The 57,102-nt window shown below is 73.0% G+C and carries 53 protein-coding genes (1 of these 53 running past the window's edge); 27 read left to right on the forward strand and 26 right to left on the reverse strand.

What is annotated here, in order from left to right; all coding sequences use genetic code 11:
* Nucleotides 1-282 (reverse strand): YrhK family protein, encoded by a 282-nt coding sequence (locus LG324_RS13205; RefSeq protein ID WP_030529028.1) that lies wholly within the window; start codon nt 280-282, stop codon nt 1-3.
* A 66-nt stretch (nt 283-348) separates the two neighbouring features.
* The gene (locus LG324_RS13210) at nt 349-984 is read right to left on the reverse strand and encodes a pyridoxamine 5'-phosphate oxidase family protein (protein ID WP_404348567.1); all 636 of its coding nucleotides are present in this window, start codon (nt 982-984) and stop codon (nt 349-351) included.
* Nucleotides 985-1,114: 130 nt separating this feature from the next.
* On the opposite strand from LG324_RS13210, the gene LG324_RS13215 reads away from it, so the two are divergent.
* From LG324_RS13215 to LG324_RS13235, 5 genes are all read left to right on the forward strand, one after another.
* A complete protein-coding gene (locus LG324_RS13215; RefSeq protein ID WP_404348569.1) occupies nt 1,115-2,326 on the forward strand; it encodes a thiolase family protein in 1,212 nt (403 codons plus the stop codon).
* Between the two features lie 3 nt (nt 2,327-2,329).
* Entirely contained in the window at nt 2,330-4,456 is a 2,127-nt protein-coding gene (locus tag LG324_RS13220) for a 3-hydroxyacyl-CoA dehydrogenase NAD-binding domain-containing protein (RefSeq protein WP_030529025.1), read from the forward strand.
* 141 nt (nt 4,457-4,597) lie between these two features.
* Nucleotides 4,598-6,139, forward strand: a complete 1,542-nt coding sequence (locus LG324_RS13225; protein WP_404348571.1) for a helix-turn-helix domain-containing protein — start codon at nt 4,598-4,600, stop codon at nt 6,137-6,139.
* Between the two features lie 10 nt (nt 6,140-6,149).
* Nucleotides 6,150-6,491, forward strand: a complete 342-nt coding sequence (locus LG324_RS13230; RefSeq protein ID WP_404348574.1) for an antibiotic biosynthesis monooxygenase family protein — start codon at nt 6,150-6,152, stop codon at nt 6,489-6,491.
* A 52-nt stretch (nt 6,492-6,543) separates the two neighbouring features.
* A complete protein-coding gene (locus LG324_RS13235; RefSeq protein ID WP_030529022.1) occupies nt 6,544-6,786 on the forward strand; it encodes a hypothetical protein in 243 nt (80 codons plus the stop codon).
* 18 nt (nt 6,787-6,804) lie between these two features.
* On the opposite strand, the gene LG324_RS13240 is transcribed toward LG324_RS13235, so the two are convergent.
* Nucleotides 6,805-7,254, reverse strand: a complete 450-nt coding sequence (locus tag LG324_RS13240) for a hypothetical protein (protein WP_404348576.1) — start codon at nt 7,252-7,254, stop codon at nt 6,805-6,807.
* A 140-nt stretch (nt 7,255-7,394) separates the two neighbouring features.
* On the opposite strand from LG324_RS13240, the gene cysM reads away from it, so the two are divergent.
* From cysM to LG324_RS13255, 3 genes are all read left to right on the forward strand, one after another.
* On the forward strand, nt 7,395-8,282 hold the full coding sequence (cysM, locus tag LG324_RS13245; RefSeq protein WP_404353148.1) for a cysteine synthase CysM: 888 nt from the start codon (nt 7,395-7,397) through the stop codon (nt 8,280-8,282).
* 184 nt (nt 8,283-8,466) lie between these two features.
* Nucleotides 8,467-8,778 (forward strand): PLD nuclease N-terminal domain-containing protein, encoded by a 312-nt coding sequence (locus LG324_RS13250; protein WP_030529019.1) that lies wholly within the window; start codon nt 8,467-8,469, stop codon nt 8,776-8,778.
* Nucleotides 8,779-8,818: 40 nt separating this feature from the next.
* Nucleotides 8,819-9,049 (forward strand): hypothetical protein, encoded by a 231-nt coding sequence (locus LG324_RS13255; protein ID WP_030529018.1) that lies wholly within the window; start codon nt 8,819-8,821, stop codon nt 9,047-9,049.
* Between the two features lie 131 nt (nt 9,050-9,180).
* Here the strand turns inward: LG324_RS13255 and LG324_RS13260 are convergent, their stop codons facing one another.
* A complete protein-coding gene (locus tag LG324_RS13260) occupies nt 9,181-9,765 on the reverse strand; it encodes a DUF1349 domain-containing protein (RefSeq protein WP_404348579.1) in 585 nt (194 codons plus the stop codon).
* 68 nt (nt 9,766-9,833) lie between these two features.
* Here LG324_RS13260 and LG324_RS13265 point away from each other — a divergent pair, with 68 nt between their 5' ends.
* On the forward strand, nt 9,834-10,154 hold the full coding sequence (locus LG324_RS13265) for a putative quinol monooxygenase (RefSeq protein WP_404348581.1): 321 nt from the start codon (nt 9,834-9,836) through the stop codon (nt 10,152-10,154).
* 31 nt (nt 10,155-10,185) lie between these two features.
* On the opposite strand, the gene LG324_RS13270 is transcribed toward LG324_RS13265, so the two are convergent.
* Complete coding sequence (locus LG324_RS13270; protein WP_404348583.1) at nt 10,186-11,082, reverse strand: methyltransferase domain-containing protein; 897 nt, start codon at nt 11,080-11,082, stop codon at nt 10,186-10,188.
* A gap of 29 nt (nt 11,083-11,111) precedes the next feature.
* Nucleotides 11,112-12,980 carry a 1-deoxy-D-xylulose-5-phosphate synthase gene (dxs, locus tag LG324_RS13275; protein WP_404348585.1) on the reverse strand — a complete coding sequence of 623 codons (1,869 nt, stop codon included), beginning with the start codon at nt 12,978-12,980 and terminating at the stop codon, nt 11,112-11,114.
* Between the two features lie 201 nt (nt 12,981-13,181).
* Between dxs and LG324_RS13280 the strand changes: the two genes are divergently transcribed.
* Both LG324_RS13280 and LG324_RS13285 read left to right on the forward strand, forming a co-directional pair.
* A complete protein-coding gene (locus tag LG324_RS13280; RefSeq protein ID WP_030529012.1) occupies nt 13,182-13,814 on the forward strand; it encodes a DUF3105 domain-containing protein in 633 nt (210 codons plus the stop codon).
* On the forward strand, nt 13,811-14,425 hold the full coding sequence (locus tag LG324_RS13285) for a DUF305 domain-containing protein (RefSeq protein ID WP_404348587.1): 615 nt from the start codon (nt 13,811-13,813) through the stop codon (nt 14,423-14,425). Before LG324_RS13280 ends, LG324_RS13285 begins: the two co-directional genes overlap by 4 nt.
* A gap of 131 nt (nt 14,426-14,556) precedes the next feature.
* Here LG324_RS13285 and LG324_RS13290 read toward each other — a convergent pair whose 3' ends face one another.
* Nucleotides 14,557-15,015, reverse strand: coding sequence for a hypothetical protein (locus tag LG324_RS13290; protein ID WP_242525614.1), 459 nt, complete (start codon nt 15,013-15,015; stop codon nt 14,557-14,559).
* A gap of 107 nt (nt 15,016-15,122) precedes the next feature.
* On the opposite strand from LG324_RS13290, the gene LG324_RS13295 reads away from it, so the two are divergent.
* Both LG324_RS13295 and LG324_RS13300 read left to right on the forward strand, forming a co-directional pair.
* On the forward strand, nt 15,123-16,832 hold the full coding sequence (locus LG324_RS13295; protein ID WP_404348591.1) for a nitrite/sulfite reductase: 1,710 nt from the start codon (nt 15,123-15,125) through the stop codon (nt 16,830-16,832).
* A complete protein-coding gene (locus LG324_RS13300) occupies nt 16,829-17,554 on the forward strand; it encodes a phosphoadenylyl-sulfate reductase (RefSeq protein ID WP_404348593.1) in 726 nt (241 codons plus the stop codon). The genes LG324_RS13295 and LG324_RS13300 overlap by 4 nt, the downstream gene beginning before the upstream one ends.
* A gap of 21 nt (nt 17,555-17,575) precedes the next feature.
* Here LG324_RS13300 and LG324_RS13305 read toward each other — a convergent pair whose 3' ends face one another.
* Nucleotides 17,576-18,850, reverse strand: coding sequence for a NupC/NupG family nucleoside CNT transporter (locus tag LG324_RS13305; RefSeq protein WP_404348595.1), 1,275 nt, complete (start codon nt 18,848-18,850; stop codon nt 17,576-17,578).
* Nucleotides 18,851-18,933: 83 nt separating this feature from the next.
* Nucleotides 18,934-21,042: a glycogen debranching N-terminal domain-containing protein gene (locus LG324_RS13310; protein ID WP_404348597.1), complete on the reverse strand. Its 2,109-nt coding sequence runs from the start codon at nt 21,040-21,042 to the stop codon at nt 18,934-18,936.
* 92 nt (nt 21,043-21,134) lie between these two features.
* Here LG324_RS13310 and LG324_RS13315 point away from each other — a divergent pair, with 92 nt between their 5' ends.
* The 4 genes from LG324_RS13315 to LG324_RS13330 are packed head-to-tail and all read left to right on the forward strand — an operon-like array spanning nt 21,135 to nt 25,538.
* Complete coding sequence (locus LG324_RS13315; protein WP_207021652.1) at nt 21,135-22,154, forward strand: LacI family DNA-binding transcriptional regulator; 1,020 nt, start codon at nt 21,135-21,137, stop codon at nt 22,152-22,154.
* A gap of 41 nt (nt 22,155-22,195) precedes the next feature.
* Entirely contained in the window at nt 22,196-23,446 is a 1,251-nt protein-coding gene (locus LG324_RS13320; protein ID WP_404348599.1) for an extracellular solute-binding protein, read from the forward strand.
* Nucleotides 23,443-24,603 carry a carbohydrate ABC transporter permease gene (locus tag LG324_RS13325; RefSeq protein WP_404348601.1) on the forward strand — a complete coding sequence of 387 codons (1,161 nt, stop codon included), beginning with the start codon at nt 23,443-23,445 and terminating at the stop codon, nt 24,601-24,603. The genes LG324_RS13320 and LG324_RS13325 overlap by 4 nt, the downstream gene beginning before the upstream one ends.
* Entirely contained in the window at nt 24,600-25,538 is a 939-nt protein-coding gene (locus tag LG324_RS13330) for a carbohydrate ABC transporter permease (RefSeq protein ID WP_404348604.1), read from the forward strand. Before LG324_RS13325 ends, LG324_RS13330 begins: the two co-directional genes overlap by 4 nt.
* Before the next feature lie 85 nt (nt 25,539-25,623).
* On the opposite strand, the gene LG324_RS13335 is transcribed toward LG324_RS13330, so the two are convergent.
* From LG324_RS13335 to LG324_RS13350, 4 genes are all read right to left on the reverse strand, one after another.
* Complete coding sequence (locus tag LG324_RS13335) at nt 25,624-28,404, reverse strand: aconitate hydratase (RefSeq protein ID WP_404348606.1); 2,781 nt, start codon at nt 28,402-28,404, stop codon at nt 25,624-25,626.
* Nucleotides 28,405-28,549: 145 nt separating this feature from the next.
* A complete protein-coding gene (locus LG324_RS13340; RefSeq protein WP_404348609.1) occupies nt 28,550-29,395 on the reverse strand; it encodes an alpha/beta hydrolase family protein in 846 nt (281 codons plus the stop codon).
* Complete coding sequence (locus LG324_RS13345) at nt 29,392-30,687, reverse strand: class I SAM-dependent RNA methyltransferase (protein ID WP_404348611.1); 1,296 nt, start codon at nt 30,685-30,687, stop codon at nt 29,392-29,394. The genes LG324_RS13340 and LG324_RS13345 overlap by 4 nt, the downstream gene beginning before the upstream one ends.
* Nucleotides 30,687-32,693, reverse strand: a complete 2,007-nt coding sequence (locus tag LG324_RS13350) for an APC family permease (protein ID WP_404348614.1) — start codon at nt 32,691-32,693, stop codon at nt 30,687-30,689. Before LG324_RS13350 ends, LG324_RS13345 begins: the two co-directional genes overlap by 1 nt.
* Nucleotides 32,694-32,781: 88 nt before the next feature.
* On the opposite strand from LG324_RS13350, the gene LG324_RS13355 reads away from it, so the two are divergent.
* Together LG324_RS13355 and LG324_RS13360 are read left to right on the forward strand one after the other, a co-directional pair.
* Nucleotides 32,782-33,444 (forward strand): potassium channel family protein, encoded by a 663-nt coding sequence (locus LG324_RS13355; RefSeq protein WP_404348616.1) that lies wholly within the window; start codon nt 32,782-32,784, stop codon nt 33,442-33,444.
* Nucleotides 33,445-33,461: 17 nt separating this feature from the next.
* A complete protein-coding gene (locus LG324_RS13360) occupies nt 33,462-34,154 on the forward strand; it encodes a TrkA family potassium uptake protein (RefSeq protein WP_030528996.1) in 693 nt (230 codons plus the stop codon).
* A gap of 28 nt (nt 34,155-34,182) precedes the next feature.
* On the opposite strand, the gene LG324_RS13365 is transcribed toward LG324_RS13360, so the two are convergent.
* From LG324_RS13365 to LG324_RS13395, 7 genes are all read right to left on the reverse strand, one after another.
* The gene (locus LG324_RS13365; RefSeq protein WP_051750615.1) at nt 34,183-34,914 is read right to left on the reverse strand and encodes a DUF3159 domain-containing protein; all 732 of its coding nucleotides are present in this window, start codon (nt 34,912-34,914) and stop codon (nt 34,183-34,185) included.
* Nucleotides 34,911-35,270 carry an OB-fold nucleic acid binding domain-containing protein gene (locus tag LG324_RS13370; RefSeq protein WP_030528994.1) on the reverse strand — a complete coding sequence of 120 codons (360 nt, stop codon included), beginning with the start codon at nt 35,268-35,270 and terminating at the stop codon, nt 34,911-34,913. Before LG324_RS13370 ends, LG324_RS13365 begins: the two co-directional genes overlap by 4 nt.
* Nucleotides 35,270-36,013, reverse strand: coding sequence for a DUF3710 domain-containing protein (locus tag LG324_RS13375; RefSeq protein ID WP_404348619.1), 744 nt, complete (start codon nt 36,011-36,013; stop codon nt 35,270-35,272). The genes LG324_RS13370 and LG324_RS13375 overlap by 1 nt, the downstream gene beginning before the upstream one ends.
* A gap of 35 nt (nt 36,014-36,048) precedes the next feature.
* Nucleotides 36,049-36,501 carry a dUTP diphosphatase gene (gene dut / locus LG324_RS13380; RefSeq protein WP_242525613.1) on the reverse strand — a complete coding sequence of 151 codons (453 nt, stop codon included), beginning with the start codon at nt 36,499-36,501 and terminating at the stop codon, nt 36,049-36,051.
* 32 nt (nt 36,502-36,533) lie between these two features.
* A complete protein-coding gene (locus tag LG324_RS13385; RefSeq protein ID WP_030528991.1) occupies nt 36,534-36,833 on the reverse strand; it encodes a DUF4193 domain-containing protein in 300 nt (99 codons plus the stop codon).
* Between the two features lie 160 nt (nt 36,834-36,993).
* Nucleotides 36,994-37,860 (reverse strand): inositol monophosphatase family protein, encoded by an 867-nt coding sequence (locus LG324_RS13390; RefSeq protein WP_404348623.1) that lies wholly within the window; start codon nt 37,858-37,860, stop codon nt 36,994-36,996.
* Nucleotides 37,860-38,966, reverse strand: coding sequence for a ferrochelatase (locus LG324_RS13395; RefSeq protein ID WP_404348625.1), 1,107 nt, complete (start codon nt 38,964-38,966; stop codon nt 37,860-37,862). The genes LG324_RS13390 and LG324_RS13395 overlap by 1 nt, the downstream gene beginning before the upstream one ends.
* Nucleotides 38,967-39,074: 108 nt before the next feature.
* Between LG324_RS13395 and sepH the strand changes: the two genes are divergently transcribed.
* Nucleotides 39,075-40,217: a septation protein SepH gene (gene sepH, locus LG324_RS13400; protein WP_404348627.1), complete on the forward strand. Its 1,143-nt coding sequence runs from the start codon at nt 39,075-39,077 to the stop codon at nt 40,215-40,217.
* A 418-nt stretch (nt 40,218-40,635) separates the two neighbouring features.
* Here the strand turns inward: sepH and LG324_RS13405 are convergent, their stop codons facing one another.
* From LG324_RS13405 to LG324_RS13415, 3 genes are read right to left on the reverse strand one after another with little or no spacing between them, the layout of a single operon-like run.
* Nucleotides 40,636-41,313, reverse strand: a complete 678-nt coding sequence (locus LG324_RS13405) for a thymidine kinase (protein ID WP_030528987.1) — start codon at nt 41,311-41,313, stop codon at nt 40,636-40,638.
* A gap of 11 nt (nt 41,314-41,324) precedes the next feature.
* Nucleotides 41,325-42,458: an alkaline phosphatase family protein gene (locus LG324_RS13410; RefSeq protein WP_404348630.1), complete on the reverse strand. Its 1,134-nt coding sequence runs from the start codon at nt 42,456-42,458 to the stop codon at nt 41,325-41,327.
* A gap of 2 nt (nt 42,459-42,460) precedes the next feature.
* Nucleotides 42,461-43,051 (reverse strand): DUF5998 family protein, encoded by a 591-nt coding sequence (locus LG324_RS13415; RefSeq protein ID WP_036830325.1) that lies wholly within the window; start codon nt 43,049-43,051, stop codon nt 42,461-42,463.
* 144 nt (nt 43,052-43,195) lie between these two features.
* On the opposite strand from LG324_RS13415, the gene LG324_RS13420 reads away from it, so the two are divergent.
* Complete coding sequence (locus LG324_RS13420) at nt 43,196-44,818, forward strand: hypothetical protein (RefSeq protein WP_404348632.1); 1,623 nt, start codon at nt 43,196-43,198, stop codon at nt 44,816-44,818.
* A gap of 6 nt (nt 44,819-44,824) precedes the next feature.
* Here the strand turns inward: LG324_RS13420 and LG324_RS13425 are convergent, their stop codons facing one another.
* The gene (locus LG324_RS13425) at nt 44,825-47,488 is read right to left on the reverse strand and encodes a GNAT family N-acetyltransferase (RefSeq protein ID WP_404348634.1); all 2,664 of its coding nucleotides are present in this window, start codon (nt 47,486-47,488) and stop codon (nt 44,825-44,827) included.
* Between the two features lie 53 nt (nt 47,489-47,541).
* Between LG324_RS13425 and LG324_RS13430 the strand changes: the two genes are divergently transcribed.
* From LG324_RS13430 to LG324_RS13455, 6 genes are all read left to right on the forward strand, one after another.
* A complete protein-coding gene (locus LG324_RS13430) occupies nt 47,542-48,147 on the forward strand; it encodes a nitroreductase family protein (RefSeq protein ID WP_404348636.1) in 606 nt (201 codons plus the stop codon).
* Between the two features lie 93 nt (nt 48,148-48,240).
* Nucleotides 48,241-50,685 (forward strand): DNA topoisomerase (ATP-hydrolyzing) subunit A, encoded by a 2,445-nt coding sequence (locus LG324_RS13435; RefSeq protein ID WP_404348639.1) that lies wholly within the window; start codon nt 48,241-48,243, stop codon nt 50,683-50,685.
* Between the two features lie 172 nt (nt 50,686-50,857).
* Nucleotides 50,858-52,237 (forward strand): ABC transporter substrate-binding protein, encoded by a 1,380-nt coding sequence (locus tag LG324_RS13440; RefSeq protein WP_404348641.1) that lies wholly within the window; start codon nt 50,858-50,860, stop codon nt 52,235-52,237.
* 86 nt (nt 52,238-52,323) lie between these two features.
* The gene (locus LG324_RS13445; RefSeq protein ID WP_404348644.1) at nt 52,324-53,349 is read left to right on the forward strand and encodes a carbohydrate ABC transporter permease; all 1,026 of its coding nucleotides are present in this window, start codon (nt 52,324-52,326) and stop codon (nt 53,347-53,349) included.
* Nucleotides 53,349-54,317 (forward strand): carbohydrate ABC transporter permease, encoded by a 969-nt coding sequence (locus tag LG324_RS13450; RefSeq protein WP_404348645.1) that lies wholly within the window; start codon nt 53,349-53,351, stop codon nt 54,315-54,317. Before LG324_RS13445 ends, LG324_RS13450 begins: the two co-directional genes overlap by 1 nt.
* Nucleotides 54,286-55,347, forward strand: a complete 1,062-nt coding sequence (locus LG324_RS13455) for a LacI family DNA-binding transcriptional regulator (protein WP_404348647.1) — start codon at nt 54,286-54,288, stop codon at nt 55,345-55,347. Before LG324_RS13450 ends, LG324_RS13455 begins: the two co-directional genes overlap by 32 nt.
* Here LG324_RS13455 and LG324_RS13460 read toward each other — a convergent pair.
* Together LG324_RS13460 and LG324_RS13465 are read right to left on the reverse strand one after the other, a co-directional pair.
* A complete protein-coding gene (locus LG324_RS13460; protein WP_404348649.1) occupies nt 55,340-56,785 on the reverse strand; it encodes an APC family permease in 1,446 nt (481 codons plus the stop codon). The two genes, LG324_RS13455 and LG324_RS13460, sit on opposite strands and share 8 nt — an antisense overlap.
* 135 nt (nt 56,786-56,920) lie before the next feature.
* Nucleotides 56,921-57,102 carry the 3' end of a type IIA DNA topoisomerase subunit B gene (locus LG324_RS13465; RefSeq protein ID WP_404348651.1) on the reverse strand. It continues 1,945 nt past the right edge of the window, so only the last 182 of its 2,127 coding nucleotides appear in the window; its start codon lies beyond the right edge, outside the window; the stop codon is at nt 56,921-56,923.

The following is a 57,102-nucleotide window of genomic DNA, read 5'->3' on the forward strand; positions in this document are numbered from 1 at the left end:
TCAGAAGTCCTGGCTGCTCTCGGTCGGCCCGCTCCCGCCGTGCCGCTGCCGGTGGCGGCGCAGGTGGATGCGCCGGGACAGCCGGATCGAGGGCCTCAGCATCAGCTGGGCCGAGCCGACGACGAAGAACCAGGTGCCCGCGTACGTCGTCGACTCCCGGAAGAACAGGATGCTCCCGACGAGGAACCAGACCGCGATGAGCAGGTCGTTGACGATGCTCAGCGTCTCGTAGCGATTGCGCAGCACGAGCTCGTCGTCGGTCCAGGGCAGCGTCAGGTCCACGGTCTTCTCCTCCCGGAGGTCAGGGGTCGGTCCCGTCCAGGCTGGCAGACCGCGAGTCCCGCACCCTCAGCGGTAGAGGCCCTCGGCGTACGCGGGGCCGTAGTAGGCGTCGAGCTCCTCGAGGCTGCGCCCGTCGGGCTCGACGTCGTGGGCGATGACGGCCCGCCGCGGCACCTCGTCGAAGGGCCGCCAGGTCTCCGGCTCCCAGAGGCCGGCGCGCAGGAACGCCTTGCTGCAGTGGAAGAACACCTGCTCGACGTCGACGACGAGGGCGAGCAGCGGGCGGTGGCCCCGCACCGTCATCTCGTCGAGGAACGGCGCGTCCGACACCAGGCGCGCCCGGCCGTTGACGCGCAGCGTGTCGCCACGCCCGGGCACGAGGAAGAGCAGGCCGACGTGCGGGTTCTCCAGCACGTTGCGGTAGCCGTCGACGCGGCGGTTGCCCGGGCGCTCCGCGACGGCGATCGTGCGTCGGTCGAGGACGTGGACCAGGCGCCCGGCGGGGTCGCCCTTCGGCGAGGCGTCGCACGCGCCGTCGGCGTTCGCGGTGGCCAGGACGCAGAACGGGGCGGCCCGCAGCCACGCGAGGTCGACGTCGAGCAGGTGGTCGCGCTCCTTCTCGACGGCCCGCCGGGCCGGCTCCCCGACGAGGGCCGCGAGCGCCTCGACGTCGTCGACGGTGGTCCACCCGCGCTCGTCCATGCCCCTCAGGCTACGGCGCGTGACCCCGGTCACCCCGGCGCCTCTCGATGACTGAGCGCTTGCTTAGTACGATCGACGCAGCCCGGTCCCCGCCGGGCGGTCCCACGTCCCCGACCAGGGAGGCCACCTCGTGCCCCGTGAGCTCCAGGAGGTCGTCTTCGTCGACGGCGTCCGCACCCCCTTCGGCAAGGCCGGCGAGAAGGGCATGTACGCCCAGACCCGCGCCGACGACCTCGTCATCAAGTGCGTCCGCGAGCTGCTGCGGCGCCACCCCGAGCTCCCGGCCGAGCGGGTCGAGGAGGTCGCCATCGCCGCGACGACGCAGATCGGCGACCAGGGCCTGACCCTCGGCCGGATGACGGCGCTCCTGTCCGGGCTGCCGAAGTCGACGCCGGGCTACTCGATCGACCGGATGTGCGCCGGCGCGATGACCGCCGTGACGACCGTGTCGTCGGCCATCGGCGTCGGGGCCATCGACATCGCCGTCGCCGGTGGCGTCGAGCACATGGGCCGTCACCCGATGGGCGAGGGCGTCGACCCCAACCCGCGGATCGTCGCCGAGCGCCTCGTCGACGAGTCCGCCCTCGTCATGGGCAAGACCGCCGAGAACCTCCACGACCGCTTCCCGCAGCTGACCAAGGAGCGCTCCGACGCCTTCGCCGTCGGCAGCCAGCGCAAGCTCGCCGCCGCCTACGAGGCCGGCAAGGTCCAGCCCGACCTCGTCCCCGTCGCGACCCGCCACCTCGAGAAGGGCTGGGGCCTCGCGACCGCCGACGAGCCGCCGCGCCCCGGCACGACGCTCGAGGAGCTCGCCGGCCTCAAGACCCCGTTCCGTCCGCACGGCAACGTCACCGCCGGCAACGCGGCGGGCCTCAACGACGGCGCCACCGCCTGCCTCCTCGCGAGCCAGGCCGCCGCCGACGAGCTCGGCCTGCCTGTCCGGATGCGCCTGGTCTCGCACGCCTTCGTCGGCGTCGAGCCCGAGGTCATGGGCATCGGTCCGGTCCCCGCCACCGAGAAGGCCCTCGCCAAGGCGGGCCTGACCATCGACGACATCGGCCTCTTCGAGCTCAACGAGGCGTTCGCCGTGCAGGTCCTCTCCTTCCTCGACCACTTCGGCATCGCCGACGACGACGAGCGCGTCAACCCGTGGGGCGGCGCCATCGCCACGGGTCACCCGCTCGCGTCCTCCGGCGTGCGCCTCATGACCCAGCTCGCCCGTCACTTCGAGGAGCACCCCGAGGTGCGCTACGGCCTCACCGCGATGTGCATCGGCATCGGGATGGGCGGCTGCGTCATCTGGGAGAACCCGAACCACGCGGACTACCGGAAGGACGCCTGAGCCATGACCACCACCACCCAGGCCCCCGCCCTGCCCGCCGAGGTCGTCACCCGCACCCCCGTGCAGGACGTCACGCTCCCCGGCGGCGCCGGCACCCTGGCCCTCGTCACGCTCGACAACGGCAAGGACCACACCCGCCCGAACACCTTCGGCCCCGAGGGCGTCGCCGGGCTCCAGGCCACGCTCGACACCCTGCGGGCCCGCGCCGAGGCCGGCGAGATCCAGGCCGTCGGCGTCACCGGCAAGCCGTTCGTCTTCGCCGTCGGCGCCGACCTGTCCGGCATCCCGTACGTCACCGACCGCAGCCAGGCCGTCGAGATCGCGCAGGCCGGCCACCGCGCCTTCGCGACCCTCATGGACCTGCCGGTGCCGACGTTCGCGTTCGTCAACGGCGCGGCGATGGGCGGCGGCGTCGAGCTCGCGCTCGCGGCCGACCACCGGACCATCTCGGCCGGCGTCCCCGCCTTCGCCCTCCCCGAGACCTTCCTCGGGCTCGTCCCCGGCTGGGGCGGCTGCTGGATGCTCCCGAACCTCGTCGGTGCCGAGGCGGCCCTCAAGGTCGTCATCGAGAACCCGTTGTCGCAGAACCGGATGCTCGCCGCTAAGGATGTCGCCGCGATGGGCATCGCCGACGTCCTGCTCCCCCCGGCGGACTTCCTCGAGGACTCGCTGCGCTGGGCGGCCGGAGTGCTGAGCGGCGCCGTGACCGTCGAGCGCGCCGAGGTCGACCGGTCCGCCGAGGCGTGGGACGCCGCGTGCGACCGCGCCGGCAAGGTCGTCGTCGCCAAGACCGGCGGGCGCGCCCCCGGCGCGCTGCGGGCGGTCCAGCTCGTCCGGGCCGCGCGGACCGCGTCGCGCGAGGACGCCTTCGCGGCCGAGGACGAGGCGCTCGGCGACCTCATCATGTCCGACGAGCTGCGGGCCGGCCTCTACGCCTTCGACCTCGTCCAGAAGCGGGCCAAGCGGCCGGCCGGCGCCCCCGACAAGGCGCTCGCCCGCCCGGTCACCAAGGTCGGCGTCGTCGGCGCGGGGCTCATGGCGAGCCAGCTCGCGCTCCTCTTCGCGCGCCGCCTCGGGGTGCCGGTCGTCATGACCGACCTCGACGAGGACCGCGTCGCCAAGGGCGTCGGCTACGTGCACCAGGAGGTCGACCAGCTGCTCGCCAAGCGCCGGGTCTCCCCCGACAAGGCGTCCTTCCTCAAAGGCCTGGTCACCGGCTCGACGAGCAAGGACGGCTTCGCCGACGCCGACCTCGTCATCGAGGCCGTCTTCGAGGAGATGTCGGTCAAGCAGCAGGTCTTCGCCGAGGTCGAGGCCGTCGTCTCCGCCGAGTGCGTCCTCGCGACCAACACCTCGTCGCTGTCGATCACCGAGATGGCGAGCGGGCTCACGCACCCGGAGCGGGTCGTCGGCCTGCACTTCTTCAACCCCGTCGCGGTCATGCCGCTGCTCGAGGTCATCCCCGGCGAGCACACCGACGAGGCGACCCTGGCCACCGGCTTCGCGGTGGGCAAGGGCCTGAAGAAGACGTGCATCCGCTCCAAGGACTCGGCGTCGTTCGTCGTCAACCGCCTGCTCGGCCGCTTCATGGGCGAGTACTCGCGGGTCGTCGACGAGGGCACCCCGGTCGCCGTCGCGGACCGCGCCGTCGCCGGCCTCGCGCCGATGCCGCCGTTCGTCCTGCTCGGCCTCGTCGGTCCGGCCATCGCGCTGCACAACAGCGAGACCCTGCACCGCGCGTTCGGTGACCGCTTCTTCGTCTCCCCGACGCTGCGGCGCCTCGTCGAGGCGGGCAAGCGTGGCTACTACGCCACGGACGAGCGCGGCCGCCCGGTGCCCGACCCGGAGGTCGAGGCGATGCGCGAGCAGCCGGCCGAGCCGGTCGAGCTCTCCGTCGACGAGGTCCGGGCCCGCGTGCTCGGCGCCATCGCCGAGGAGGTCGGGCTGATGCTCGCCGAGGGCGTCGTCGAGGCCCCGATGGACATCGACCTGGCGATGATCACCGGCGCCGGCTTCCAGTTCTGGAACGGCGGGATCATCCCCCTGCTCGACCGCGAGGGCGTGACCCAGCGCGTGCTCGGCCGCCGGGTCCTCCCCCACGGCGTCGCGAGCGTGCCCGCCACCGCCTGACCACCCGCGCGACCCGCCCGACGACGGTACGGACCACCCGGTCCGTGCCGTCGTCGCAGGCCACGGGGGTCCCTGAGAGACCCCCCAGGACGCGCGGGCCGCAACGCGGTGATATCTCATATCTGATCTACCATGGTCTGCGTGACGACCACCTCCGACACCTACCTGACCCGGATCGGCACCCTCATCCGGGACGCCCGCCGCCACCAAGGGCTGACCCAGAGCGAGCTCGCCGAGCTCCTCGGAACCAGCCAGAGCGCGGTCGCCCGGATCGAGCAGGGCAAGCAGAACCTCTCGCTCGAGATGCTCGCCCGCGTCGGCGAGAAGCTCGACAGCGAGTTCGTCTCGCTCGGCCACTCCGGTCCCCAGCACCTGCGGATCGTCGGCGGGCACAAGCTCTCCGGCTCGATCCCCGTCAAGACGAGCAAGAACGCCGCCGTCGCCCTCCTGTGCGCGAGCCTGCTCAACAAGGGCCGCACGACGCTGCGCAACCTCGCGCGGATCGAGGAGGTCAACCGGATCATCGAGGTCCTCACCTCGATCGGCGTCAAGGTGCGCTGGCTGCCCGACAGCAACGACCTCGAGATCGTGCCGCCGGCCCGCCTGGACCTCGACGGCATCGACATCGAGGCCGCCCGCCGCACGCGCACTGTCATCATGTTCCTCGGGCCGCTGCTCGCCGAGTACGACGACTTCCAGCTGCCCTACGCCGGCGGCTGCGACCTCGGCACGCGCACGGTCGAGCCGCACCTGTCGGCGCTGCGCCACTTCGGGCTCGACGTCACGGCGACGCACGGCTTCTACGAGGCCGCCGTCGACCGCAGCCGCCACCCGAAGCGCGCCATCGTCCTCACCGAGCGCGGCGACACCGTGACCGAGAACGTCCTGCTGGCCGCCGCCCGCTACGAGGGCACGACGGTCATCCGCAACGCCTCCCCGAACTACATGGTCCAGGACCTGTGCTTCTTCCTGCGCGGGCTCGGGGTCGAGATCGACGGCATCGGCACGACGACCCTCACCGTCACCGGCGTGGGCCGCGTCGACACCGACATCGAGTACTTCCCCTCCGAGGACCCGATCGAGGCGATGAGCCTCATCGCGGCCGCGGTGGTCACCGGCTCCGAGATCACCATCGAGCGGATGCCGATCGAGTTCCTCGAGATCGAGCTGGCCACCCTCGAGGAGATGGGCCTGAAGTTCGACCTCACCGAGGAGTACCTCGCGAACAACGGGCACACCCGCCTCGTCGACCTGACGATCCACCCCGGCCCGCTCACCGCGCCGGTCGACAAGATCGCCCCGATGCCGTTCCCTGGCCTCAACATCGACAACCTGCCGTTCTTCGCGCTCATCGCCGCGTGCGCCGAGGGCAGGACGATGATCCACGACTGGGTCTACGAGAACCGCGCGATCTACCTCACCGAGCTGACGAAGATCGGCGCCCAGGTGCAGCTGCTCGACCCGCACCGGGTGATGATCACCGGCCCGACGCCCAAGTGGCGCGCCGCCGAGGTCATGTGCCCGCCGGCGCTGCGCCCCGGCGTCGTCGTGCTCCTCGCGATGCTGGCCGCGCCCGGCACCTCGGTGCTGCGCAACGTCTACGTCATCAACCGCGGGTACGAGGACCTCGCCGAGCGCCTCAACGCCCTCGGCGCGACGATCGAGACCTTCCGCGACATCTGAGGGTCCTGACGTGCCCGGCGTCGAGCGCCCGCTCACGGGCCAGGTGGTGACGGTCTTCCGCAACCGCCTGCGCCCGGAGCACGAGGGTGCCTACCGGGACGAGCTCGCCGTCCTGGCCGAGCTCGCCCGGTCGATGCCGGGGTTCGTCGAGACGAAGACCTTCGTCGCCGAGGACGGCGAGCGGGCCACGATCGTCACGTTCGCCGACGCCGCGTCGCACCGCGGCTGGCGCGACCACCCGCGCCACCGCGAGGCGCAGCGCCACGGCATCGCCGACTACTACAGCGAGTACTCGATCGCCGTCGGCGAGACCTCCTACGCGTCGTCTTTCACGCACCGCCCCAAGGTCTGAGCCCCCTCGCGACCTCTCGACAGGAGGCTCTCCCCCGGCGCACACTGCGGGGATGGAGCGCTCCGTCCCCGGTCGCAGCGCGGTCGTCGCCGACGCCCGCGGCGAGGGGCGTGCGCTGCGCGTGACGTGGCACCCGGAGGCCGGCGTCGTGGTGCTCTCGGTCTGGCGCGACAACGTCTGCGTCGCGACGACCCGCCTCGCGCCGGACGAGGCCGCCGACCTCGTCGAGGTGCTGGCCTCCGGCCTCGCCGACGGCTACGACGCGGTGCGGCAGGCGCGTCCCGAGGCCGGCTGAGCCCCTTCGGCTCGTGCGTCAGGGGAAGTCGGCGCCGGCCTCGAGCCTCAGCCGCAAGAGGACGTCGAGCGCCACCGAGTCGCCGTCGCGCCCTCCGGCGCCGACCTGCAGCGGCGCGTCGCTCGGGTCGACGTGGATGCCCGTGAGCCGTCCGCGCAGGCTGGGCGCGACGACGAGGACGTACCAGCGCCCGTCCGTGCCGACCGCGGCCCGGTGGTCGCGGCGCACGTACCAGCCCTCGACGTCGGTCCGCAGCGTCCCGCTGCCGCTGTAGGGCCGGGCGCGCAGCCGGGTGGGCTCGACGCCGGCCGCGCGCATCGCGGCGGCGAACTCCGCGACCATCGGGGCGGTGCGCCGGGCCTCGGCCTGCGCCGCCCGCTGCGCCGCCGCGTGGTGGTACTCGGCGTTCTCGCGGGCCTGCCGCCGCCGCTGCGCCGCGGCGTCCGTCGGGTCGCCGTCCACGCTCATGGAGCGATCATCGCAGGACGCCGTGACCGCTCCACGGCAGAGGCGTCGCGGTGTCGTCGCGTCGGGTGGGCACGTCATCATCCTCTCCCGGCGCCCGCCCTAGACTCGGGCGCGTGACCACTCCCCCGGCGTACCCCACGATGGAGGACGTCATCGGCGGTACGCCGCTGGTGCGTCTGCAGCGGCTTCCCGGGGTGGAGAACGACCGGCGCGGCAACGTGCTCCTCGCCAAGCTCGAGGGCAACAACCCCGCCGGCTCGGTCAAGGACCGGCCGGCGATCAGCATGATCCGCGGCGCCGAGGCGCGCGGCGAGATCTCCCCCGGCGACACGCTGCTCGAGGCCACCTCCGGCAACACGGGCATCGGCCTCGCGATGGCGGCGGCCATCAGCGGCTACCCGCTGGTCATCGTCATGCCCGAGGACGCCTCCGTCGAGCGGGCGCAGACGATGCGGGCGTTCGGCGCCGAGCTGGTCCTCACGCCCGCGTCCGGCGGGATGGAGGAGGCCCGCGACGTCGTGACACGGATGGAGCAGGAAGGTCGCGGCCGGGTGCTCGACCAGTTCGGGAACCCGGACAACCCCCGGGCCCACGAGCTCGGGACCGGTCCGGAGCTGTGGGAGCAGACCGGTGGTCGCATCACGCACTTCGTCTCGGCGATGGGCACGACCGGCACGATCACCGGCGTCTCGCGCTACCTCAAGTCCCGCAACCCCGAGGTGCAGATCGTCGGCGCGCAGCCGGCGGAGGGCTCGAAGATCCCCGGCATCCGCGCGTGGCCGCCGGCGTACGTCCCGCGCATCTTCGACCCGGCCGCGGTCGACCGGACCGTCGAGGTCACCCAGGCGGACGCCGAGGAGATGGCCCGGCGGCTGGCCCGTGACGAGGGCATCTTCGGTGGCCCGTCGGCGGCCGGCGCCTGCTGGACCGCGCTGCAGGTGGCGCAGGAGGTCGAGGACGCGACGATCGTCTTCGTCGTCTGCGACCGCGGCGACCGCTACCTCTCGAGCGGCGTCTTCCCCGCCTGAGGCGCCCTCTGTCGAGCGAGGTTCCGCGTCGTCACGGTGATGACGCGGACGTTCGTGCAGGACGCGCTTGTATCCCCGTCCCGCGCCACTTTCCGCGCCGTCCCTGTGACGAACCGGGCCTCGGCAGGGCCCATCTGCCCCGATCGGATGACGACGCAATGCGTGACGTGCGAGGCTGCCCCGCGTGATCCGCTACCTGCCGGTGCTGCTCGAGCTCGCCCTGACCGTCTACTGCCTCATCGACGCCGTCCAGACCGACGAGCTCGTCATCCGCAACCTGCCGAAGCTCGCGTGGATCTTCATCATCCTGCTGTTCCCGATCGTCGGTGGCGTGGCGTGGCTCGTCGCCGGTCGCCCGACCCGCGACACGTGGTCCGGGCGCACCCAGCAGCAGCGCTGGGAGGACCACCGCCGCGAGCAGGAGTGGCTCCGGGCGCAGGAGCGCCGTCGCTCGCAGGGTCCGGACGACGACCCCGACTTCCTCAAGGGTCTCTAGCCCGCTGCGCGAGTCGGGCCACGCGCCCTACGATCCGTCCATGACGAGCTCGGTGGAGGGGCAGGAGCGTCGGGACCTCGACGCGGCGGAGACGCGCATCTACGGCGTCGTCTGGCTGGGGCTGCTGGCCGCTGCCGCCGGCGTCGTGGTCGGCGTGGTGACGGCCCTGTCAGAGACGGGCTTCTTCGTGGTCGGTGCTGCCCTGACCACCACCTCCGTGACGCTCGGCGCGCTCGTGTACCTGGTCAGCAAGGTGCTCGACAGGCTGTAGCACCACGGGGACAGAACGTGGCCGACCTCGACGTGTCGAAGGGGAAGATCGTGCTGGGCCTCGCCACGGGCCTCGGCGGCGGATTCATAGCGTGTCCCCGGACGTCGGCGCCAGCATCCTCGTGGGACAGGTCAGTGCAGCGCGGCGTCCGCGGGTGAGACCTCCCACGAGTGGAAGCGCACGGTGAGCCCGGACCGGGTGGGCGCGCAGACGAAGGGCCCCGCCTCAACGTCCAGGTCGGGGTCGAGCGGCAGGACGCGGATCATCACGAACGGCTCGTCGTCGACCCTGGCCCGGACCGTCACCGCGTCTCCGGATCGGCTGGCGCGCACGGTGACCCGGCGGCCCGCCCACGACGGGACGGGGAAGGCCGACCAGTCCGAGCGGTCCCTCGTCGCGACCACCCCGACGCTGGGCGCGCCGTCGACGTGCTCGACGCCGGCCTTGACCCACTGCGTCGCCGACGCGCGCAGGAACACACCGGCCTGGTCGAACTGGTCGGTGAAGGCCACCGCGAACGTCACCTCGACCGCACCCTCCCGGTCCAGGGGCCGCAGGAGGGCGTGCTCGGAGTCGTGGACGAACCCGTACGAGGTGGTCCGCCAGGCGTCCGAGCCCTCGGCCGCCGTCACGAGGAGGTCCTCCCCGTCGGTCTCGACCTGCACGGGCTCGTGCGTCCACGAACCCTCCGACCACGGGACGCTGACGGCGGACATGGGTCCCAGTCTCCCCCGTCCCACGGGCCCGCGACGTGGGAGGGTCGGCACATGACGAGGAGCGACACATGACCCGGTTCGGCCTGGTGGTCCGGTTCGAGCTGCGGCCCGGGCGGGCCGAGGCGTTCGACGCGATGATGCGCGAGACGGTGGCGGGCATCGCCACCCACGAGCCGCGCACCCTGGCCTATGCGGTGCACGCGCTCGAGGGCGAGCGGGACGTCCGCATCTTCTACGAGCTGTACGACGACGAGGCCGCGCTCGACGAGCACGAGGCCCAGCCCACGACCCGAGCCTTCCTCGACCGGGTCGACGAGTTCGTCACGAGCGTCGACGTCCAGCGGCTGCACCTCGTGACGGCCACCGGCATCGCGGACCCCGCGGGCTGACCGCAGCAGCCGGCACGAGGCTGGGCCGGCGCTACCGGCCGGCGTCGACGACGCAGAAGAGCGTGCCCGTCGGGTCGGCGAGCACGACGAAGTCCGCGTCGTCGGGGTAGTCCCACTCGACGCGCTCGGCCCCGAGCGAGACGAGGCGCTCGACCTCGGCGCGCTGCTCCTCCGCACCGTCCACCCAGAGGTCGAGGTGGGTCCGGTCCGTGCGGTCGAGGTGCAGGCGCGTGGGGCCGTCACCCCGCGGGGCGAGGAAGTCCGGGTTGGGTCCCCGGTCGTAGCCGAGCGCCTCGCTCCAGAACGCGCCGGCGCGCTCGGTGTCGGCGGTGCTGAGGACGATCGCTCCGATGCGGACCATGCCCGCGACGCTAGCCGAGGCGGGCGAGCACGAACGCCTGACCGTGTCGCTCGCGGCCGACCGGCTCGCGCACGAGCCGCGCCTCCTTGACGAACCCGGCGTCGGCCAGGGCGTCGAGCACCTGCTTCGGCCCGCGGTGCCACCGGACGAGCGACACGTCGTGGCCCCGCTCCCGCAGGCCCGCACGGCCTCGGCCAGCGCGACCGGCAGCTCGTTATCGGTGAGGTGGATCAGGCTGAACCAGAACACGACTCCGTCGACGGAGACGTCGGCGAGGGGCAGCTCGGTGAGCGCCCCCTCGTGCAGCTCGAGGTCCGGGTGGTCGCGCCGGGCCATCGCCAGCATCCCCGGCGAGAGGTCGACGCCGACCACCGAGAGGCCGCGGTCGACGAGGTACCGGGCGATGCGGCCGGTCCCGCAGCCGGCGTCGAGCACGTGCGCCCCGCCGCCGGCGACGACCCGCCCGACGAAGTGGTCGAGCATCGCGAGGTCGACCGGCAGCTCGGGCTCGGTCGAGGGAAAGGTCGCGGCGTAGTCCTCGACGATGGCGTCGTAGGCGGCGCGCACCTCGTCGCGGCGGCTCTCCAGGACGCCGCTCAGGCCAGGCGCTCGCGCAGGGCCGACGCGACGGCGTCCGGCGTCAGCCCGACCGCGTCGAGGACCCGTCCGCGGGAGGCGTGGTCGAGGAAGCGCTTGGGCAGGCCGAAGGTGTCGACGGGCAGCCCGAGACCGGCGTCGCGCAGCGCCTGGACGACCTGCGTCCCGATGCCTCCGACCACGACGTTGTCCTCGACGACGGCCACGCGCCCGGCGGCGCCGGCGAGCGACGCGAGGGCCTCCGGCACGGGCAGCGCCCACACCGGGTCGACGACACGCACGCGGTGCCCTTCGGCGGCCAGCTTCTCGGCTGCCGCGAGCGCGGTGGCGACCATCGACCCGATGCCGACGAGCAGCAGGTCGACGTCACCGTCGTCCGGCTCGGACAGCACGTCGACGCCGTCGACGGTGCGCACGGCGGTCAGGGGCTCCCCCACCGTGCCCTTGGGGAAGCGGACGACCGACGGCGCGTCGGCGATGTCGACGGCCTCGCGGACCGCGCGGGCCACCTGCTGGCCGTCGCGCGGCGCGGCGAGGTGCAGGCCCGGCACGACGCCGGAGATCGTCATGTCCCACATGCCGTGGTGCGACGCGCCGTCCGGCCCGGTGACGCCCGAGCGGTCGAGGACGACCGTGACGCCGGCCTTGTGCAGCGCGGCGTCCATGAGAAGCTGGTCGAAGGCGCGGTTGAGGAAGGTCGCGTAGACGGCGACGACCGGGTGCAGCCCCGAGAACGCGAGGCCGGCGGCCATCGTCAGGGCGTGCTGCTCGGCGATGCCGACGTCGAAGGTGCGCTCGGGGAAGCGCTCGCAGAACGGCTGGAGCCCGACGGGCATCATCATCGCCGCGGTGAGCGCGACGACGTCGGGGCGCTCCTCGCCGATCTGCACCATCGTGTCGGAGAACTCGTCGGTCCAGGAGCGGCCGGCGATCTCGAGGGGCAGGCCGGTCTCGGGGTTGATGACGCCGACGGCGTGGAACTGGTCGGCCTCGTCGGAGACGGCGGGGTCGTAGCCGCGCCCCTTCTGGGTGATGACGTGGACGAGCACCGGCCCGCCGAAGGCCTTGGCCTTGCGCAGCGCCGCCTCGACGGCCGGCTCGTCGTGGCCGTCGATCGGGCCGACGTACTTGAGGCCGAGGTCCTCGAACATCCCCTGCGGGGCGACGATGTCCTTGATGCCCTTCTTGACGCCGTGCAGCGTCTCGTACATCGCGCCGCCCACGACCGGCGTGCGCGAGACGTTGCGCTTGCCCCAGTCGAGGAAGCGCTCGTAGCCGCGGGTCGTGCGCAGCGTCGAGAGGTGGTCGGCGAGGCCGCCGCGGGTCGGGGCGTAGGAGCGCTCGTTGTCGTTGACGACGATGACGAGCGGCAGGTCCTGCTCGGCCGCGATGTTGTTGATGGCCTCCCACGCCATGCCGCCGGTCAGCGCGCCGTCGCCGATGACCGCGACGGTGTGCCGGTTGCGCTCGCCGCGCACGACGCGACCGGCGGCGATGCCGTGCGCCCACGACAGGGAGGTCGACGCGTGCGAGTTCTCGACGACGTCGTGCGGCGACTCGGCGCGGCTCGGGTAGCCGGACAGGCCACCCTCGGTGCGCAGGCCGGAGAAGTCGTGGCGGCCGGTCAGCAGCTTGTGGACGTAGGACTGGTGCCCGGTGTCGAGGACGACCGCGTCGTGCGGGCTGTCGAAGACCCGGTGGATGGCGATGGTCAGCTCGACGACGCCGAGGTTGGGCCCGAGGTGGCCGCCGGTGCGCGAGACCTGCTCGACGAGGAAGGCGCGGATCTCCGCGGCGAGCTCGGGCAGCCGGTCCGCGGGGAGCGCCTTGAGGTCGCGGGGGCCGGCGATCCGTTCCAGCAGGCTCACGGCGCCTACCTCCTCGTCCTGTCCTCGGGGTCCGGGTAACCCGACGAGTCTAGGTGCTGCGGGTGAGCCTCCCGGCACCCCGGGGCGGGGTGGGAAGGATCTCCACGAGACCTCCACGAACCGGGAACTCACCGGCCCTGCGGGACGCTGGGGATGGTTGAACCGTCCACCACCCGGTGGGCCCGACCCAGGAGGCTCCCTGTGCCCTCGTCGTCCCGCGCCCGCGCCCTCGCCGAGGTGCAGAAGACCCAGCGCGCCAAGGAGCGACGCTCCCGCCTCCTCGTCGTCGGCGGTGTCTCTCTCCTCGTGCTCGCCATCGTCGCGACGGTGGGCGTGACGATCTGGCGCGACACCTCCTCGCGCCCCACCCTCGACGCCGTCAAGAGCTACGACGACGTCAGCGCCAACCACGTGACGACCCCGGTCACCTACGCGCAGACCCCGCCCGTCGGCGGCGACCACAACCCGGTCTGGCTCAACTGCGGCGTCTACCCGCAGCCGGTGCCCAACGAGCTGGCCGTCCACTCCCTCGAGCACGGCGCCGTCTGGGTCACCTACCGCTCGGACCTGCCCGCGGCGCAGGTGCAGACGCTCGTCGACCGCGTGCCGGACACCTACATGGTCGTCTCCCCCGTCGACGGGCTGCGCGCGCCGGTCGTCGCGTCCGCGTGGGGCAAGCAGCTCGACCTGACCGGCGTCGACGACGCCCGCCTCGACGAGTTCATCCGCGAGTACCGGCAGGGCCCGCAGACGCCCGAGCCGGGTGCGGCGTGCACCGGCGGCAGCGACGGCACCCTCCCGCAGACCGGCGCCGGCGACCAGCCGACCTCGTGACGCCCGCCGCCCGTCCCCGCGGGGTCCTCGTCCTCGTCGCGGTCCTCGCCCTGCTCGTCGGTGTCGGCGCCACGGTGGCGGTCGGCCGCCTGGCCTCGACGTCCGAGGTCACCGACTTCGGCGCGGACGCCGGGTTCGCCCGAGACATGCAGACCCACCACCTCCAGGCCGTCGAGATGGCCTTCGCGGTACGCGACGACACCGACGACGAGGCCGTCCGCACGCTCGCCTTCGACATCATCACGAGCCAGCAGCAGCAGGCCGGGCAGATGTACGGCTGGCTCGTCCAGTGGGGCCTGCCGCAGACCGCCTCCCGGGCCCCGATGGCGTGGGTCGGCGGCGAGCACGCCGCCCACGGCGCCTCCGGCGACGGGATGCCGGGGATGGCGACGCCCGCCCAGCTCGACGAGCTGCGGGCCGCCCGCGGGGTCGAGGCCGAGCGGCTCTTCCTCCGGCTGATGATCGCCCACCACGAGGGCGGGGTGCAGATGGCCGACGCCGCGCTCGCCGACGCCCGCACCGACGAGGTGCGCACCCTCGCCGCCGCCATCCGCCGCGCGCAGACCGCCGAGATCACCCTGATGGAGCAGATGCTCGCCGAGCGCAGCTGAGCGCAGCTGAGCGCAGCTGAGCGCGAGCATCCGCGTCGTCACGGTGATGACGCGGACATCATTCCTGGACGCGGATACATCCGCGTCCCGCGCCAACAACCGCGTCACCGCAGTGACGCCCCGGCTCGTGGTCAGAGGCGGGGGACGAACTCGAGGCCGCGCAGGCCGTCGAGCAGGAGCCCCGCCGCACGCCGGGCGGCGACGAGGCGCACCCCCTCGCACTCGAGGTCGGCGAGCACCTGGGTGACCCCCTCGGGCCCGATGTCGTCGACGAGCGCGACCCGCACCTCGCGGTAGGAGGAGCGCATCGCGTCGAGCTGGGCGTCGAGGTGGCGCACGGCGAGCCAGGCGAGGGCGACCGGGTGGCGCCGCCACGCGGGGTAGAGCCGGTAGTCCGGCGGGCAGTGGTCGAGCAGCCACGCGACCGCCCGCTGCTCCCAGCCGTGGGTGCCCGGCGGTGGGACGCCCTGCGGCCAGCCCGGCGGTCCGCCCGCGCCGGTGGCCCCGGCGCCCGAGCGCTGGCGCACGGGCGCGGCCGGGGTGCCGGCGCGCAGCGGGGGCCCACCACCCGGAGCCGCGTCGTCGAACACGTGTTCGATCATAGCGATGCCGACCACATGGTGGACCCCGGTGGCGGGGATAATGGGGTGTTATACCTTGGACAACGAAACGTGATCGCCCCCTGCGTGAGGACCCCATGACCACCACCGACTCCACCCCGTCGCGCACCCTGCGCCCGCCCCGCACCGGGCGGTCCAACGGGCAGTGGGCCGTCGACGGCCGCGAGCCGCTCAACGCCAACGAGGTGTGGAAGCAGGAGGAGGGCGGCCTGTCGGTGCGCGCGCGCATCGAGACCGTCTACAGCCGCGACGGCTTCGGCTCCATCCCGCCGGAGGACCTCGCCGGCCGCTTCCGCTGGTGGGGCCTGTACACCCAGCGCCGCCCCGGCATCGACGGCGGCCGCACGGCTCAGCTGTCCGACACCGAGCTCTCCGACGAGTACTTCATGCTCCGCATCCGGCTCGACGGCGGGGCCCTGACCCTGCCCCAGCTGCGCGTCGTCGCCGGCATCTCGCAGGAGTTCGCCCGCGGCACGGCCGACATCAGCGACCGGCAGAACATCCAGTACCACTGGATCCGGGTCGAGGACATGCCCGAGATCTGGCGTCGGCTCGAGGCCGTCGGCCTCCAGACGACCGAGGCGTGCGGCGACACCCCGCGCGTCGTCCTCGGCAGCCCGCTCGCCGGCATCGCCGCGGACGAGGTCATCGACCCGACGCCGGTCATCGACGAGATCGTCTCCCGCTTCGTCGGGGACCCCGACCTCGCCAACCTGCCGCGCAAGTTCAAGTCGGCGGTCACCGGCCACCCGAGCCTCGACGTCGTCCACGAGATCAACGACATCTCCCTCGTCGGGGTCGTCCACCCCGAGCTCGGCGCCGGCTACGACCTCTGGGTCGGCGGCGGGCTCTCGACCGCGCCCCGCCTCGCCGAGCGCCTCGGCGTGTTCGTCACGCAGGAGCAGGCCGCCGACGTGTGGTTCGGCGTCATCCGGATCTTCCGCGACCACGGCTACCGCCGGCTGCGCACCAAGGCGCGCCTGAAGTTCCTCCTCGCCGAGTGGGGCCCGGCCGAGTTCCGCCGCGTCCTCGAGGAGGACTACCTCGGGTACGCCCTCCCGGACGGCCCTCCCCCGCCCACGCCGTCGACGCCGGGTGACCACGTCGGCGTGCACCTCCAGAAGGACGGCAACCACTACGTCGGCGCCGCCCCGGTCGTCGGCCGCGTCAGCGGTGACGTCCTCGCCGGGCTCGCCGACCTCATGGAGGCCGCCGGCACCGACCGCGTCCGCTTCACGCCGCACCAGAAGCTCGTCGTCCTCGACATCGCCCCGGACCGCCTCGACGGCTTCGTCGCGGGCCTCGAGGAGCTCGGGCTCTCGGTGTCCCCCAGCCCGTTCCGCCGCAACACGATGGCCTGCACGGGCATCGAGTACTGCAAGCTCGCGATCGTCGAGACCAAGGCGACGGCGGCCACCACCGTCGCGGCGCTCGAGCAGCGCCTCGCCGACGTCACGGCGTCGCTCGACACCCCCATCACGCTCAACGTCAACGGCTGCCCCAACTCGTGCGCCCGCATCCAGGTCGCGGACATCGGCCTCAAGGGCCAGCTCGTCACCGTCGACGGCGAGCAGCTGCCCGGTTTCCAGGTGCACCTCGGCGGCGGTCTCGCGTCGGCCGACCGCGACGAGGCCGGCCTCGGCCGCACCGTCCGCGGCCTCAAGGTGACCGCCGACGACCTGCCCGACCTCGTCGAGCGCCTGGTCCGTCGCTTCCTCGCCCAGCGCGAGGGCAGCGAGTCGTTCTCGTCCTGGGTCCACCGGGTCGACGAGGAGGAGCTCCGATGACCGCGACCGCCCGCACCTCCACCCGCCGCGACCCCGGCGCCCTGCGCGCCATCGCCGCCTCGGGCGCGCGCAAGCTCGGCCCCGACGCCGCGGCCGACGACGTCGTCGCCTGGGCCGTCGAGGCGTTCGGCGAGGGCCTGGCCGTCGCGAGCAGCATGCAGGACGCGGTTCTCCCCCACCTCGTCTCGCAGCACCTGCCGGGCGTCGACGTCCTCTTCGGCGACACCGGCTACCACTTCACCGAGACGTACGACACCCGCGACCGCGTCGCGGCCGAGCTGGACGTCACCGTCGTCGACGTCCGCCCGCGGCTGTCCGTCACCCAGCAGGACATCCGCGTCGGCCCGCGCCTGTTCGAGCGCGACCCGGCCGAGTGCTGCCGCCTGCGCAAGGTCGAGCCGCTGCGCGCGGCCCTGGCCGACTACGAGTGCTGGGCCACCGGCGTCCGTCGCGCCGACGGGCCCACGCGGGCCAACACCCCCGTCGTGACCTTCGACGAGACGTTCGGGCTGGTCAAGGTCAACCCGCTGGCCACGTGGACCTCCGACGACGTGACGACCTACGCCTTCGAGCACGGTGTGCCGGTCAACCTGCTCCTCGCGGACGGTTACCCGTCGATCGGCTGCGCCCCGTGCACCCAGCGCGTCGAGGCCGGCGCCGACGAGCGCTCCGGGCGCTGGGTCGGGTTCGGCAAGACCGAGTGCGGGCTGCACCCGGCCTGAGCCGGACCCCGTCCCGCGCGCTCAGGCGAGGAGCATCCCGGCGATCGCCGCGCTCATGAGGTTCGCCAGCGTCGCCGCCGCGATGGAACGCACGCCGTAGGTCGCGATCTCGGATCGGCGGTTCGGGGCCATCCCGCCGAGGCCGCCGAGGAGGATGGCCAGCGAGCCGAGGTTGGCGAAGCCGGTGAGGGCGAACGTGACGATCGCCTTGGTCTTCGCGCTGAACTCGTCGGCGACCGGGCCGAAGTTGCTGAAGGCGACGAACTCGTTGACGACCGTCTTCTGCCCAACGAAGCTGCCGGCGCGCACCGCCTCGTCCCACGGCACGCCGACGACGAACATCACGGGTGCGAAGAGCCAGCCGAGCAGCCGCTCGAAGGTGAGGTCGGGCTGCCCGAACCACCCGCCGACGGCGCCGAGCAGCAGGTTGACCAGGGCGATGAGCGAGATGAACGCCAGGAGCATCGCGCCGATGTTGGCGGCCAGCTTGAGCCCCTGTGCGGCGCCGTCGGCCGCCGCGTCGATGACGTTGACGTGCTCCTCCTCCTCGGGCTCGGGCGCCTCCTCCGGGGCGTCCTCGCCGTCGGCGACCCCGCCGCCCCCGGTCGCGACCCGCACCGGCACGCCGTCGGCGTCGACCTCCTGGCTCTCGGGCACGACGATCTTGGCCATGAGCAGGGCGCCGGGCGCCGCCATGAACGCGGCGGCGATCAGCTGGTCGAGCTCTGCGCCGAGCAGCGCGTACCCGACGAGGACCGACCCCGCGACGGTCGCGAGACCCCCGGTCATCACGGCGAAGAGGCTGGAGGTCGAGATCCGCGGGAGGTAGGGACGGATGACGAGCGGCGCCTCGGTCTGGCCGAGGAAGACGTTCGTCGCGGCGTTGACCGACTCGGCGCGCGAGGTGCCGAGGAGGACGTGCAGCCCCGAGCCGAGCACGCGCACCACCCGCTGGAGGACCTTCCAGTGGTAGAGCACGGACGTCAGGGCCGCGAAGAAGACGATGACCGGCAGCACCTGGAGCGCGAAGACCACCCCGTCCTCGGGCACGAGCGAGCCGAAGAGGAAGGCGATGCCCTCCTTCGAGGAGTCGATGACCGCCTGGACCGCCCGGGTCGCGGCGTCGAGGGCCGCGCGCCCCGGCGGGACGTAGAGGACGAGGACCCCGAAGAGCACCTGCAGGCCGAGGGCCGCCGCCACGGTCCGCGGGCGGATGGCCCGGCGGTCGGTCGAGATGGCCACGGCGGCCAGCAGGAGGGCGGCCATCCCGCCGAGTCCCCAGAGCACGTCGAGCACGGTCGGTCCTTCCGTCGTGCCGGGCAGGACCTGTCCCCCGCCGCGGCCGGACGGTCACGCTAACAAGCGGGCCTGCGCGCCGGTCAGCCCACCTCGACGTCGATGCCGTCGGGCGCACGCACCGCACGCACCTGGCCCTCGGCGTCGACCTCGACGTCCAGCAGACCGTCGCCGAGGCGCAGCCCCCGCACGTTCAGTGCCCCGAACGGGGCGTCCGGGAGGGGCGAGAGGTGGAGCCGGCCGGCCGGCACGTCGGCGCGCAGGCCGAGGACCGTCGTCACGAGCGCGCCGGCGCTCGCCGCCGCCCACGCCTGCGGGCGGCAGCTCGCCGGGTAAGGGGCTGGACGGCCGAGCACGGGGTCCGCGCCGTAGAGCTCGGGCCAGCGGTAGCCGCTCGCGGAGGACACGTCGACGAGGGCCCGGGCCACCCGGGCGGCGGTGTCGCGGAACCCGGCTCGCGCGAGGCCCAGGCCGCAGATCGCGGTGTCGTGGGTCCACACCGAGCCGGTGTGGTACCCGATCGGGTTGAAGGCGGGGTTGTCGCGCGCGAGCGTCGAGATGCCGAGCGGGCCGAGCAGCTCGGGGCTCGCGAGGGCCGCCGCGACCCGCGCCTCGCCCACCGCACCGAGCGTGCCGGTGCCGAGGACGTGCCCGATGTTGCTGCCGAGCCCGTCGACCGGCGCGCCGTGGCCGTCGAGCGCCATCGCGAGGATGCGGCGCCCCCCGGTGTCGGACCAGAACGACGTCTCGACGCGGGCGGCGAGGGCCTCGGCCCAGGAGCGCCAGCGCCCGCCGTCGGCGCCGAGCACCTGCTCGAGCAGGTCGGCCGCGGCGCGGGCCGCCTCGACGGCGTAGGCCTGCGTCTCGACGAGGGCGATCGGGCCCTCGGCGATACGCCCGGCGGCGTCGCGCATCGAGTCGCCGGAGTCCTTCCAGCCCTGGTTGGCCAGGCCGGTGCCGGTCTCGTCGAGGTAGCGCAGGAAGCCGTCGGGGCTGCCGTCGGCCGCACGCTCCATCCAGCCGAGCGCCGCGTGCAGCGCGGGCGCGAGCTCGCGGACGACCGCGGCGTCCATGCCCCACCGCCAGGCGTCGTGGAGCAGGCAGACCCAGAGCGGGGTCGCGTCGACCGTGCCGTAGTAGGTCGTCGGCAGCACCATGCCTCCCTCGCTGCCGAACGCGGTGCGCCGGATCTCGTGCGGGATCTTGCCGGGCGCCTCGGCGGTGACGGGGTCGTCGTGCCGCCCCTGGCGCCGGGCGAGCGCGCGCAGCGTGCCGCGGGCGAGGTCGGTGCCGAACGGGAGGGAGAGCCGCGCCGCCCACACGGCGTCGCGGCCGAAGAGGGTGAGGTACCACGGGGTGCCGGCCCCGGCGAAGACGTCGTCGGGGGCGAGCGGGTCGCGCATCGCGAGGTGGCGCAGGTCCTCGAGGCCGTCCTGCACGGTGCGCGAGAACCGGGCGTCGTCGGCCTCGACGTGGACGACGTCGAAGCCGAGCGCGTCGGACCCGGCGTCGGCGTCGAAGGCCGTGGTGGCGAGGCGGCGGGCGGCGACCTCCGCGACGACGGTCCGTGCCCCCGCGGGCGGGACCTCGAGCGACCACCGGAGCGACGCGTCGGCTCCGTCGGCCGACACCTGCGCGCCCTCACCGCGGACGGTCACCGCGTGCCGTTCGTCGCACCAGGAGGCGACCTCGTCGGACACGGCGACCGGCAGCGGACGGGGTTGTGCCACACCGTGCTTGATGTCGTGCAGGTCGGCGCCGTCGCCGGCGACCAGGAGCTCGACGACGCAGCGCACGGGCTCGGCCGAACGGTTGCGGACCTCGACGGTCTCGGTGAGGCCGTCGTCCGTCAGCACCCGGTGACGGGCGACCTCGACGGTGGGGTCGGGCCCCGGGTCGCCGAGGTGGCGGGCGACGGCGAGGGTCTCGGACGAGCCGCCGCGGCTCGCCGCGACGACCGGGGTCGGGGCGAGCCCGTCGACCCGGAGGACGAGCCGGTGCACCACACGACGGTCGTCGACGAGCAGGCCGGTGGCCTCGCCCCCCTCGCACCCGGCGTCGACGTCGCCGCTGCGCGCAGCCAGGCAGGTCACCGGTCCCCGGACCGCCACCTCGAGCTCGTGGAGCCACGGCTGGCGCGAGCGCTCGGGGTCGACGGCGGCCTCTTGACTTCCGGTGTCAGGTCGATGCACAGTGACGACCCTATCCATTTGATCGTTCAAATCAACCGTCGTCACGATCGTTTGAACGTTCACAGGCGCAGGACCCTCGACGAGGAGGACCGATGACCCCGCAGCCCGGCGACGCCGACCGCGTGACCATCCACGACGTCGCCCGCGCCGCCGGCGTGTCGCGCCAGACCGTGAGCAACGCGGTCAACAACCCCGAGCGGGTCCGCCCCGACACCCTCGAGCGGGTGCGGGCCGCCATCGACGAGCTCGGCTACCGCGCCTCCAGCTCCGCCCAGTCGCTGCGCAGCCGTCGCGCCGGCGCCGTCGGCATCGAGCTGCACACGCTCGGCGCCCACAACGCGACCACCGCCCCCGTGCTTACCGCCCTGAGCATCGGCGCCGCCCGCCACGGCTGCCACATCGTGCCCTTCGGCTCGCAGTCCGGGCACCCGATGCTCGAGGGCTACCGCTCGATGTGGGCCGGTCGGCTCGTCGACGCCTTCGTCCTCGCCGAGACCCACCACGGGGACCCGCGCCCGCCGTGGCTCGAGGAGCAGGGCATCCCCTACGCCACCTTCGGCCGGGTCTGGGACGACCCGACGTTCACCCGCTGGGTCGACGTCGACGGCGGCGCCGGCACCGAGGACGCCGTCCGGCACTGCCGCGACCAGGGCTACGAGCGCGTGGCGTTCCTCGGCTGGCCGGCGGGCTCGGTCGTCGGTGACGACCGGCGCAGCGGCTGGGCCCGGGCCTGCGCCGACGCCGGCGGTGTCGCCGGCCCCGACGCGGTCGCCGAGCAGGACCTCGACGACGCCACGGCCGCGGCCACCGCGCTGCTCGAGCACCTCTCCCCCGGCGACGCCGTCGTCTGCGCCTCCGACGTCCTCGCCCTCGGCGTCCACCACGCCCTGGTCCGACGCGGCCTCGAGCCCGGTCGCGACGTCGGCGTCGTCGGCTTCGACGGCTCCGAGACGGCGACGATGCACCACCTCACCTCGGTCGCGCAGCCCTTCGAGGCCATCGCCGAGACCTGCCTCGACCTCGTGAGCGCCGCTCTCGAGGGCTCTCCACCGCCGGAGCACGGCTCGCTGCTCCGGCCGACCCTGACCACCGCCCGCAGCACCCGGGCCTGACCCGGCCACCCCCCGCGCACCACCCCGACGAAGGAGTCACGATGACGCGCACGACCCGTACCACCGCCCTGGTCCTGGCCCTCACCGGCGCCTTGGCCCTGTCCGCCTGCGGCGGAGGAGGATTCGAGGAAGAGGGCGCATCCAGCGCACCGGCGTCGGCCAGCGGCCCGGCCAACCTGACGATGCTCATCGCGTCCTCCGGCGACGCCGAGACCAACGCCGTCAAGGCCGCGGCGGACGCCTGGGCGCAGAAGTCCGGCAACAAGGTCACCGTCACCGTCGCGAGCGACATGAACCAGCAGCTCGCCCAGGGCTTCGCCAGCGGCAAGCCCGCCGACGTCTTCTACATGGACGCCTCGCGCTTCGCGGACTACGCGAAGAACGGCAGCCTCTACCCGTACGCGGACCAGCTCTCCGACAACAGCGACTTCTACGAGCCGCTGCGCCAGACCTTCACGTACGAGGGCAAGCAGTACTGCGCCCCCAAGGACTTCTCGACCCTCGCCCTCGAGATCAACACCGACTCGTGGGAGAAGGCCGGCCTGACCGACGCCGACGTCCCGACCACGTGGGACCAGCTGGAGGCCGTCTCGAAGAAGCTGACCACGAAGGACCAGGTCGGCCTCGGCATCGGGGTCGGCATCGACCGCCTCGGCGCGTTCGTCGTCCAGAACGGCGGCTGGTGGCTGTCCGAGGACGGCAAGAGCGCGTCGGCCGACACCCCGGCGGTCACCGACGCCCTCGAGTACGTCCAGCGCAACGTCAAGGCGGGCAACTTCAAGATGTCCAACCAGCTCGACTCCGGCTGGGGCGGTGAGGCGTTCGGCACCGGCAAGGCCGCGATGACGATCGAGGGCAACTGGATCAAGGGCGCCGTCAAGAACGACTACCCGGACCTCAAGTACAAGACCGTCGAGCTGCCGGCCGGCCCGGCGGGCAAGGGCACGCTGCAGTTCACCCAGTGCTGGGGTGTCGCGTCCGACTCCAAGGCCCAGGCCCAGGCCGTCGACCTCGTGAAGTCGCTGACCACCGTCGACCAGCAGATGGCCTTCGCCGACGCGTTCGGGGTCATGCCGAGCCGCCAGTCGGCCGCCGACCAGTACAAGAGCAAGTTCCCCGAGGACGCCCCGTTCATCGCCGGTGGTGAGTACGGCCACGGCCCGATCAACGCGCCCGGGATCGAGCAGGTCGTCGCCGACCTCAACTCCAAGCTCGAGAGCTTCGGCGACGCCAACCTGCCGCAGGTCCTCGAGGGCTTCGACACCAACGCCGGCTCCGCGCTCGGCCAGTGAGCACCGCCGACACCGTCGCCGAGCACGGCACCACCGCGGGGACCGGCTCCGGCCGGGCCCCGCGGCGCCGCCGCCGCGGGGACGGGCAGCGTCAGTCCACCGCCGGGTGGCTGTTCGTCACCCCCACGCTCGTGGTCCTCGGGCTCTTCCTCGTCATCCCGATCCTCATGGCGATCTGGGTGTCCTTCACGGACTGGACGGGGCGCGGGAGCCCGTTCTCGTCCCGCGTCGGCTTCGTCGGCACCGAGAACTACCAGGCGCTCCTCACCGAGCAGGGGCTCTCGCGGCAGGACTTCATGATCTCGCTGCGCAACACCTTCTACTACGTCATCGGGGTCGTCCCGCTCCAGACGGTGCTCGCGCTGGGGCTGGCGGTCATCGTCAACCAGCGCTTCCTCAAGGGCCGCACGTTCTTCCGCACGGCCTTCTACTTCCCCTCGGTCGTGTCGTCGGTCGCGATCTCGCTGGTCTTCCTCTTCCTCTTCACCGGGACGGGCGCCGTCAACCAGTTCCTCGGGATCTTCGGCATCGACGGCCCGACGTGGTTCTCGGACCCGCGCGGCCTCATCCACCTCGCCGGCCAGGGTCTCGGGCTGTGGAGCATCGACGCGCCACCCGGGGCCCTCGCCGACCACCAGGTGATGAGCCTGTCGCTGTGGGACTGGTTCAGCGGGCCCTCGGTGGCATTGTCGGCGATCATGCTCCAGGTCGTCTGGACCACGGCCGGCACCTTCATGCTCATGTTCCTCGCGGCCCTCCAGGACCTGCCGACGGAGGTCGAGGAGGCCGCGCTCGTCGACGGCGCCAACCGGTGGCAGCGTTTCCGGGCCGTCACCGTCCCGCACCTGCGGCCGACCATCCTCCTCGTCGTGACGCTCGGCGTCATCGGCACGTGGCAGGTGTTCGACCAGATGTACGTCATGACGCAGGGCGGCCCCGCGAAGACGACGCTCACGCCGGCCTACCTGTCGTACACCGCCGCCTTCGGGCAGCAGCAATGGGGCCAGGGCGCCGCGATGGCGTTCCTGCTCTTCGTCCTCATCTTCGTGCTCACGACGTTCCAGCGGTTCGTCCTGCGCGACAAGGACGAGGCGGCCGCGAAGAAGGCCCGGCGCGCCCAGCAGCGCGCGGCGAAGAAGAAGGAGGCGACGGCATGAGCGACCTCGGACCCACGGACGTCGTGACCCCGCAGGTGCGGGCCGAGGCGACCGCCACGATGGGGACGCGCCTGCCGCCCGCTGCCGGTGGATCCTCTCGTGTCCACCGGAGCGGTCGCGGCAAGAAGCTCGCGGTCTACCTCGCGCTCGTCGCGTTCTCGGTCGTCTACATCTACCCCTTCGTCGTCCAGGTCTCGACCTCGCTCAAGACCAACGGCGACGCCGTCGCGAACCCCCTCGGGATCGTCCCGGACCCCCTGACCACCGCGGCGTTCCAGCGGCTCGCCGAGACCGACTTCCCGCTGTGGTTCACCAACTCGGTCATCGTCACGGTGTGCGTGACGATCGGTCGGGTGTTCTTCAACTCGCTCGCCGGGTACGCCCTCGCGCGACTGAAGTTCCGCGGCCGGGACGCCGTGTTCACCGCGATCCTCGCCGTGCTCGCGGTGCCGGGCATCGTGCTGCTCATCCCGAAGTTCCTCGTGCTCAACTACCTCGGGATCTACAACACCTACCCGGCGCTCATCGTCCCGCTGCTCGTCGACGCCGCCGGCGTGTTCATCATGAAGCAGTTCTTCGAGTCGATCCCGCCGTCCGTCGAGGAGGCGGCCCGCATCGACGGTGCGAGCACCTTCCGCATCTTCTGGTCGGTCGTCCTCCCGATGGCTCGTCCGGCGGTCATCACCCTGACGATCCTGTCCTTCCAGGGGTCGTGGAACGAGCTGGCGCACTTCATCATCGCCACGAACGACCCGAACCTCTTCACCCTCACCCGCGGCGTCGGCCAGCTGACCTCGGGCGGCCTGGGCTCGGGCAACCAGTACCCCATCTCGATGGCGGCCGCGCTGCTCATGACGATCCCCTCGGCGATCATCTTCGCCGTGTTCCAGCGCTACTTCACGCAGGGCGCGAACGCGGGCGCCGAGAAGGGCTGAGACCCCTCGCGGCGACCCCGCGAGGAGACGAGCGCGCCGCCCCGGTCGGTGAGGTCCGGGGCGGCGCGTTCGGGTGTCGCGGGCGTCAGCGCACGAGGCTCCGCAGCACGTACTGGAGGATGCCACCGTTGCGGTAGTAGTCCGCCTCGCCGGGGGTGTCGATGCGGACGACCGCGTCGAACGAGGTCTCCGTGCCGTCCTCGGCGGTCGCGACGACCGACACCGTGCGCGGCGTCGTACCGTCGTTGAGCGCCTCGATCCCGGTGACCGAGAACGTCTCCGTGCCCGTGAGACCGAGCGACTCGGCGTTCTCGCCCTGCGGGTACTGCAGCGGCAGGACACCCATCCCGATGAGGTTCGAGCGGTGGATCCGCTCGTACGACTCGGCGACGACCGCCTTGACGCCGAGCAGCGCGGTGCCCTTGGCGGCCCAGTCGCGCGAGGACCCGGAGCCGTACTCCTTGCCCGCGAGGACGACGAGCGGCACCCCGGCCTCCTGGTAGGCGGCCGACGCGTCGTAGATCGACGTCTGCTCGCCACCGGCGAGGAAGTTGCGGGTGAAGCCGCCCTCGACGCCGTCGAGCAGCTGGTTGCGCAGGCGGATGTTCGCGAAGGTGCCGCGGATCATCACCTCGTGGTTGCCACGTCGCGAGCCGTAGGAGTTGAAGTCCTTGCGCTCGATGCCGTGCTCGGCGAGGTAGCGACCCGCGGGGCTGTCGCCCTTGATGGAGCCGGCCGGGCTGATGTGGTCGGTCGTCACGGAGTCGCCGAGCTTGGCGAGCACGCGCGCCCCGGTGATGTCGGTGACCGGCGACGGCTCCATCTGCATGCCCTCGAAGTACGGGGGCTTGCGGACGTAGGTCGAGTCGGCGTCCCAGGCGAAGGTGTCACCCTCGGGCGTCGGCAGCGATCGCCAGCGCTCGTCGCCGGCGAAGACGTCGGCGTAGTCCTGCTCGAACAGGTCGCGGGTGATCGCACCGCGGATGGTCTCCTCGACGTCGGCCGGGGCGGGCCACAGGTCGCGCAGGAACACGTCGGTGCCGTCGGTGTCCCGGCCGAGGGCGTCGGACTCGAAGTCGAAGTCCATCGTCCCGGCGAGGGCGTAGGCGATGACGAGCGGCGGGCTCGCGAGGTAGTTCATCTTGACGTCCGGGTTGATCCGGCCCTCGAAGTTGCGGTTGCCCGAGAGCACCGCCGTGACGGCGAGGTCGTTCTCCTGGATGGCCGCCGAGATCTCCTCGGCGAGCGGGCCGGAGTTGCCGATGCACGTCGCGCAGCCGTAGCCGACGAGGTGGAAGCCGAGCTTCTCGAGGTAGGGCCAGAGGCCCGCGGCCTCGTAGTAGCCGGTGACCACCTTGGAGCCGGGCGCCATCGAGGTCTTGACCCACGGCTTCGCGGTGAGCCCGCGCTCGACCGCGTTCTTCGCAAGGAGCGCGGCGGCGATCATCACCGACGGGTTCGAGGTGTTCGTGCACGAGGTGATCGAGGCGATCGAGACGATGCCGTGGTCGATCTCGAAGCTCGTGCCGTCCGAGAGCGTGACCGGCACGCGACGGCTCGGGCGTCCGGAGGCCGAGCCCTCGTGGGCCGGGGCCTCGCCGCCGTTCTGCCCGTCGGGGCTGCCCTGCGGGGTCGGGTCGGACGCCGGGAAGGACGAGGCCTCGCCGTCGGAGCCCTCCTCGTGTGCGACGTAGGTCGGCAGCACCTCGCGGAAGGCGCTCTTGGCCTGGGTCAGCTCGATGCGGTCCTGGGGGCGCTTCGGGCCGGCGATCGAGGGGACGACCGTCGTGAGGTCGAGCTCGAGCTTCTCGGAGAAGCGCGGCTCGGCGGCCGGGTCGAGCCAGAGGCCCTGCTCCTTCGCGTACGCCTCGACGAGGGCGACGTCGTCCTCGGCGCGGCCGGTCAGGCGCAGGTACTCGAGCGTGACGTCGTCGATCGGGAAGATCGCGCAGGTGGAGCCGAACTCGGGGCTCATGTTGCCGATCGTCGCGCGGTTGGCGAGCGGGAGGGCCGTGACGCCGGCGCCGTAGAACTCGACGAACTTCCCGACGACGCCGTGCTTGCGCAGCAGGTCGGTGATCGTGAGGACGACGTCGGTGGCGGTGACGCCGGGGTTCATCTCACCGGTCAGCTTGAAGCCGACGACGCGCGGGATGAGCATCGAGACGGGCTGGCCGAGCATCGCGGCCTCGGCCTCGATGCCGCCGACGCCCCAGCCGAGGACGCCGAGGCCGTTGACCATCGTCGTGTGGCTGTCGGTGCCGACGCAGGTGTCGGGGTAGGCGACGCCGTCGCGCACCATGACCGTGCGGGCCAGGTGCTCGATGTTGACCTGGTGGACGATGCCGGTGCCCGGGGGGACGACCTTGAAGTCGTCGAACGCGGTCTGGCCCCAGCGGAGGAACTTGTAGCGCTCGCCGTTGCGCTGGTACTCGATCTCGACGTTGCGCTCGAAGGCGTCGGCGCGACCGAAGACGTCGATCTGGACGGAGTGGTCGATGACGAGCTCGGCCGGGGCGAGCGGGTTGATCTTCGAGGCGTCGCCGCCGAGGTCCTTCATCGCCTCGCGCATCGTCGCGAGGTCGACGACGCAGGGCACCCCGGTGAAGTCCTGCATGATGACGCGGGCCGGGGTGAACTGGATCTCGGTGTCGGGCTGGGCGTTCTCGTCCCAGCCGCCGAGCGCGCGGATGTGGTCCGCGGTGATGTTGGCGCCGTCCTCGGTCCGCAGGAGGTTCTCGAGGAGGACCTTGAGGCTGTACGGGAGGGACTCGCTGCCCTCGACCGTCGACAGCCGGTAGATGTCGTAGGACTTCTCGCCCACCTCGAGCGTGCCGTGGGCGTCGAAGCTGTTCGTGCTGGCCACCGGGTCTCCTTCCGGGTCGTTGCGTCGTCGCACGGACCCGCTATTTATCTTGACGTCAAGATATCTAACCACACCGGGTCGGTGGCGTCGAGCCTATGCCCGCCCCCCGGGTGTCGCGCGGCCGCGCGCGGGAGCATCCGGCTGCTCAGAGGCCGTCGAGCACGGCCACCGTGCGGGCCCACGCGTCCGAGCCGGTGTCGACCTGGTCGAGGTGGTCGCCGGGCACCTCGATGAGCGTCGCCGCTCCCCCGGCCGCGAGCGCCGCCCGGACGTACGCCTGCGACTGGGCGATCGGGACCGTGCCGTCGTCCGGGCCGTGGACGCACCAGACCGGCGCCTCGACCGGCGCGAGCGCGACGGGGTCGGCCCAGGCGTAGGCCTCCGGCCGCTCTTGCGGCGTGCCGCCGAGGAACCCCGGCACCGCTCCCCCGCCGAGGTCCTCGTCGGCGGCGGTCCGCAGGTCGAGGACGCCGGCCTGCGACACGACGTGCGTCGGGACCACCTGCGCGTCGCGCCAGCGCTCGAGCCGCTGCCGGGCCGCCGCCCAGACGGCGAGCTGACCGCCCGCGGAGTGGCCGAGCGTGACGACCGGGCCGTCGGCGAGGCCCCGGCCGGCGAGGAGGTCGAGGGCCGCCGAGACGTCGTCGAGGGTCGCGGGCACGCCGCCGCCGTCGCCGACCCGGCGGTACTCGACCGCGAGCGCCGTCCAGCCCCGCCGCACGAGGTCGGCGGCGAGGGGGCGGGCGAGCGAGACGTCGTACTCGGCCAGCCAGAACCCGCCGTGGAGCACGACGACGACACCGCGCGAGGCACCGGTCGGCCGCGTGAGCTCGGCGTACTGGGCCTCGTGCGGTCCGTAGGCGATGCGCTCGGGCGCCGGGCCCTGCGGAGCGTCGTCGCCGCCGGTCGTCGACGTCGAGCAGCCCGTCGCGAGGAACGGCACCCCGAGCGCCGCCGTGACGACGACGCGCCGGCCCGGCCGCCCCGTCACGCCGTCGCGGGCTCGAAGATCGCGACGCACTCGACGTGGTGGGTCATCGGGAAGGCGTCGAAGGCCCGCAGCGAGACGAGCCGGTAGCCGCGGGCGAGCAGGGCCGCGGTGTCGCGGGCGAGCGCCGCGGGGTCGCACGCGACGTAGGCGACGGCCCGCGGCGCGAGGTCGGCGACGGCCCCGACGACGGCCGGGCCGGCCCCGGTGCGCGGCGGGTCGAGGACGACGACGTCGGCGCGCTGCGGCAGCAGGGGCGAGCGCGCCGGACGACGGCCGCGGCCGCGCGCCGCACCCCGCCGGCGGTCGGTCCGCGCGAGCCCGAAGGCGTCGTCGACCCGCGCACCGACCACGGCGACGTTGCCCGCGGCCCCGAGCCCCTCGGTCGCCCGGGCGACGGCGTCGCGGTCGGCCTCGACCGCGACGACCTGCCCGTCCGGGCCGACCGCCTCGGACAGCGCGGCGGCGAACAGCCCGACACCGCAGTACAGGTCGAGCGCCCGCTCCCCCGGGCGCACCCGCAGCCCGTCGAGGACCGCGGTGAGGAACGTCGCGGGGGCGCCGGGGTGCACCTGCCAGAAGCCACGGGCCGAGACGGAGAAGTCGTGCACGAACCCCGGGCGGCCGTCGGCGGCCGGCACCTCGACCCGCTCCACGACGTCCGGCACCGGCCCGCCGGGCACCTCGACGGCCACGGGCGCCCCGACCGAGGGCGCCACGACGTCGACGAGCTCGGCGCCCGGCCAGGTGCGCTCCGTGACGCGCAGGGCGTCGACCCCGGGGGCGGCGATGCGGCAGTGGTCGACCGGCACGACCTCGTGCGAGCGGTGCCGGCGCAGGCCCGCCCGGCCCTCGGCGTCGACGGCGAACTCGACGCGGGTGCGCCAGTCCAGCCCGCCGTCGTCACCGGGCACCGGCTCGACGTCGACGTCGACCTCGAGCCCGGCGAGGCGGCTCATCTGCTCGCGGACGACACCGGCCTTGAGCCGCCGCTGCGCCTCGAGCGCGACGTGCTGGAGGTCGCAGCCACCGCACCGGCCGGGACCGCTCCACGGGCACGGCGGCACGACGCGGTCCGGGGAGGCGTCGAGCACCTCGACCGCGTCGGCGCGCACGAAGCGACCGCCGGACCCGGTCTCGGTCACCCGCGCCCGCACCCGCTCACCGGGCAGCGTGTGGCGGACGAAGAGGACCTGGCCGTCGGCGCGCGCGATCGAGTGCCCGCCGTGGGCGAAGGCCGTGACGTCGACCTCGACCTCGTCGCCGACCGCGAGCCCCTCGGGGTGCTCCGCCATCACTCGCCGCGGCGGACGTCGCCCGCCACCGGGCCGTCCATCCGCTCCTCGGCGCCCTCGGACGACGCGAGCTGCCACGGCACGGACGACACCATGACCCCGGGCGTGAAGAGCAGCCGGGTGCGCAGCCGCAGGGCGCTCTGGTTGTGGAGGATCTGCTCCCACCAGTGCCCGACGACGTACTGCGGGATGTAGACGACGACGATGTCGCGCGGGTTGTCGGTGCGGATCGACCTGACGTAGTCGAGCACCGGACGGGTGATCTCGCGGTACGGGCTGTCGAGGGCCTTGAGCGGCACCGGGATGTCGCGCCGGTCCCACTCCTGCTGCAGGCCCTTGGTCTCGTCGGGGTCGACCGAGACGGTGATCGCCTCGAGCACGGACGGGCGGGTCGCCCGCGCGTACGCCAGCGCGCGCAGCGTCGGCTTGTGGATCTTCGCGACGAGGACGATGGCGTGCACGCGCGAGGGCAGCATCTGCGCCTTGGTGTCGCGCTCCTCGACGCTCAGCTCGTCGCGGACGTGGTCGTAGTGCTTGCGGATCGCGAGCATGAGGAAGAACAGGACCGCCATCGCCGCGATCGCGTAGCCGGCGCCGTGCGTGAACTTCGTGAGGAGCACGACGACGAGCACGGTGCCGGACATCGCCGCGCCGACGCCGTTGATGACGCGGCTGCGCATCATCCGGGCCCGGGACGCGGGGTCCTTCTCGACGCGCAGGTACCGGTTCCAGTGCCGCACCATCCCGATCTGCGACAGCGTGAACGACACGAACACGCCGACGATGTAGAGCTGGATGAGCCGGGTGACGTCGGCGTTGAAGACGACGACGAGGGCCGCCGCCGCGCCGGCGAGGATGAGGATGCCGTTGGAGAACGCGAGGCGGTCGCCGCGGGTGTGCAGCTGGCGCGGCAGGAAGCCGTCACGGGCGAGGATCGAGCCGAGCACCGGGAAGCCGTTGAAGGCCGTGTTCGCGGCGAGCACGAGGATGAGGCCGGTGACGATCGAGACGACGACCACGCCGAGGTGGAAGTCGGAGAAGACGGCCTTGGACACCTGGCCCATGACGGTGTCCTGGACGTAGTCGTCACCGACCGGCACGCCGTCGCGCAGCAGCTGGTTGGCCTCGTCGTCGGCGTAGTGGACGCCGGTCCACGAGGCCAGCGTGATCATCGACATGAGCATCGTCACCGAGACGACGCCCATGAGCAGGAGGGTCGTCGCGGCGTTGCGGCTCTTGGGCTTCTTGAAGGCGGGCACGCCGTTCGAGATGGCCTCGACCCCGGTCAGCGCCGCACAGCCGGACGAGAACGCGCGCAGCAGGAGGAAGGCCATCGCGACGGTGCCGAGCTCCTCGAAACCGCTCTCGGCACGCAGCGTCAGCGACGCGCTCTCGGCCAGCGGCAGGTCGCCGGAGACCTTGCGGAAGAAGCCGAACGCGGCCATGCCGAGCACGCTGGCCATGAAGAGGTAGGTGGGGATGGCGAACGCCGTCCCGGACTCGCGCACACCCCGGAGGTTCATCGCGGTGAGCGCGACGATGATGAGCACCGCGACGACCGCCTCGTGCCCGCGGACGAAGCCGAAGGCCGCTGCGGCGTTCTGGACGCCCGACGAGACCGACACCGCCACGGTCAGCACGTAGTCGACGAGCAGCGCGCTCGCCACCGTCAGGCCGGCCCGCGGCCCGAGGTTGACGCTCGCCACCTCGTAGTCGCCGCCGCCGCTGGGGTAGGCGTGGACGTTCTGCCGGTAGCTCATGATGACGATCGCCATGACGAAGACGACGACGAGCGCGATCTTCCACGACTGGGTCAGCGCGAGCGTGCCGCCCGCGAGCCCGAGGGTGAGCAGGATCTCGTCGGGGGCGTAGGCCACCGACGACAGTGCGTCGCTCGCGAAGACCGGCAGGGCGAGCTTCTTCGGCAGGAGCGTCTCGCCGAGACGGTCACTGCGCATCGCCCGCCCGAGGATGACGCGCTTGACGAGACGTCCGGGTGTTGACACGAGGACAACTGTAGGCAGAAGCGCGCACGGCGCGTGCACGTCCCGGACTGCGGTCCGTCCGCTGCGGGCGCGTAGTAGCGTCCCTGTCGTGCACTTCGTGATCATGGGCTGCGGCCGTGTCGGCGCCTCCCTCGCCCGGGCCCTCGAACGCGCCGGCCACGAGGTCGCCGTCGTCGACCAGGACGAGAGCGCCTTCCGGCGCCTCGGGACCTCCTTCGAGGGCCGCACGGTCACCGGCGTCGGCTTCGACCGCGACACCCTGCGGGCCGCCGGCATCGACAACGCCTACGCGTTCGCCGCGGTCTCCAGCGGTGACAACTCGAACATCCTCGCCGCGCGCGTGGCCCGCGAGAAGTTCGGCGTCGAGAACGTCGTCGCCCGCATCTACGACCCCGGTCGTGCCGAGATCTACCAGCGCCTGGGCATCCCCACCGTCGCCACCGTCAAGTGGACGAGCGACCAGATGCTCCGCCGCCTGCTCCCCCAGGGTCACGTCCCCGAGTTCACCGACCCGTCGGGGCACGTCGTCATCGCCGAGATCCCGGTGGCGGCGTCGTGGATCGGCCGCCGCTACACCGAGGTCGAGACGGCCACCGAGGGCCGGCTGGCCTACGTGACCCGGCTCGGCGACGGAATCATCCCCGGCGCCGACACCGTGTACCAGGAGGGCGACCTCGTGCACCTCGCTCTGCTCCGCGAGCACCTCGCGACCGCCGAGCGCGTCCTCGACGCGCCGCCCCCCTCCCACTGACCCCGAAAGGCTCCTCCATGCGCGTCGTCATCGCCGGGGCGGGCTCCGTCGGGCGGTCCATCGCCCGCGAGCTCATCCGCAACGGACACTCGGTGCTCCTCGTCGACCGTGAGGCCGACGGCGAGCGGGTGTCCAAGGTCCCGGACGCCAGCTGGCTGCAGGCCGACGCCTGCGAGATCGACACCCTCTCCGAGGCCGGCCTCGCCGAGTGCGACGTCGTCGTCGCCGCGACCGGTGACGACAAGGTCAACCTCGTGCTGTCGCTGCTCGCCAAGTCCGAGTTCGGCGTCCCCCGCACCGTCGCCCGCGTCAACAACCCGAAGAACGAGTGGATGTTCGACGAGGCCTGGGGCGTCGACGTCGCCGTCTCCACCCCGCGCCTGATGACCGCGCTCGTCGAGGAGGCCGTGAGCGTCGGCGACCTCGTGCGCATCTTCGAGTTCCAGCAGGGCCGCGCGATGATGGTCGAGATGACCCTGCCGCTCGGCAGCCCCTACGCCGGCGCCCGGGTCGGCGACGTGCCCTTCCCCGCCGACACCGTCCTCACCGGCATCATCCGCGACGGGCACCCCATCGCCCCGAGCCGCGACGACGCCCTCGAGCCGCTCGACGAGCTCCTCTTCGTCACGACCCCGGAGGCCGAGTCCGACCTCGAGTCGCTGCTCTCCCCCGGCCGTCGCCAGAAGCGCGAGGACGACGAGGAGGGCTGAGCCGCAAGCCGGTTCGGGCGACGCGACGTCAGGCGTCGCGGCCGGTCAGCGGCTCGTCCGCGTCGTCGCTCGCGTCGGCGTCGTCGGCGGCGGGCCCGCGGCCGGGCTCGAGCGGGGTGTGGCCGGAGACGAGCAGCCAGCCCATGACGGCGATGCCGGCCACCCAGAGCGGCCAGCCGAGCGCGACCTTGGCGACGCCGAGCAGCGTGACCCGCTCGTCGAGGTAGAGCGGCACCATGACGGCGACCCGGACGACGTACATCGCGACGAGCACCCACGTGAGCCGGATGCAGACGCGGACCATCCCGGCGTCGCGGCGCCAGCCGAACGGGTCCTCGGCGGCCCGCGGGTCGCCGGCGCCGACGATGAAGCCGACCGCGGGCCAGCGGGTGACGATGGAGACCAGCGTCGCGACGAGGAAGCCGACGCTCGTGAGGATGCCGGGCAGGAACGCGTCCTGCGCCTCCCCGGAGCGCAGCGCGAAGAACGCGGCGATCGCCGTGGCGAACACCGCCCCGCCGACGTGCTGCAGGGACGAGCGCTGGACGAGCCGGAGCACCGCGAGCACGAGGGCCACCGCGACGGCGGCGACGGCCGCGACCGTGACGTCGTGGTCGCTCACCGACCACGCGACGACGAAGACGAGGGTCGGCAGCGCCGTCTCGACCGACCCGCGCCACCCGCCGAGCGCCACCGAGAGGCGGTGGCGGATCAGCGCCTCGACCGTCTCGGCCGCGGGCGCGGGGTGGGCCGCGCTCACTGCTTCGGGAGGATCTCGTAGGCGGGGTTGAAGATCGTCTGCACCCCGCGGACCGTCGTGACCCGACCGCGGGCCCGCACGAATGTCCCGGGCTCGATGCCGCCGATGGAGCGCCGGCCCACCCACACGAGGTTGACCGCGCCCTTGCCGTCCCACACCTCGGCGACGAGGGCGGGCACGCTGCGGCGCGGGGGCAGCGTCACGGCGCGGACCGAGCCGCACACGCACGCGGAGAAGCGGGGGGCCAGGGCCGACAGGTCGTCGCCGCCCTCGGAGGCCGACTGCTGCTGCAGCTCGTCGGCGTCCTGCTCCAGCGGCGTGCGCGAGAGGTCGCGCAGGCGCTCACGGAGGGTCATCAGCGCACCTCGGTGATCTCGGGCCCGCGCTCGAAGGGGTCGAGCGTCGCGGGCGCGTCGTCGTCGGCCTCGTCGGCGGCCGCCGCCGGCTCGTCCTGCGGCAGGCGCAGGGGCAGCAGCTCGCGCGGGGCCATCGGGTCGGTGCCACGGACGACGACGAGCTCGCGGAGCACCTCGAGCAGCGGCTCGGCCGCCTCGTCGTCGATGGCCGCGCGCCCGGAGAGGACGCCGCGCAGGAACCAGCGGGGGCCGTCGACGCCGACGAAGGTCGCGGGCGCGAAGACGGTGCGCCCGTCCGGGCCGGCCGAGGGCAGCCGCGTCCGCAGCCGCGTGCCGAGCTCGCTCGGGACCTCCTCGACGGTGCCGCCCTGCCGCTCGACGGACATCGCGATCTCGCGGCGGATGTCGGCCCACAGGCCCTCGGTGCGCGGCGCCGCGAAGGCCTGGACCTGGAGGGCGGACTCGCCGAACACCGCGGTCGCCGCGTTGACGACCTGCGTCTCCTGGTCGACCTCGAGGCGCAGCTCCATCCCGGGGACGCCGCGCACCCAGAGGGCGCCGAGGTCGAGGCGACCGTCGCGCCCGTCGACCTCGCTGACGTCGTAGGGGCCGCTCGTGCGGTCGGCCGCGTCGTCCTCCGGCGCGGCCTCGGTGCCCTCGTCCTCGACGGCGGTGGCGTCCTCGACCTCCGGCGCGGACGCCGGCTCGGTCTCGGTGCGCTTGCTCCTGCGGAAGATGCTCACGGCGGTGGTCCTCGAAACGTGTGATGGTCGGTGGGTCAGGGGGTGTCGGTGGAGCCGAAGCCCCCGGTGGACCCGTGTCCAGTCTCTCCCCGGGCGCTGCCGGGAAGCGAATCGGTGGCCGAGAAGTCGGCGTGGAGGTACTCCTGGACGACGAGCTGGGCGATCCGGTCGCCGACCCGCACCGTGAAGCTCTCGGTCGGGTCGAGGTTGACCAGGTTGACCAGCACCTCGCCGCGGTAGCCGGAGTCGACGGTGCCCGGGGCGTTGACGATGCTCACGCCGTGCCGGGCCGCGAGGCCCGAGCGGGGGTGCACCAGCCCCACGGTCCCCGGCGGCAGCGCGAGCGCGATCCCGGTCGGGACCAGCGCCCGCTCCCCGGGTGCCAGGGTCACCTCGGCGACGCTGCTGAGGTCGGCCCCGGCATCCCCGTCGGTGCTGTAGCGCGGGAGGACGGCGTCCTCGTGCAGCCGCCGGACGGCGACGGGCACGCGGGTCGGGCCTCCCACGGGTGCGGCGGTGCTCAGGCCGCGCAGTCGCGGCAGACGAGGACGCCCTTCGCGTCGCTCGCGAGCTGGCTGCGGTGGTGGACGAGGAAGCACTGCGAGCAGGTGAACTCGTCCGCCTGGCGCGGGAGGACCCGCACCGAGAGCTCCTCGCCGGAGAGGTCGGCGCCGGGCAGCTCGAAGCCCTCGGCCTGCTCGGTCTCGTCGACGTCCACGCTCGAGGACCGGGAGTCGACGCGCCGGTTCTTCAGCTCTTCGATCGAGTCCTCGGAGACGTCCTCCTCGGTCTTGCGAGGTGCGTCGTAGTCGGTTGCCATGCTGGTGTTCCACCCTTCGTCGTGCCGATCGGCCCGGACAACGCACGGAGAGGCGTCTTTGTGCCCGGTGGGACGATCGTGCGCGCCAGATTGTGCACCATCGCCGGATACCCCCGCCACGCGGGTCCATCCCCCGGTGCAGGGTCGTCCCTGCGCCCGGTCAGCCGGGCTGCCCGAGGCTCCCGACGTGCTCGGTCGTGAGGGGCCGGACGAGGGCCGCGAGGGCGTCCGCGAGGGCCGGCGCCGCGGCCCACGTGAGGTCGCGCGAGGCGACGTCGTCGACGCTCCCGCCGACGACCGCGCCGGCCTCGCGGGCGACGAGCTCGCCGGCGGCGCGGTCCCAGGCGTTGAGCCCGCTCTCGTAGTAGCCGTCGAGCCGACCGGTCGCGACGGCGCACAGGTCGAGGGCCGCGCTGCCGTGCCGGCGGACGTCGCGCACCCGCGGGAGGACCTCGGCGAGGACGGCCGCCTGCCGGGCGCGCACGGCGGCGTCGTACCCGAAGCCGGTGCCGACGAGCGCGAGCGCGAGGTCGGTCGTGCCACGGGCGCGCAGGCGGCGGGTGCCGGCGGCCGTCGTCAGCCAGGCGCCGCCACCGAGGCGGGCGTGGTGCAGCTCGTCGCGCTCGGGGTCGAGCACCGCGCCCGCGACGCTGCGCCAGTGCCCGGGCCGGGTCGGGTCGCCGACGACGGCCGCGACCGACACCGCGTACGCCGGCACGCCGTAGAGGTAGTTCGTCGTCCCGTCGATGGGGTCGACGACCCACGTGACCCCGCTCGTCCCCTCGCGGCCGCCCTCCTCCTCGCCGAGCACGGCGTCGTCCGGGCGCAGCGCGCCGAGCCGGTGCAGCAACAGCTCCTGGCTGCGCTGGTCCATCTCGGTCACGACGTCGGTGCCCGTCGACTTCGTGCTGAAGCCGAGGTCGTCGGGGCGCTCGTCGCGCACGAGCCGCCCGGCCTCGCGGGCCACGCGGCAGGCGACGTCCTCGAGCTGCGCGAGGTCGAGCCCGGCGGGGACGTCGGGGAGCATCAGTCGCTGCCGCACAGGGCCGGCTTGGCCATCCGCAGGTTCGGGCAGCAGCCGGGCGCGCACGTCGACGGCCGGACGTCGCCGGGCAGCCAGGACTCGGGGACGACGACCTCGCCGCGCGCCTCGGCCGCGCGCTCGAGGAGGAGGTCGACGAGGCCCTCGACGAACTCGTCGTCGGCGTGCGGCGTGGGCACCCGCACGAACGGCACCCCGACCCGCTCGGCGGTCTCGGCGGCCTCGGTGTCGAGGTCGTGGACGACCTCCATGTGGTCGGAGACGAAACCGATGGGGACGCAGACGACCGGGGCGCTCGACTCGGCGGCGAGCTCCTCGATGCGGTCGTTGACGTCGGGCTCGAGCCACGGCTGGCTCGGCGGCCCGGAGCGCGAGCAGAAGACGAGCTCGCCACGCAGCTCGACGCCGAGCTCGGCGCCGACGACCTCGTCGAGGCGCCGGCCGAGGCGCAGGTGCTGGTCGGTGTAGAGGTTGCCCTCGCCGTCGCCCGGCCCGGAGGTGTCGTCCATCGCGAGCGGGATCGAGTGCGTCACGTAGAGGATGCGCGCGGCGGCCGGGTCGTCGAGGCCGCGCAGCGCCGTGGCGAGCGCCCGCGCCCACGCGGCGCCGAGCCGCGGGTGGTGGACGTACTGGCGCACCTTGTCGACGGCGAGCCCGTCACCGGCCGGGCCGACCTGCTCCATCGCGCTCGCGAGGTCCTCGCGGTACTGCCGGCACGAGGAGTAGCAGGAGTAGGCGCTCGTGAAGAGCGAGACGACCCGCGTCGCGCCACCGTCGAGGGCCTCGTGGAGGGCGTCGGCGAAGAACGGCTCGGAGTTGCGGTTGCCCCAGACGACGGGGACGTCGATTCCGCGGCGCTCGAGCTCGGCGCGCAGCCGGGCGAGGAGGTCGCGGTTGAGGTCGTTGATGGGGCTGCGGCCGCCCCGCGCGTAGTAGTGCTCGCCGACGGCGACGAGGCGCTCGTCGGGGATGTTGCGGCCGGCGGTGACCCGGCGCAGGAACGGCATCACCTCGTCCTCGGACTCGGGGCCGCCGAAGGAGCCCAGCAGGACGACGTCGTAGGGGGCGAGGTCGCCGGTCGCAGCGGTCATGGCACGAGGTTATCGGGGCAATCGACGGACACCCGGCGTGGGCTCCACCCTCGACATGCGCGAGGGTGGCATCGTCATCCTGACGACCAGCGACCCGGGAGTACGGACATGCAGGACCTTCGCCTCATCGGCGTCCACGAGGACGGTCAGCACCTCCTGCTCGCGGACGCCGACGGTGGTCGCTACCGGCTGCCGCTCGACGAGCCGCTGCGTGCCGCCGCCCGGCGCGACCGGCCCCGGCTCGGGCAGCTCCAGATCGAGATGTCCGGCGGGATGCGCCCGCGCGAGGTGCAGGCGCTCATCCGGCGCGGCCTGTCCGCCGAGGAGGTCGCCGAGCGCTCGGGCTGGCCGGTCGAGAAGGTGCACCGCTTCGAGGGCCCGATCCTCGCCGAGCGCGAGCACGTCGCCCGCGTCGCCCGCCGCTGCGCCGTCGGCACCCGTGGCCCGGCCCCGGTGACCCTCGAGGAGCGCGTCGCCGAGCGCCTGCGCGACCGCGACGTCGACCGCGACGACGTCGAGTGGGACTCCGCCCGTGACGACGAGGGCGTCTGGCAGGTCTCGATGGTCTTCGCCGCCGGTGGCCGCCGCCGCACCGCCACCTGGCTGTACGAGCCGCTCGGCGGCTCCGTCACCCCGACCAACGACGAGGCACGCTGGCTGAGCGAGGACACGACCTCCGGCCTGCTGCCCGCCCCGCACCGCGCACCGACCCCGGGCGACCTCGACGTCTACGACGTCGACGCCGACGGCGGCATCGAGCGCGCGGGCGGGTCATCCGCGCCGCGGGCCCGCGAGCCGCACGAGCCGATCGACCTCATGGCCGCGATGCGCGAGCACAGCGCGCGGGGCCGGCGCTCGAAGCGGCGCACCTCCCCGACGCACACGCCCGGCGAGGACGACGGCCGCCCCGACGCGCTGCCCATCGAGGAGCTGGCCCAGGACCCGGTCCTCGCGCCGCCGCCGCCCGCCGCCCGCGCCCGCAAGCCGGTCCAGGAGCACCTCGAGGAGCCGACGACGTCGACCGCGCTCGTCGGCGGCTGGCCCGAGGACGACGCCCGCGAGGAGGCCGAGGCCGAGCGCGCCGTCCGCGAGGCACCGGTCTCCCCCGCTCCCGAGCCCGAGACGCCGCAGCCCGATCCCGCGGAGTCGCCGGCCGCCTCGGCGCGTCCGTCGGCCGGCCGCAAGGGCCGTCCGAGCGTCCCGAGCTGGGACGACATCGTCTTCGGCACGAAGGGGTCCGGCCCCTCCTGACCCCGGCGGTTCGAGGTGAAAGAAGTCCCTCTCGCGGTCGGGTTTCACCTCGACCCAGCACGGCTCCCGGCGGTTCGAGGTGAAACCAGACCCTCTCGCGGTCGCGTTTCACCTCGATGCCACGACGCTCCAACGGTTCGAGGTATCCGGCCGCTCTCCAGCATCGGCGAAATACCTCCACCCAGCTGGACCACTTGACCTCGCTCTGCCGCCCTGCCTCGCCTCGCCGACCCGCCATGACACCCCGGCACCGCGAGACCACGCCGGCACCGCAAGTCCACCTCGGCATTGCGAGACCTACCCGGCACGGCGAGACCCCGGTTCGTCCGCGAGACCCCGGCTCCGAGCTCGTGTCTCGTGGACATTTCGGGGTGACCCCGAAATGTTGAGGCGCGAGGGGCAGGTGGGGCCGGCGCGGTCAGGCGGGTGGCGGGACCGGGCAGGCGTCGAGGTCGAACGGGAGCGTGTCGGGGGTGGGCGACGCCTGCCGGGCCGCGTGGCTGTTCATCCGGCGCATGTGGTGGCGGCGGCACAGCACCTCGTACTCGACGAGCCCCTCGCTCGCGGCCGCGGTGTCGCCGACGACGACCTGCGCGCCCTCGACGACCATGACGCCGTCGACGATGCGCGCGTTGTGCGTGGCCCGGCGCCCGCACCAGCAGAGCGCCTCGACCTGGAGCACCTCGACCCGGTCCGCGAGCTCGATGAAGCGGCGCGAGCCCGGGAAGAGCTCGGTCCGGAAGTCGGCGGTGATGCCGAACGCCGTCACCGCGATCCCGAGCTCGTCGACGAGCCGGGCCAGCTGCTCGACCTGGCGCGGGGTGTAGAACTGCGCCTCGTCGCAGATGACGTAGTCGACCCGCCCACCGGCCGTCAGCCGCTCGACGACGACGTCCCAGAAGTCGAGGTCGTCACCGACCTCGACGGCGCTCGTCTCGAGCCCGAGGCGCGAGGACAGCACCGACTCCCCCGCCCGGTCCAGCTTCGTGAAGATGATGCCCTGCCGGTCGCGGGCGCGCTGGTTGTGGTCGATCTGCAGGGCAAGCGTCGACTTGCCGCAGTCCATCGTCCCCGAGAAGAACACCAGATCCGCCACGGGCGAACACCCTAGGCGACGCGGGCCGGCGCGTGGACCACCGGCACGTCGAGCTCCTCGGCGGTCAGCGCCCCGTGCATCCCCGCGAGCGCGAGCAGCTGCGGGCGCATCCGCGCGGAGTCGACGAGGCAGAAGTCGTCGTGCGCGACGACGACGAGGTCGCCGATGCGGGGCAGGTGCGCCGGGTCGACCGTCCCGAACCATCCCGCGGCCACGGCGTCGGCGCGGTGGACGACGCTCGCGCGCTCCCCCAGCCACGCCGACCACGCGGCGGCGACGTCGACGGCGGCCCCGGGGCGGCAGTAGACGTGGGTCGCGCGCGGCTCCCCGCCCAGCAGGTGCACGCCGTCGAGCATCCCGGGCTCGCGGGCGACGTCGAGGCGGGTCTCCTGCGGGCAGAGGACCATCCCGTGGTCCGCGGTGACGGTGAGGGAGGTGTCGTCGGGCAGCCGGGCGGCGAGGCGCGAGAGCTCGCGGTCGACGGCCTCGAGCTCGGTCGTCCACTCGAAGGACTCGGGCCCGTGGACGTGGCCGAGCTTGTCGACCTCGCCCCAGTAGAGGTAGACGAGCGAGCGGGGTGCCGAGCGCACGGCGGCCAGGGCGGCGTCGACCCGGGCAGGGAGCGCGTCGGCGGCCCGGAACCGGCCGCCGCGCAGCGCGGCCTGCGTGAGGCCCGAGCCGTCGAAGAACGCCGGGCCGATGCGGGTCACCGCGACCCCGTCGGCCTCGGCCCGCTCGAACCACGTGGGCAGGCTCTGCCAGCGCTCCGGCACCGGGCCGTCCTCCCACGACAGCTCGTTGAAGACGCGGTCCTCCCCCGGCACCATCACCTCGTACCCGAGCATCCCGTGCGCGCCCGACGTCGTGCCGGTGCCGAACGTGCCCATCGAGGTCGCGGTGGTCGACGGGAAGCCGGCCGGCACCCGCCGCGTCGAGCCCGCGAGCGACCGGAACCACGGGGCGTGCCCGAGCCGCCGCGCGAGCTGCGCCGCCCCGAGCCCGTCGACGAGGACGACGACGGCCCGCCGCGCCGGGGCCAGCCCCAGTCCGCCGACCGCACCGGGCACGCCGAGCGACGCGCACACGCTCGGGAGGACGTCGGCGAGGCTGCCGGAGGCGTAGTCGGGCGCGGCGGGGAGCAGCACGCTCAGCGCTGCCCGATGGCGCCGGACAGGTCGCGGGCGAAGGCCAGCGCCCGCTGCAGCTTGTCGTCGCCGTCGGCCGCGGCCGAGATGCGCAGCGCGATGTCGTCGCCGGTGATGGTCCCCTCGTAGCCGTGGTCGGCGTCGCAGTCGGGGTCGCTGCACGCGGCCGGCACCATGTCGATGCGGGCCACGGTGCCCCAGCCGAGGGTCAGCGTCACCTCGCGGCCGAGCGTGCCGGGCACGTACGACTCGGGCTTCTCGACGACGTGGGTGAGCATGACGCCCTTGACCGCCGACAGCGGGATGGACTCCGTCGTGGCCGTCGCGACCTCCTGCGGCGCCGGCGGCTCGTCGGCGTGGTCGTCGGCGTGCGCGATGAGCAGCCGGGTCGGCGTGAGGACCAGCACCGTGATGTGCCGCCGGACGACGTCGCGGTCGAACGTCGTCTCGAGGTGCACGAGGTGGTTGTCGATGCGCTCGCTCCCGAGGGCCGCGGAGACGACGTCCGCGACGAGGGCCGGGAAGTAGCCGGCCCGGTCGATGGAGGCGATGAGGTCCGCCGGGAGGGCGGGAGCGTGGTGGGCGCTGGTCATGGCGCCCATTGTGCCGTGACGTGCGGCGCAGGCGACGCCGCTCGGCCCACCCGTCCGTCCGGGGGGTGACAGGCACCCCGCCGACGGGCACACTCTCATCCACCGTCGGCCGGGCCGGCGGGTCCAGGGGTGGGAGGTGTGACCATGGGGCTCCGACAGGGTGCTCGTCGCGGTCCGGCGGTGCTCGGCGTGCTCGTCGCGCTCCTGGCCTCGTTCCTCGTCCCCGGGCGGGCGGAGGCCGCCACCGGCGTGACGTTCGTCGGCGCGTCGCACTCGGCGCCGCAGGCCCAGCGCGCCAAGGAGGTCGTCGTCCCCGCGGGCACCCTGGCCGGCGACACGATGCTGCTCGTCCTCACGCGGGCCACGAGCGTCCGGTGGACGGGGCCGACGGGGCTCTCGGGCTGGACGACCGTCGCGACGACCGGCACCGCCTCCGTCACGTCCACGGTCTACCGGCGCACGGCGGGGGGCGGCGAGGCCGGGGCCCGGGTGCGGTTCGACGCCACGACCTACGCCAAGGCGGTCCTCACCCTCGGCGTCTGGCGTGGTGTCGCTGCGGACGGGACGGTCACCGCGGTCGGCTCCGTCGAGACCTCGGCGTCACCCTCGCACCCCGCACCCTCGGTGCAGGCCGGCGGCGGCGAGACGGCCGTCTCGTACTGGGCCGACCGGTCCTCGACGACGACGGGGTGGGACGGACCGGCCTCGGCGACGACCCGGGACGCGGCCATCGGGACCGGCGGCGGGCGCTTCTCGGCGCTGCTGGTCGACCACGCCGATGTGCCGAGCGGGCCGCTGGCCGGTGCGTCGGCCACCTCAACGCCCGCCACGACCGCGCTGGCCTGGACCCTGCTGCTGCCGCCGGGCGACGGCGGGCCGGGCGACGGCACGCCCACCGACCGCCTGCTCCTCGGCGCGGCCTCGAGCAGCTGGCCGTGGTTCGACGCGGCCGTCGGGCCGGTCGACATGTACCGCGAGTTCGACTCCGGCTTCGGCTACGCGCGCTGGCAGGACACCCCGGCCCACCGGGCCCATCCGGGGGCGCGGTTCGAGTACTCGTTCCGGGTTCTCCCCCAGCGGCTCTCGACACCGTCCGACCCCGTGGTCGAGCAGGTCCGCGCGTTCGTGGCGACGACCCCGAAGGACATCGTCCTCACGGTCTACCACGAGCCCGAGAACTACGGCGCCGGTCTCTTCGACGCCGCGCAGTACCGCGCCGGCCTGCTCGCCCTGAAGCGGATCGTCGACGAGCAGGACGCCGCCGACGGCGGGCAGCGGATGGTCGCCCTCGTCCTCATGAACATCACGTTCAAGGGGATGTGGAGCAGCACCCCGGACGACTGGTGGCCCACGGACGCCCGCGACGGCGGCCACGTCGACCTCGTCTCGGCCGACGTGTACGCCCTCCCGCACGCGACGCAGACCGCGTGCTGCCCCGCGGGCTACACCGACGGCGTCGACTGGCGGCGCCCCGAGTACCTCATGTCGTTCGTCCGCGACTTCGCCGCCCGCCACGGCACGCCCTGGTCGGTCAGCGAGCTCGGCTACCTCGAGGACGTCAGGGACCCCCCGCGGAAGTCGCGAGCGCTCCGCGACGCCGTCGCCTATGCCGCGGCCAACGGTGCGCACCACGTCAACGTCTTCGACTCCAAGGGGGACCGGGCCGACTGGCGGCTGCGCTGGGGGTCGCCGGTGGGCACCGCGTCGAGCACGAGCACGGCCACGCTCACCTGGCGCGACCTCGTCGCGCAGGCCCGCGCCGGCTGACGCACCTCAGGTCAGCGAGCGGCGACCCGGGTCGATGCGGCGCGACGCCGGCGCGACGGAGATCTCGGCCCCCAGCACCTCGACCCCGCCGGGGTGGGCGTTGACCGGGTTGAGGACGAGCGAGGCGATCTCGGGCATGTCGTCGGCGAGGACGGAGATGCGGGCGATGAGGTCCGCGAGCGCCGCGCGGTGGACGGGGGTCTGCCCGCGGTAGCCGTGGAGCACCGGCGCGGCCTTCACCGACGAGATGAGCTCGGAGACGGTCACGTCGGTGAGCGGCGGGATGCGGTACGCGACGTCGCCGAGCAGCTCGGTCGGCAGGCCGGCCACCGAGAAGCCGATGACCGGGCCGAAGAGCGGGTCCTCGTCGGAGGAGACGACGCACGCGACGCCTTGGCTGGCCATCCGCTGGACGACGAAGCGGTCGGCCTGGAGCGGGGCGAGCCGCTCGCTGAGCGAGGCCCAGGCGGCGCGCAGCGAGCGCTCGCCGTCGAGGTCGACGCGCACGCCGCCCGAGCCGCCCTGGTGGCGGACCATCGGGGCGACGGACTTGAGGACGACCGGGTAGCCCACGCGTTCGGCGGCGGCGACGGCGTCCTCGACGGTCGCGACCTCCTGCTGCCCCCAGAGGTCGACCCCGTACGCCGACAGCAGGGCGGTGGCCTCGTCGTGGGTCAGGCGTCGGCCGTTCGGGTGCACCGACAGGACCGTCTCGACGACGTCCTCCGCGACGCGTCGGTTGATGCCGACGGGCGCGACCGGGGTGCCGTGGTCGCGGGCCCGCCACTGCCCGTACCGGGTCGCGGCGGCGAGCGCGCGCACGGCGTCCTCCGGCATCGCGTAGACCGGGATGGCCCGCACCTCACCGCCGGTGCCCGTCACCGAGCCGCGGTCGTCGACGCCGCGCAGGCCGAGGAAGGTGGCGACGCACGGCTTGTCGGAGTCGGCAGCCGCCGCGCGCACGGCCGCGGCGACGTCGGCGTCACCGGTCGCGAGCGGCGGGATGAAGCACGAGACGACCGAGTCGACCCCGGGGTCCTCGAAGGCGCGGCGCAGGGCGGCGTGGAAGTCCTCGGCCGAGGCCTCGCTCGGCAGGCTGACCGGCCCGTGCGCCACGGTCAGCCCCCAGCTGGCGCAGGCGTCGCCGGTCAGCGCCCCGAGGGCGGCGGAGTTGCCGACGACGGCCACGCGGTCGCCCGCCGGCAGCGGCTGGTGCACGACGAGCTGCCCGACGTCGAAGAGCTGGTGGACGTTCTCGACGCGGATGACGCCGGCCTGGTTGAGCATCGCCCGGAACACCTCGGGCCGGGCCTTGGTCTCGCGCACCTCGTGCCCCGGCGGCACCCCGAAGCGCGAGACGCCGGACTTGACGACGATGACCGGCTTGATGAGCGCGAGCTTGCGCGCGATCCGCGAGAACTTGCGCGGGTTGCCCATCGACTCCAGGTACAGGCCGACCGCGTCGGTGGACGCGTCGTCGATCCAGTACTGCATGAAGTCGTTGCCGGACACGTCGGCCCGGTTGCCGGCCGAGCCGAACGTCGAGATGCCGAGGTTGCGCCGGGCGGCCGACGCGAGCACGGCGATGCCGAGCGCGCCCGACTGCGCGAAGAGCCCGAGCCGGCCCGGTGGCGGCAGCGTCGGCGCGAGGGTGGCGTTGAGCCGGACCTCGGGGTCGTTGTTGATGATGCCGAAGGAGTTCGGGCCGATGACGCGCATCCCGGCGCCGCGGGCGCGCCGCACGAGCTCGGCCTGCCGCGCGGCCCCCTCGGGGCCGTCCTCGGCGAAGCCCGCGGACACGACGAGCAGCGCCTTGACGCCCACCTCCGCGCAGTCGTCGACGACGTCGAGCACCGCCTCGGCGGGCACCGCGACGATGGCGAGGTCGACCGTCCCGGGCACGTCGCGCACGGTCGGGTAGCAGGTCAGCCGGCGCACCTTCTTCGAGCTCGGGTTGACCGGCACGACGCGCCCGGCGAACCCCGACTCCAGGAGACGGTCGAGCAGCTGCCCGCCGAAGGTGTCGGTGCGCCGGCTCGCGCCGACGACGGCGATGGTGTCCGGGGTGAGCACCGAGTGCAGGCTCTGCGCCTCCGCCCGGTGCTCGCGGCTCATCTCGACGGCGCGCGAGCGGTCGGTGGGCTCGATGTCGAAGCCGACCTCGACGACGCCGTCCTCGACCCGACGCGCCACCTCGTAGCCGGCGTCGGAGAAGACGGCGAGCATCTTGCGGTTCTGCGGCAGCACCTCGGCGGTGAACCGGGCGATGCCGACGTCGCGGGCGATCGCCGCGAGGTGCTCGAGCAGCACCGACCCGATGCCCTTGCCCTGGTAGTGGTCGCTGATGTTGAACGCGACCTCGGCGCTGCGGGCGTCGAGCCGGTCGAAGCGCCCGACGCCGATGATCTCCTCGCGCATCGTCACGACGAGCGCGACGCGGTCGGTGTAGTCGACGTGCGTGAAGCGGTGGACGTCGGCGTCGGAGAGGCGGCGCAGCGGCGCGAAGAAGCGCAGGTAGATCGACTCGTCGGACTGCGCGTTGTGGAACCGCCGCAGGGCGTCGCCGTCGGCGGGGCGGATCGGCCGGACGCTGGCCACCGTGCCGTCGCGGAGCACCACGTCGGCCTCCCACGCGATGGGGTAGCCCGGGGGGAGCGTCGCCTCCACCATGCCTCCATCCTGCCACCCGCGGACGGCCCGCGCGTGACGGGCACACTGTCCGGGTGGAGCTCGACGAGGCCGTCCGACGACGGCGCATGGTCCGACGGTTCGACCCCGACGCGCCGGTGCCGGAGGCGGTGGTCCGCGACCTCGTGGCGCTCGCCGTCCGGGCGCCGAGCGCGGGCTTCAGCCAGGGGTGGGACTTCGTCGCGCTGACCGACGCGGCCGACCGCGAGCGCTACTGGGCCGCGGCGTCCGGCCGGGGCGCGCCCGACGCCTGGCTGAGGGGCGTCTCGGCCGCGCCGGTCCTGCTGCTGTGCCTGTCCGATCCCGACGCCTACCTCGACCGCTACGCCGAGACCGACAAGGGGTGGACCGACCGCGACCCGGCTCGCTGGCCCGTCCCCTACTGGGACACCGACACGGCGATGGCGGTGATGCTCGTGCTGCTGGGCGCGGTCGACCGCGGGCTCGGGGCGCTGTTCTTCGGCGTGCCCGCCGAGCGCCACGACGAGGTCCTGGCGGCCTTCGACGTGCCCGCCGGGCGCCGGCTCGTCGGGGTCGTCGCCCTGGGCCACGAGGCCGAGCGGGTGTCCGGGTCGGCCCGCACGCGCCGCCGCCGCGGGGTCGACGAGGTGCTGCACCGGGGCCGGTTCGGAGTGTCGTGACGACCCCGCCGGGGGCGTTTGTGAGGATGGGGGCGACCCCTGCCGGGTCCTGACCCCGGCGCACCGCACGAGCACGAGGACGGCCGCCACCCCATGGCCAAGCGCACGACTCCCCCGCCTCCCCCCGAGGACTCCCTCGGCACCGTCGTCGACATCGACGTCGAGGAGGAGATGCGCACCGCGTTCCTCGAGTACTCCTACAGCGTCATCTACTCCCGCGCGCTGCCCGACGCCCGCGACGGGCTCAAGCCGGTCCAGCGGCGCATCCTCTACGGGATGTCCGAGCTCGGCCTGCGTCCGGAGCGCCCGCACGTCAAGTCCTCCCGCGTCGTCGGCGAGGTCATGGGCAAGTACCACCCCCACGGCGACCAGGCGATCTACGACGCCCTCGTGCGCCTGGCCCAGCCCTGGACGATGCGCCTGCCGCTCGTCGACGGCCACGGCAACTTCGGCTCCCTCGACGACGGCCCGGCCGCCTCCCGGTACACCGAGGCCCGGATGGCCCCGGCCGCGCTGCTCATGGTCACCGGCCTCGACGAGCAGACCGTCGACTTCGTCCCCAACTACGACGACTCCCTCGAGCAGCCCGGCGTCCTGCCGGCGGCCTACCCGAACCTCCTCGTCAACGGCACGAGCGGGATCGCCGTCGGCATGGCGACGAACATGGCGCCGCACAACCTCGTCGAGGTGATCGGCGCCGCCCGCCACCTCCTCGACCACCCCGACTGCTCGCTCGACGACCTCATGAAGTTCGTCCCCGGCCCCGACCTACCCGGCGGCGGCCGGATCGTCGGGCTCGACGGCATCCGCGACGCCTACCTCACCGGCCGCGGCAAGTTCCTCACCCGCGCCACCGCCCGCGTCGAGAAGCTCACCCCGCGCCGGATGGGCATCGTCGTCACCGAGCTGCCCTACCTCGTCGGCCCCGAGAAGGTCATCGAGCGGGTCAAGGTCCTCGTCCAGGCCAAGAAGCTCCAGGGCATCTCCGACGTCAAGGACCTCACCGACCGCAAGAACGGCCTGCGCCTGGTCTTCGAGGTCAAGAACGGGTTCAACCCCGAGGCCGTCCTCGAGCAGCTGTACAAGCACACGCCGATGGAGGACTCCTTCGGCATCAACAACGTCGCGCTCGTCGACGGCCAGCCGCAGACCCTCGGGCTCAAGGAGCTGCTGCGCGTCTACGTGCAGTTCCGCACCGACGTCGTGCGCCGGCGCACCGAGTACCGGCTCGGCAAGCGCAAGGACCGGCTCCACCTCGTCGAGGGCCTGCTCGTCGCGATCCTCGACATCGACGAGGTCATCCAGCTGATCCGCGGCAGCGACGACGCCGCCGCCGCGCGCACCCGGCTCATCGACGTCTTCGACCTCTCCGAGGTCCAGGCCGAGTACATCCTCGAGCTCCAGCTACGTCGGCTCACGAAGTTCTCGCGCATCGAGCTCGAGGCCGAGCGCGACGAGCTCAAGCGCCTCATCGAGGAGCTCGAGGCCATCCTCGCCGACGAGAAGCTGTTGCGCCGCACCGTCTCCGGCGAGCTCGCCGACGTCGCCAAGGCGCACGGCACGCCCCGCCGCACGGTGTTGCTGGAGTCGGCCGGCACGCCGCTCACGCAGACCACGCCGCTCGAGGTGAGCGACGACCCGTGCTGGGTCCTCCTCTCCTCGACCGGCCTGCTCGCCCGCACCTCCTCCGCGGACCCGATCCCCGCCGACGGCCCGCGCGCCAAGCACGACGCGATCATCGGGGCCGTGCGCACCACCGCGAGGGGCGAGTTCGCGCTCGTCACGTCGCGCGGCCGGATGGTCCGGATGTCCGCGCTCGAGCTGCCGGCGCTGCCGCCGCTCGGCGGCTCCCCCAGCCTCTCGGGGGGCGCGCCGCTCGCCGTGTACGTCGACCTGCCGCGCGGCGAGGAGCCGCTGACCATCGTCTCGCTCGACCCCGACGGCCCGGGCCTCGCGCTCGGCACGGCACAGGGCGTCGTCAAGCGCGTCGTGCCCGAGTACCCGAAGAGCCCCGACTGGGAGGTCGTCTCGCTCAAGGACGGCGACGCCGTTGTCGGCGCGGTCGAGCTGCGCGACGGCGCCGAGGACCTCGTCTTCGTCTCGAGCGACGCGCAGCTGCTGCGCTTCCCCGCGTCGTCCGTCCGGCCGCAGGGTCGCGCCGCCGGCGGCATGGCGGGGATCCGCCTCTCCCCCAGGGCGTCTGCGGTCTTCTTCGGGGCGGTCGACCCGGCTGCCGAGAACGTCGTCGTCACCTCGTCCGGCTCGTCGGACGCGCTGCCGGGCACCCAGCCGGGCTCGCTCAAGGTCGCGCCGTACACCGAGTACCCGGCGAAGGGCCGGGCAACCGGCGGCGTGCGGGCACACCGGTTCCTGCGCGGCGAGGACACGCTCGTCCTCGCCTGGGTCGGCGCGCTGCCGGCCCGCGCGTCGGGTGCCGGCGGCGTCGCGCTCGAGCTGCCCGCCGCGAGCGGGAGGCGCGACGGCTCCGGCGCGCCGCACCCCACGGTCGTCGCGGGCATCGGCGCGCCCGTCCGCTAGGGCCCACGAGCGGCCGGATCGCCACTCGGGCGACGGCCGTGTTACGCAATCGTTACCGCACACGCTCGACAGGGCGTTGACCCGCATGTGTAAACGCTTTTACGTTACTCCCGGTTCCCCTCACCGCCGAGGCATCCCGCCTCGGTGCGACCCAGTGAAAGCGAGGCGGGCAATGGCCCTCAACTCGAAGCGCAAGGCGGCGGCGTTCGTCGGTATCGCCGCGATGTCGCTCGTGACCGCGGCGTGCGGTTCCAGCTCGGGCTCCGGCGACGGCGGCTCCGGCGACGGCAGCTCCCCCGACACCACGGACTACAGCAAGTGGTGTGACATGAAGTCCCAGCTCCAGGGCAAGTCAGTGAGCATCTACACATCGATCGTCACGCCCGAGGATGCGTCCCACAAGGCCTCGTACAAGGCCTTCGAGGACTGCACCGGCGTCACCATCAAGTACGAAGGTGACAAGGACTTCGAGAAGAACCTCCCGCAGCGTGCACAGAGCGGCAACCTGCCGGACGTCGCCTTCATCCCCCAGCCCGGCCTCCTCCAGACGATGGTCGACACCGGCAAGGCCATCCCCGCCAGCGAGACCGTCGGCAAGGAGGTCGACCAGTACTTCGGTGAGTCCTGGCGCAAGTACGGCTCCGTCGACGGCACGCTCTACGCCGCCCCGCTCGGCGCGAACGTGAAGTCCTACGTCTGGTACTCCCCGAAGATGTTCGCGGACAAGGGCTACACCGTCCCCACCACGTGGGACGAGCTGATGACCCTCACGGCCAAGATCGCCGCCGACGACCCGTCCGCCAAGCCGTGGTGCGCCGGGTTCGGCTCGGGCACGGCCACCGGCTGGCCCGGCACCGACTGGGTCGAGGACGTGCTGCTGCGCACGGCCGGCGCCGACACCTACGACCAGTGGGTCGAGCACAAGATCCCGTTCAACGACCCCAAGGTCGCCGAGGCGCTCGGCAAGGTCGGCGCCATCCTCAAGGACGCCAAGTACACGAACGGCGGGTTCGGCGCCCCGTCGACGATCGCCACGACGACCTTCCAGGACGGCGGCCAGCCGATCCTCAAGGGCAAGTGCTACATGCACCGCCAGGCGTCGTTCTACGCCTCCAACTGGCCAGAGGGGACCAAGGTCGCCGAGGACGGCGACGTCTGGGCCTTCTACCTGCCGAGCGTGGACGCCTCCACCAAGCCGGTCCTCGGCGGTGGCGAGTTCGTGGCCACCTTCCGTGACGCCCCCGAGGTCAAGGCGTTCGCCGCGTTCCTCGCGTCGCCCGACTGGGCCAACGCCAAGGCGAAGGCCACGACCGGTGGCGGCTGGGTCAGCGCCAACAAGGGCCTCGACCCGAACAACCTCGTCTCCCCGATCGACCAGCAGTCGGCGAAGATCCTCCAGGACCCGGCGGCCGTCTTCCGGTTCGACGGCTCGGACATGATGCCTAGCGCGGTCGGCGCGGGCACCTTCTGGTCGGAGATGACCAACTGGATCAAGGGTCAGGACGACACGACGACCCTCGACAACATCGAGAAGTCCTGGCCGACGAGCTGACCCCGGTCAGCACGTAGGAAGTCCCTGGCGCCGGTGGGCGGGGCCCAGCCCCGCCCACCGGTCGTCCCCAGCATCCGGAGGTGTGCATGTTCGCCACGTCAGTCATCGCCGCGGACGCCGGCGGCGCCGCATCACGGCTCGGGACGATGGTCCTCGGCCTGGTCGTCTTCGCCGCCGTGTTCGGCGGCATCCTGCTCCTCGCCTCGCTCTTCAAGGGGCGTCGAGGAGAGAAGGTCCAGGCGGTTGCGTTCGTCGGGCCCACGCTCTTCTTCATCGCGATCGCGCTGATCTACCCGGCGATCCTGACGATCCGCCGGGCCTTCTACTCCGGCAAGTTCTTCGACCTCAACTTCGGCACTCCGCGCACCCGCGGCAAGTTCGTCGGCTTCGACAACTTCACGGCCCTCTGGACCACCCCCGGTCTGCCGGAGGTGTTTCGCAACACGGCGCTGTGGGTCATCCTGGTCCCCCTCTTCGCCACCAGCGTCGGGCTGCTCTACGCGATCCTCATCGACCGCGCCAGGGGCGAGGCCGTCGCCAAGGCCCTGATCTTCCTGCCGATGGCCATCTCGATGGTCGGCGCGACGCTCATCTGGAAGTTCGTCTACTTCTACAACGGCGACCCCGGCTCGCAGCAGGTCGGTCTGCTCAACGCGATCATCACGAAGCTCGGCATGGATCCCATCGACTTCATCGGCAACGCTCCCGGCAACACCTTCTCGCTCATCGCCATCATGATCTGGATCCAGGCCGGGTTCGCGATGACCGTGCTGTCGGCCGCCATCAAGGCCATCCCCGACGACATCATCGAGGCCGCCAAGCTCGACGGCGTCAAGGGCCTGCAGATGTTCCGGTTCGTCACCCTCCCGAGCATCCGCCCCTCGGTCATCGTCGTCCTCACGACGATCGCCATCGGCACGCTCAAGGCCTTCGACATCGTCCAGGCGTCCTCGGGCGGCAAGTTCGGCGACTCGATCCTCGCGAACGAGTTCTACAACCGCTCCTTCGTCACCCAGCAGCCCGGCCTCGGCGCGGCGATCGCCATCGTCATCTTCCTGCTCGTCTCCCCGATCATCGTCTTCAACGTCATCCAGCTGCGGAAGGACGCCTGATGAGCACCGCCACCCCTCCCCCTCCGGTCACCGGGAAGGTCGCCGACGCCGCGTCCGACGTCCACCTCGACACCCCCGCCGGACGCAGGCGCAAGAAGTCGGCCGCGGGCAACGCGGCCCGAGCCGTCACCTCCCCCTGGGCGTCGGGCATCGCCATCGTCCTCGCCCTCGCGTGGACCACTCCCACCCTGGGCCTGCTGGTCACCTCCTTCCGTGACCAGAAGGACATCCAGGAGACCGGCTGGTGGCACGCCTTCTCCACCGGTTTCACCCTCGACAACTACTCGCAGGTGCTCGGTGGCGCCGAAGGCCAGCCTCCGCTGACCGACTTCATCGTCAACAGCTTCGTCATCGCCATCCCGGCGGTCTTCCTGCCGCTCCTGCTCGCCTCGCTCGCGGCGTACGCCTTCGCCTGGATCGAGTTCCCCTTCCGCAACGCGCTGTTCGTCGCGGTCTTCGCTCTGCAGATCGTGCCCCTGCAGATCGCGCTGCTCCCGCTCGTCACGATGTACCAGCAGATCGGGATCAACGGCACTTACTGGGCACTCTGGTTGTCGCACAGCGCGTTCGCGCTGCCGTTGGCCGTCTTCCTCCTGCACAACTTCATGAAGGAGATCCCGGCCTCCCTGCTCGAGGCGGCCAGGGTCGATGGTGCCGGCCACGTCCGCATCTTCTTCCAGGTGCTCCTGCCCCTCATCACGCCCGCCCTCGCGTCGTTCGGCATCTTCCAGTTCCTCTGGGTCTGGAACGACCTCCTCGTCGCCATCACCATGCTGGGCGGCAACGCGGGCGAGGGGAGCCTTGCCCCACTGACGATGGTGCTCAACAACATCAGCGGCACCCTCGGCAACCGGTGGTACCTGATGTCGGCAGCCGCGTTCATCTCGATCGCCTTCCCGGTGATCGTGTTCCTCAGCCTCCAGCGGTACTTCGTCCGTGGGCTGCTGGCCGGCGGCACGAAGGGCTGACCGGACCGAGGAGAACGTCATCAGCACCATCACGGACGTCGCGCGGGCGGCCGGGGTCTCCGTGGCCACGGTCTCCCGCGCGCTCCGGGGCCTGGACCGGGTCTCCCCCGAGACCCGGCAGCGGGTCCTCGAGGTCGCCGAGGAGCTGCACTACGTCGCGTCGCCGACGGCGACGTCCCTCGCCTCCGGGCGCACGAGGGTCGTCGCCGTCGTCGCGCCGTTCCTCACCCGCTGGTTCTTCGCGACCCTCGTGAGCGCCATCGAGAAGGAGCTGCGCTCGCACGGGCACCACGCGATCCTCTTCGACCTCGAGGACGACAGCTACGACCAGCGCCTCCCGCTGACCCAGAACATGCTCTGGAAGCGGGTCGACGGCGTGATCACCCTCAATGTGCCGATGGAGCAGGAGGAGGTCGACCTCGTCGACCGGCTCGGCCTCCCGCTCGTCGCCATCGGCTCCGCGGTCCCCGGCCGCGCCTGCGTGCGCATCGACGACGGTGCGACGATGCGCACCGCCGTCGAGCACCTCATCTCCCTCGGGCACCGCCGGATCGGCTACATCGGCGACGTGCCCCGCAACGTCGCGCACGTCCAGACGCCGCAGGACCGCCTCACGGCCTTCCGCGCGACGATGGCCGAGGCCGGCCTCGAGGTCGTCGAGGACTGGATCCTCGGCTCGGACTGGACCGCCGAGGCCGCGGCCCGCGACAGCGCGATCCTCCTCTCCCACGCCGAGCGCCCGACCGCCGTCGTCGCCGCGTCCGACGAGATGGCCATCGGGGTGCGCGAGAGCGCCCGCAAGGGCGGCCTGCGCGTCCCGGAGGACCTGTCGGTCATCGGGATCGACGACTACGTGCTCTCCGGCGTCCTCGGCCTGACGACCGTGCGCCAGGACGTCGCCGCGCAGGGCCGCGAGGCCGCGGTGCTGCTCCTGCGCGCGCTGACCGGCGAGGAGCCGGCGCTCGAGCAGGTCGTCATGCCGACCGAGCTCGTCGTGCGCGAGTCGACCGGCCCCGTCCCGGTCAGTTGACGCTGCCCTCGGACTCCGCGAGGTCCTCGGGGTCGCGCAGGTAGGTCTTCTTCCCGCGGATCGCACGGTTGGCGAACCACGTGACGGCCCAGAGGACGACGCCGATCGAGAGCAGCCACCCGGCGATCTGGTACTGGAGCCCGTCGCGGCCCGTCCAGGGGCCGACGAAGAACGCGCAGAGCAGCGCGCCGATCACCGGCAGGACGGTCGGCGCGACGAAGTGCGTCCGGTCGATCCGGTCCCGGCGCAGGACGAGCACGCAGACGTTGACGATCGTGAAGACCCCGAGCAGCAGCAGCGCCGTGGTGCCCCCGAGGGCCGAGATGACCTGGCCCTCCGCGTTCTGCGTCACGACGACGATGAGCCCGACGGCGATGGCCGTCGTGAAGAGGATGGCCGCCCACGGGGTCTGCCGGCCGCGGTGCACCTTGCCGAGGAAGGGCGGCAGGACCTCCTGGCGGGCCATGCCGTAGAGCAGGCGGCTGGCCATGAGCATGTTGATGAGGGCCGAGTTGGCGACGGCGAACATCGAGATGAACGGCAGCAGGGTCGAGATGGGGATGTCCGGTGCCGCGGTCTCGACGACGGTGACCAGCGGGGTGTCACCGCTCGACAGCTCACCGACCGGGACGATCGCGACGGCGAAGAGCGCGACGAGGACGTAGATGGCGCCGGTGATGCCGAGGCCGGTGAGCATCATCTTCGGGAAGTTGCGGACCGGGTCCTTGGTCTCCTCGGCCATGTTGACCGAGTCCTCGAAGCCCACCATCGCGAAGAACGCGAGCGAGGTGGCGGCCGTGACGGCGAGGAAGGCGTTCTTGTCGCCGGGGCTGTCGAAGACGACCGTCCGGCTGAAGTCGGTGCGGCCGGCGACCAGGGCGTAGAAGCCGACCATGATGACGAGCAGGAGGCCGGAGAGCTCGACGCAGGTGAGGACGATGTTCGCCTTGACCGACTCCCCCACCCCGCGGAAGTTGACGAGGGCGACCAGGCCCATGAACAGCAGCGCGATCGCCATGACGAGCGTCGCGTTGCCGCTGTCGAGACCGAAGCCCTTGGCGAAGTTCGCCGCGAAGGCCCGCGAGGCCGTCGACGCGCTCGTGATGCCGGAGCACATGACGGTGAAGGCGACGATGAAGGTGACGAAGTGCAGCCCGAACGCCTTGTGCGTGTACAGGGCGGCGCCCGCGGCCTGCGGGTACTTCGTCACGAGCTCGAGGTAGGAGAACGCGGTGATCGTCGCGATGACGAACGCGACGAGGAAGGGCACCCACGCCGCGCCGCCGACCTCCGCGGCGACCTCGCCGGTCAGCGCGTAGACGCCGGTGCCGAGGATGTCCCCGACGATGAACAGCAGGAGCAGCTTCGGCCCCATCACCCGCTTGAGCTCCGTGGGCTCCTCGCCCGCGACCCGGCCCTGCTCCACCTCGGTGCTCATCGTCGGTCCCCTCTGCGGGACGCCTCCGGTCCGGCGTCGCTCCGCCCACCATGGCCCAGCGTCGGGGCAGCGGCAACAGGGCGCGCGGGAGCGCCGTGGTCGCGTCGAGGGTGGCGCGGGGCGTGGCGACCCCGCTCAGGCGTCGATGCGCTCGCGGTCGAGCGCGCCGGCGCTCTCGATGATGAAGTCCTTGCGCGGCCCGACCTCGCCACCCATGAGCAGCTCGAAGACCTTGCCGGCGGTGTCGAGGTCGCCGAGGGTCACCTTGCGCAGCGTGCGGTGGGCGGGGTCCATCGTCGTCTCCGCGAGCTGGTCGG

The organism is Phycicoccus jejuensis (assembly GCF_044797865.1).
In the GTDB taxonomy this organism is placed as follows: Bacteria; Actinomycetota; Actinomycetes; order Actinomycetales; family Dermatophilaceae; genus Phycicoccus; species Phycicoccus jejuensis.

What these genes read in the sequence shown, in the direction of transcription:
- LG324_RS13315 (WP_207021652.1), top strand. Translation starts at nt 21,135, where the DNA reads ATGACCCCGCAGCCCGGCGACGCCGACCGCGTGACCATCCACGACGTC.
- LG324_RS13220 (WP_030529025.1), top strand. Translation starts at nt 2,330, where the DNA reads ATGACCACCACCACCCAGGCCCCCGCCCTGCCCGCCGAGGTCGTCACC.
- LG324_RS13255 (WP_030529018.1), top strand. Translation starts at nt 8,819, where the DNA reads ATGACGAGCTCGGTGGAGGGGCAGGAGCGTCGGGACCTCGACGCGGCG.
- LG324_RS13300 (WP_404348593.1), top strand. Translation starts at nt 16,829, where the DNA reads ATGACCGCGACCGCCCGCACCTCCACCCGCCGCGACCCCGGCGCCCTG.
- LG324_RS13370 (WP_030528994.1), bottom strand. Translation starts at nt 35,270, where the DNA reads ATGACCCTCCGTGAGCGCCTGCGCGACCTCTCGCGCACGCCGCTGGAG.
- LG324_RS13420 (WP_404348632.1), top strand. Translation starts at nt 43,196, where the DNA reads ATGGGGCTCCGACAGGGTGCTCGTCGCGGTCCGGCGGTGCTCGGCGTG.
- LG324_RS13265 (WP_404348581.1), top strand. Translation starts at nt 9,834, where the DNA reads ATGACCCGGTTCGGCCTGGTGGTCCGGTTCGAGCTGCGGCCCGGGCGG.
- LG324_RS13460 (WP_404348649.1), bottom strand. Translation starts at nt 56,785, where the DNA reads ATGAGCACCGAGGTGGAGCAGGGCCGGGTCGCGGGCGAGGAGCCCACG.
- LG324_RS13260 (WP_404348579.1), bottom strand. Translation starts at nt 9,765, where the DNA reads ATGTCCGCCGTCAGCGTCCCGTGGTCGGAGGGTTCGTGGACGCACGAG.
- LG324_RS13320 (WP_404348599.1), top strand. Translation starts at nt 22,196, where the DNA reads ATGACGCGCACGACCCGTACCACCGCCCTGGTCCTGGCCCTCACCGGC.
- LG324_RS13345 (WP_404348611.1), bottom strand. Translation starts at nt 30,687, where the DNA reads ATGGCGGAGCACCCCGAGGGGCTCGCGGTCGGCGACGAGGTCGAGGTC.
- LG324_RS13360 (WP_030528996.1), top strand. Translation starts at nt 33,462, where the DNA reads ATGCGCGTCGTCATCGCCGGGGCGGGCTCCGTCGGGCGGTCCATCGCC.
- LG324_RS13395 (WP_404348625.1), bottom strand. Translation starts at nt 38,966, where the DNA reads ATGACCGCTGCGACCGGCGACCTCGCCCCCTACGACGTCGTCCTGCTG.
- LG324_RS13440 (WP_404348641.1), top strand. Translation starts at nt 50,858, where the DNA reads ATGGCCCTCAACTCGAAGCGCAAGGCGGCGGCGTTCGTCGGTATCGCC.
- LG324_RS13330 (WP_404348604.1), top strand. Translation starts at nt 24,600, where the DNA reads ATGAGCGACCTCGGACCCACGGACGTCGTGACCCCGCAGGTGCGGGCC.
- LG324_RS13450 (WP_404348645.1), top strand. Translation starts at nt 53,349, where the DNA reads ATGAGCACCGCCACCCCTCCCCCTCCGGTCACCGGGAAGGTCGCCGAC.
- LG324_RS13235 (WP_030529022.1), top strand. Translation starts at nt 6,544, where the DNA reads ATGGAGCGCTCCGTCCCCGGTCGCAGCGCGGTCGTCGCCGACGCCCGC.
- LG324_RS13295 (WP_404348591.1), top strand. Translation starts at nt 15,123, where the DNA reads ATGACCACCACCGACTCCACCCCGTCGCGCACCCTGCGCCCGCCCCGC.
- cysM (WP_404353148.1), top strand. Translation starts at nt 7,395, where the DNA reads ATGGAGGACGTCATCGGCGGTACGCCGCTGGTGCGTCTGCAGCGGCTT.
- LG324_RS13415 (WP_036830325.1), bottom strand. Translation starts at nt 43,051, where the DNA reads ATGACCAGCGCCCACCACGCTCCCGCCCTCCCGGCGGACCTCATCGCC.
- LG324_RS13385 (WP_030528991.1), bottom strand. Translation starts at nt 36,833, where the DNA reads ATGGCAACCGACTACGACGCACCTCGCAAGACCGAGGAGGACGTCTCC.
- LG324_RS13445 (WP_404348644.1), top strand. Translation starts at nt 52,324, where the DNA reads ATGTTCGCCACGTCAGTCATCGCCGCGGACGCCGGCGGCGCCGCATCA.
- sepH (WP_404348627.1), top strand. Translation starts at nt 39,075, where the DNA reads ATGCAGGACCTTCGCCTCATCGGCGTCCACGAGGACGGTCAGCACCTC.
- LG324_RS13425 (WP_404348634.1), bottom strand. Translation starts at nt 47,488, where the DNA reads ATGGTGGAGGCGACGCTCCCCCCGGGCTACCCCATCGCGTGGGAGGCC.
- LG324_RS13390 (WP_404348623.1), bottom strand. Translation starts at nt 37,860, where the DNA reads ATGCTCCCCGACGTCCCCGCCGGGCTCGACCTCGCGCAGCTCGAGGAC.
- LG324_RS13240 (WP_404348576.1), bottom strand. Translation starts at nt 7,254, where the DNA reads ATGAGCGTGGACGGCGACCCGACGGACGCCGCGGCGCAGCGGCGGCGG.
- LG324_RS13210 (WP_404348567.1), bottom strand. Translation starts at nt 984, where the DNA reads ATGGACGAGCGCGGGTGGACCACCGTCGACGACGTCGAGGCGCTCGCG.
- LG324_RS13435 (WP_404348639.1), top strand. Translation starts at nt 48,241, where the DNA reads ATGGCCAAGCGCACGACTCCCCCGCCTCCCCCCGAGGACTCCCTCGGC.